General features: G+C 63.0%; 58 protein-coding genes. 35 read left to right on the top strand and 23 right to left on the bottom strand.

What is annotated here, in order from left to right; all coding sequences use genetic code 11:
* Nucleotides 1-218: 218 nt before the first annotated feature.
* Together EP237_RS07040 and EP237_RS07035 are read left to right on the top strand one after the other, a co-directional pair.
* A complete protein-coding gene (locus EP237_RS07040) occupies nucleotides 219-620 on the top strand; it encodes a hypothetical protein (RefSeq protein ID WP_127559536.1) in 402 nt (133 codons plus the stop codon).
* Between the two features lie 7 nt (nucleotides 621-627).
* Nucleotides 628-1,380, top strand: a complete 753-nt coding sequence (locus tag EP237_RS07035; protein WP_127559534.1) for a type 1 glutamine amidotransferase — start codon at nucleotides 628-630, stop codon at nucleotides 1,378-1,380.
* Here the strand turns inward: EP237_RS07035 and EP237_RS07030 are convergent.
* Nucleotides 1,377-2,012 (bottom strand): META domain-containing protein, encoded by a 636-nt coding sequence (locus EP237_RS07030; protein WP_127559532.1) that lies wholly within the window; start codon nucleotides 2,010-2,012, stop codon nucleotides 1,377-1,379. The genes EP237_RS07035 and EP237_RS07030 overlap by 4 nt on opposite strands.
* A 147-nt stretch (nucleotides 2,013-2,159) precedes the next feature.
* On the opposite strand from EP237_RS07030, the gene pheT reads away from it, so the two are divergent.
* Nucleotides 2,160-4,580: a phenylalanine--tRNA ligase subunit beta gene (gene pheT, locus EP237_RS07025; protein ID WP_127559530.1), complete on the top strand. Its 2,421-nt coding sequence runs from the start codon at nucleotides 2,160-2,162 to the stop codon at nucleotides 4,578-4,580.
* 90 nt (nucleotides 4,581-4,670) lie between these two features.
* The gene (locus EP237_RS07020; RefSeq protein ID WP_127559528.1) at nucleotides 4,671-5,117 is read left to right on the top strand and encodes a YtoQ family protein; all 447 of its coding nucleotides are present in this window, start codon (nucleotides 4,671-4,673) and stop codon (nucleotides 5,115-5,117) included.
* Here EP237_RS07020 and pdxR read toward each other — a convergent pair.
* Nucleotides 5,087-6,511: a MocR-like pyridoxine biosynthesis transcription factor PdxR gene (gene pdxR, locus EP237_RS07015; RefSeq protein ID WP_240661558.1), complete on the bottom strand. Its 1,425-nt coding sequence runs from the start codon at nucleotides 6,509-6,511 to the stop codon at nucleotides 5,087-5,089. The two genes, EP237_RS07020 and pdxR, sit on opposite strands and share 31 nt — an antisense overlap.
* An 87-nt stretch (nucleotides 6,512-6,598) precedes the next feature.
* On the opposite strand from pdxR, the gene EP237_RS07010 reads away from it, so the two are divergent.
* Entirely contained in the window at nucleotides 6,599-7,246 is a 648-nt protein-coding gene (locus EP237_RS07010; protein WP_206052264.1) for a pyridoxamine 5'-phosphate oxidase family protein, read from the top strand.
* Here the strand turns inward: EP237_RS07010 and EP237_RS07005 are convergent, their stop codons facing one another.
* Complete coding sequence (locus EP237_RS07005; RefSeq protein ID WP_127559524.1) at nucleotides 7,247-7,945, bottom strand: glutathione S-transferase family protein; 699 nt, start codon at nucleotides 7,943-7,945, stop codon at nucleotides 7,247-7,249.
* 121 nt (nucleotides 7,946-8,066) lie between these two features.
* Between EP237_RS07005 and mscL the strand changes: the two genes are divergently transcribed.
* Complete coding sequence (gene mscL / locus EP237_RS07000; RefSeq protein WP_127559522.1) at nucleotides 8,067-8,507, top strand: large conductance mechanosensitive channel protein MscL; 441 nt, start codon at nucleotides 8,067-8,069, stop codon at nucleotides 8,505-8,507.
* On the opposite strand, the gene EP237_RS06995 is transcribed toward mscL, so the two are convergent.
* Nucleotides 8,504-8,836: an AzlD domain-containing protein gene (locus EP237_RS06995; protein WP_127559520.1), complete on the bottom strand. Its 333-nt coding sequence runs from the start codon at nucleotides 8,834-8,836 to the stop codon at nucleotides 8,504-8,506. The two genes, mscL and EP237_RS06995, sit on opposite strands and share 4 nt — an antisense overlap.
* The gene (locus tag EP237_RS06990) at nucleotides 8,833-9,528 is read right to left on the bottom strand and encodes an AzlC family ABC transporter permease (protein ID WP_127559518.1); all 696 of its coding nucleotides are present in this window, start codon (nucleotides 9,526-9,528) and stop codon (nucleotides 8,833-8,835) included. Before EP237_RS06990 ends, EP237_RS06995 begins: the two co-directional genes overlap by 4 nt.
* Before the next feature lie 112 nt (nucleotides 9,529-9,640).
* Between EP237_RS06990 and mobA the strand changes: the two genes are divergently transcribed.
* Complete coding sequence (gene mobA, locus EP237_RS06985; RefSeq protein WP_127559516.1) at nucleotides 9,641-10,249, top strand: molybdenum cofactor guanylyltransferase MobA; 609 nt, start codon at nucleotides 9,641-9,643, stop codon at nucleotides 10,247-10,249.
* Nucleotides 10,250-10,406: 157 nt separating this feature from the next.
* Here mobA and EP237_RS06980 read toward each other — a convergent pair whose 3' ends face one another.
* From EP237_RS06980 to greA, 3 genes are all read right to left on the bottom strand, one after another.
* Nucleotides 10,407-11,012 (bottom strand): hypothetical protein, encoded by a 606-nt coding sequence (locus EP237_RS06980; RefSeq protein ID WP_127559514.1) that lies wholly within the window; start codon nucleotides 11,010-11,012, stop codon nucleotides 10,407-10,409.
* Between the two features lie 180 nt (nucleotides 11,013-11,192).
* Nucleotides 11,193-12,221, bottom strand: a complete 1,029-nt coding sequence (locus EP237_RS06975; RefSeq protein WP_127559512.1) for a hypothetical protein — start codon at nucleotides 12,219-12,221, stop codon at nucleotides 11,193-11,195.
* 35 nt (nucleotides 12,222-12,256) lie between these two features.
* Nucleotides 12,257-12,727, bottom strand: coding sequence for a transcription elongation factor GreA (greA, locus tag EP237_RS06970; protein ID WP_127559510.1), 471 nt, complete (start codon nucleotides 12,725-12,727; stop codon nucleotides 12,257-12,259).
* A gap of 311 nt (nucleotides 12,728-13,038) precedes the next feature.
* Here greA and EP237_RS06965 point away from each other — a divergent pair, with 311 nt between their 5' ends.
* Nucleotides 13,039-13,737, top strand: a complete 699-nt coding sequence (locus tag EP237_RS06965; RefSeq protein WP_127559508.1) for an META domain-containing protein — start codon at nucleotides 13,039-13,041, stop codon at nucleotides 13,735-13,737.
* 14 nt (nucleotides 13,738-13,751) lie between these two features.
* Here the strand turns inward: EP237_RS06965 and EP237_RS06960 are convergent, their stop codons facing one another.
* Together EP237_RS06960 and argH are read right to left on the bottom strand one after the other, a co-directional pair.
* Nucleotides 13,752-13,898 carry an argininosuccinate lyase gene (locus tag EP237_RS06960; protein WP_127559506.1) on the bottom strand — a complete coding sequence of 49 codons (147 nt, stop codon included), beginning with the start codon at nucleotides 13,896-13,898 and terminating at the stop codon, nucleotides 13,752-13,754.
* Nucleotides 13,895-15,286: an argininosuccinate lyase gene (gene argH, locus EP237_RS06955; RefSeq protein WP_127559504.1), complete on the bottom strand. Its 1,392-nt coding sequence runs from the start codon at nucleotides 15,284-15,286 to the stop codon at nucleotides 13,895-13,897. Before argH ends, EP237_RS06960 begins: the two co-directional genes overlap by 4 nt.
* Before the next feature lie 28 nt (nucleotides 15,287-15,314).
* On the opposite strand from argH, the gene EP237_RS06950 reads away from it, so the two are divergent.
* Nucleotides 15,315-15,875, top strand: a complete 561-nt coding sequence (locus EP237_RS06950) for a TlpA family protein disulfide reductase (protein ID WP_127559502.1) — start codon at nucleotides 15,315-15,317, stop codon at nucleotides 15,873-15,875.
* 85 nt (nucleotides 15,876-15,960) lie between these two features.
* Here EP237_RS06950 and EP237_RS06945 read toward each other — a convergent pair whose 3' ends face one another.
* Nucleotides 15,961-16,548, bottom strand: a complete 588-nt coding sequence (locus EP237_RS06945) for a DNA-3-methyladenine glycosylase I (RefSeq protein WP_127559500.1) — start codon at nucleotides 16,546-16,548, stop codon at nucleotides 15,961-15,963.
* A 126-nt stretch (nucleotides 16,549-16,674) separates the two neighbouring features.
* Here EP237_RS06945 and EP237_RS06940 point away from each other — a divergent pair, with 126 nt between their 5' ends.
* The 3 genes from EP237_RS06940 (at nucleotide 16,675) to phbB (ending at nucleotide 19,746) form a co-directional block, all read left to right on the top strand.
* Nucleotides 16,675-17,508: an EAL domain-containing protein gene (locus EP237_RS06940; protein WP_127559497.1), complete on the top strand. Its 834-nt coding sequence runs from the start codon at nucleotides 16,675-16,677 to the stop codon at nucleotides 17,506-17,508.
* A gap of 168 nt (nucleotides 17,509-17,676) precedes the next feature.
* On the top strand, nucleotides 17,677-18,852 hold the full coding sequence (locus EP237_RS06935) for an acetyl-CoA C-acetyltransferase (RefSeq protein WP_127559496.1): 1,176 nt from the start codon (nucleotides 17,677-17,679) through the stop codon (nucleotides 18,850-18,852).
* A 168-nt stretch (nucleotides 18,853-19,020) separates the two neighbouring features.
* Nucleotides 19,021-19,746: an acetoacetyl-CoA reductase gene (phbB, locus tag EP237_RS06930; RefSeq protein ID WP_071689366.1), complete on the top strand. Its 726-nt coding sequence runs from the start codon at nucleotides 19,021-19,023 to the stop codon at nucleotides 19,744-19,746.
* A gap of 243 nt (nucleotides 19,747-19,989) precedes the next feature.
* Here the strand turns inward: phbB and EP237_RS06925 are convergent, their stop codons facing one another.
* From EP237_RS06925 to EP237_RS06915, 3 genes are all read right to left on the bottom strand, one after another.
* Nucleotides 19,990-20,154, bottom strand: coding sequence for a YdcH family protein (locus EP237_RS06925; protein WP_127559494.1), 165 nt, complete (start codon nucleotides 20,152-20,154; stop codon nucleotides 19,990-19,992).
* A gap of 113 nt (nucleotides 20,155-20,267) precedes the next feature.
* Entirely contained in the window at nucleotides 20,268-21,020 is a 753-nt protein-coding gene (locus tag EP237_RS06920; RefSeq protein WP_127559492.1) for a tRNA1(Val) (adenine(37)-N6)-methyltransferase, read from the bottom strand.
* Complete coding sequence (locus EP237_RS06915; RefSeq protein ID WP_127559490.1) at nucleotides 21,021-21,239, bottom strand: putative signal transducing protein; 219 nt, start codon at nucleotides 21,237-21,239, stop codon at nucleotides 21,021-21,023.
* 54 nt (nucleotides 21,240-21,293) lie between these two features.
* On the opposite strand from EP237_RS06915, the gene EP237_RS06910 reads away from it, so the two are divergent.
* Nucleotides 21,294-22,295, top strand: coding sequence for a polyprenyl synthetase family protein (locus EP237_RS06910; protein ID WP_127559488.1), 1,002 nt, complete (start codon nucleotides 21,294-21,296; stop codon nucleotides 22,293-22,295).
* Nucleotides 22,296-22,301: 6 nt separating this feature from the next.
* Here the strand turns inward: EP237_RS06910 and EP237_RS06905 are convergent, their stop codons facing one another.
* On the bottom strand, nucleotides 22,302-23,132 hold the full coding sequence (locus EP237_RS06905; protein WP_127559486.1) for a 4-(cytidine 5'-diphospho)-2-C-methyl-D-erythritol kinase: 831 nt from the start codon (nucleotides 23,130-23,132) through the stop codon (nucleotides 22,302-22,304).
* Nucleotides 23,129-24,823 carry a tetratricopeptide repeat protein gene (locus EP237_RS06900; protein WP_127559484.1) on the bottom strand — a complete coding sequence of 565 codons (1,695 nt, stop codon included), beginning with the start codon at nucleotides 24,821-24,823 and terminating at the stop codon, nucleotides 23,129-23,131. The genes EP237_RS06905 and EP237_RS06900 overlap by 4 nt, the downstream gene beginning before the upstream one ends.
* Nucleotides 24,824-25,076: 253 nt before the next feature.
* Here EP237_RS06900 and EP237_RS06895 point away from each other — a divergent pair, with 253 nt between their 5' ends.
* Nucleotides 25,077-25,619, top strand: coding sequence for a hypothetical protein (locus tag EP237_RS06895; RefSeq protein WP_127559482.1), 543 nt, complete (start codon nucleotides 25,077-25,079; stop codon nucleotides 25,617-25,619).
* Here EP237_RS06895 and EP237_RS06890 read toward each other — a convergent pair.
* Both EP237_RS06890 and EP237_RS06885 read right to left on the bottom strand, forming a co-directional pair.
* Nucleotides 25,595-26,620 (bottom strand): helix-turn-helix domain-containing protein, encoded by a 1,026-nt coding sequence (locus tag EP237_RS06890; protein ID WP_127559480.1) that lies wholly within the window; start codon nucleotides 26,618-26,620, stop codon nucleotides 25,595-25,597. The two genes, EP237_RS06895 and EP237_RS06890, sit on opposite strands and share 25 nt — an antisense overlap.
* Nucleotides 26,621-26,687: 67 nt before the next feature.
* Nucleotides 26,688-28,337: an electron transfer flavoprotein-ubiquinone oxidoreductase gene (locus EP237_RS06885; RefSeq protein ID WP_127559478.1), complete on the bottom strand. Its 1,650-nt coding sequence runs from the start codon at nucleotides 28,335-28,337 to the stop codon at nucleotides 26,688-26,690.
* A 174-nt stretch (nucleotides 28,338-28,511) separates the two neighbouring features.
* On the opposite strand from EP237_RS06885, the gene EP237_RS06880 reads away from it, so the two are divergent.
* Complete coding sequence (locus EP237_RS06880) at nucleotides 28,512-28,817, top strand: DUF2834 domain-containing protein (RefSeq protein ID WP_127559476.1); 306 nt, start codon at nucleotides 28,512-28,514, stop codon at nucleotides 28,815-28,817.
* Nucleotides 28,818-28,953: 136 nt separating this feature from the next.
* Here the strand turns inward: EP237_RS06880 and EP237_RS06875 are convergent, their stop codons facing one another.
* Nucleotides 28,954-29,931: a quinone oxidoreductase family protein gene (locus EP237_RS06875; RefSeq protein WP_420812509.1), complete on the bottom strand. Its 978-nt coding sequence runs from the start codon at nucleotides 29,929-29,931 to the stop codon at nucleotides 28,954-28,956.
* Between the two features lie 134 nt (nucleotides 29,932-30,065).
* Here EP237_RS06875 and lysA point away from each other — a divergent pair, with 134 nt between their 5' ends.
* Both lysA and EP237_RS06865 read left to right on the top strand, forming a co-directional pair.
* A complete protein-coding gene (gene lysA, locus EP237_RS06870; RefSeq protein ID WP_127559474.1) occupies nucleotides 30,066-31,331 on the top strand; it encodes a diaminopimelate decarboxylase in 1,266 nt (421 codons plus the stop codon).
* Nucleotides 31,332-31,374: 43 nt separating this feature from the next.
* Nucleotides 31,375-33,906 (top strand): TIGR02302 family protein, encoded by a 2,532-nt coding sequence (locus EP237_RS06865; protein ID WP_127559472.1) that lies wholly within the window; start codon nucleotides 31,375-31,377, stop codon nucleotides 33,904-33,906.
* Between the two features lie 6 nt (nucleotides 33,907-33,912).
* Here EP237_RS06865 and EP237_RS06860 read toward each other — a convergent pair whose 3' ends face one another.
* Nucleotides 33,913-34,659 carry a zinc-ribbon domain-containing protein gene (locus EP237_RS06860; RefSeq protein WP_164744644.1) on the bottom strand — a complete coding sequence of 249 codons (747 nt, stop codon included), beginning with the start codon at nucleotides 34,657-34,659 and terminating at the stop codon, nucleotides 33,913-33,915.
* A 149-nt stretch (nucleotides 34,660-34,808) separates the two neighbouring features.
* Here EP237_RS06860 and EP237_RS06855 point away from each other — a divergent pair, with 149 nt between their 5' ends.
* The 3 genes from EP237_RS06855 to EP237_RS06845 are packed head-to-tail and all read left to right on the top strand — an operon-like array spanning nucleotide 34,809 to nucleotide 37,104.
* Nucleotides 34,809-35,486: a cell division ATP-binding protein FtsE gene (locus EP237_RS06855; protein ID WP_127559468.1), complete on the top strand. Its 678-nt coding sequence runs from the start codon at nucleotides 34,809-34,811 to the stop codon at nucleotides 35,484-35,486.
* A 5-nt stretch (nucleotides 35,487-35,491) separates the two neighbouring features.
* A complete protein-coding gene (locus tag EP237_RS06850; protein WP_127559466.1) occupies nucleotides 35,492-36,385 on the top strand; it encodes a cell division protein FtsX in 894 nt (297 codons plus the stop codon).
* Nucleotides 36,382-37,104 carry a lysophospholipid acyltransferase family protein gene (locus tag EP237_RS06845; RefSeq protein WP_127559464.1) on the top strand — a complete coding sequence of 241 codons (723 nt, stop codon included), beginning with the start codon at nucleotides 36,382-36,384 and terminating at the stop codon, nucleotides 37,102-37,104. Before EP237_RS06850 ends, EP237_RS06845 begins: the two co-directional genes overlap by 4 nt.
* Nucleotides 37,105-37,106: 2 nt before the next feature.
* Here EP237_RS06845 and EP237_RS06840 read toward each other — a convergent pair whose 3' ends face one another.
* Both EP237_RS06840 and EP237_RS06835 read right to left on the bottom strand, forming a co-directional pair.
* Complete coding sequence (locus tag EP237_RS06840; protein WP_127559462.1) at nucleotides 37,107-38,198, bottom strand: Gfo/Idh/MocA family protein; 1,092 nt, start codon at nucleotides 38,196-38,198, stop codon at nucleotides 37,107-37,109.
* Between the two features lie 3 nt (nucleotides 38,199-38,201).
* Complete coding sequence (locus tag EP237_RS06835) at nucleotides 38,202-38,912, bottom strand: GntR family transcriptional regulator (protein WP_420812508.1); 711 nt, start codon at nucleotides 38,910-38,912, stop codon at nucleotides 38,202-38,204.
* A 94-nt stretch (nucleotides 38,913-39,006) separates the two neighbouring features.
* On the opposite strand from EP237_RS06835, the gene EP237_RS06830 reads away from it, so the two are divergent.
* Genes EP237_RS06830 through EP237_RS06815 form a run of 4 tightly spaced genes read left to right on the top strand, consistent with a single transcriptional unit; the run spans nucleotide 39,007 to nucleotide 42,465 of the window.
* On the top strand, nucleotides 39,007-40,161 hold the full coding sequence (locus EP237_RS06830; RefSeq protein ID WP_127559456.1) for an LLM class flavin-dependent oxidoreductase: 1,155 nt from the start codon (nucleotides 39,007-39,009) through the stop codon (nucleotides 40,159-40,161).
* Nucleotides 40,158-41,054 carry an aldo/keto reductase gene (locus tag EP237_RS06825; RefSeq protein ID WP_127559454.1) on the top strand — a complete coding sequence of 299 codons (897 nt, stop codon included), beginning with the start codon at nucleotides 40,158-40,160 and terminating at the stop codon, nucleotides 41,052-41,054. The genes EP237_RS06830 and EP237_RS06825 overlap by 4 nt, the downstream gene beginning before the upstream one ends.
* Nucleotides 41,051-41,563 carry a flavin reductase family protein gene (locus EP237_RS06820; protein WP_127559452.1) on the top strand — a complete coding sequence of 171 codons (513 nt, stop codon included), beginning with the start codon at nucleotides 41,051-41,053 and terminating at the stop codon, nucleotides 41,561-41,563. Before EP237_RS06825 ends, EP237_RS06820 begins: the two co-directional genes overlap by 4 nt.
* Complete coding sequence (locus EP237_RS06815) at nucleotides 41,560-42,465, top strand: alpha/beta hydrolase family protein (protein ID WP_127559450.1); 906 nt, start codon at nucleotides 41,560-41,562, stop codon at nucleotides 42,463-42,465. Before EP237_RS06820 ends, EP237_RS06815 begins: the two co-directional genes overlap by 4 nt.
* A gap of 11 nt (nucleotides 42,466-42,476) precedes the next feature.
* On the opposite strand, the gene EP237_RS06810 is transcribed toward EP237_RS06815, so the two are convergent.
* Nucleotides 42,477-43,205, bottom strand: a complete 729-nt coding sequence (locus EP237_RS06810; RefSeq protein WP_206052263.1) for a GntR family transcriptional regulator — start codon at nucleotides 43,203-43,205, stop codon at nucleotides 42,477-42,479.
* 115 nt (nucleotides 43,206-43,320) lie between these two features.
* Here EP237_RS06810 and EP237_RS06805 point away from each other — a divergent pair, with 115 nt between their 5' ends.
* From EP237_RS06805 to EP237_RS23305, 11 genes are all read left to right on the top strand, one after another.
* On the top strand, nucleotides 43,321-44,370 hold the full coding sequence (locus EP237_RS06805) for a Gfo/Idh/MocA family protein (RefSeq protein ID WP_127559449.1): 1,050 nt from the start codon (nucleotides 43,321-43,323) through the stop codon (nucleotides 44,368-44,370).
* Complete coding sequence (locus tag EP237_RS06800) at nucleotides 44,367-45,374, top strand: Gfo/Idh/MocA family protein (RefSeq protein WP_127559447.1); 1,008 nt, start codon at nucleotides 44,367-44,369, stop codon at nucleotides 45,372-45,374. The genes EP237_RS06805 and EP237_RS06800 overlap by 4 nt, the downstream gene beginning before the upstream one ends.
* A complete protein-coding gene (locus tag EP237_RS06795; RefSeq protein WP_127559445.1) occupies nucleotides 45,371-46,435 on the top strand; it encodes a Gfo/Idh/MocA family protein in 1,065 nt (354 codons plus the stop codon). Before EP237_RS06800 ends, EP237_RS06795 begins: the two co-directional genes overlap by 4 nt.
* A 175-nt stretch (nucleotides 46,436-46,610) precedes the next feature.
* Nucleotides 46,611-47,807: a mannonate dehydratase gene (gene uxuA, locus EP237_RS06790; protein ID WP_127559443.1), complete on the top strand. Its 1,197-nt coding sequence runs from the start codon at nucleotides 46,611-46,613 to the stop codon at nucleotides 47,805-47,807.
* A gap of 63 nt (nucleotides 47,808-47,870) precedes the next feature.
* The gene (locus EP237_RS06785; protein WP_127559440.1) at nucleotides 47,871-49,139 is read left to right on the top strand and encodes an ABC transporter substrate-binding protein; all 1,269 of its coding nucleotides are present in this window, start codon (nucleotides 47,871-47,873) and stop codon (nucleotides 49,137-49,139) included.
* A gap of 77 nt (nucleotides 49,140-49,216) precedes the next feature.
* Nucleotides 49,217-50,239, top strand: coding sequence for a carbohydrate ABC transporter permease (locus tag EP237_RS06780; RefSeq protein WP_127559438.1), 1,023 nt, complete (start codon nucleotides 49,217-49,219; stop codon nucleotides 50,237-50,239).
* Nucleotides 50,232-51,305: a carbohydrate ABC transporter permease gene (locus EP237_RS06775; RefSeq protein WP_127559436.1), complete on the top strand. Its 1,074-nt coding sequence runs from the start codon at nucleotides 50,232-50,234 to the stop codon at nucleotides 51,303-51,305. The genes EP237_RS06780 and EP237_RS06775 overlap by 8 nt, the downstream gene beginning before the upstream one ends.
* Complete coding sequence (locus tag EP237_RS06770; RefSeq protein ID WP_164744643.1) at nucleotides 51,305-52,318, top strand: NAD(P)-dependent oxidoreductase; 1,014 nt, start codon at nucleotides 51,305-51,307, stop codon at nucleotides 52,316-52,318. The genes EP237_RS06775 and EP237_RS06770 overlap by 1 nt, the downstream gene beginning before the upstream one ends.
* A gap of 13 nt (nucleotides 52,319-52,331) precedes the next feature.
* A complete protein-coding gene (locus tag EP237_RS06765) occupies nucleotides 52,332-53,420 on the top strand; it encodes an ABC transporter ATP-binding protein (protein WP_127559432.1) in 1,089 nt (362 codons plus the stop codon).
* 279 nt (nucleotides 53,421-53,699) lie between these two features.
* Nucleotides 53,700-54,116, top strand: coding sequence for a VOC family protein (locus EP237_RS06760; protein WP_127559430.1), 417 nt, complete (start codon nucleotides 53,700-53,702; stop codon nucleotides 54,114-54,116).
* 249 nt (nucleotides 54,117-54,365) lie between these two features.
* On the top strand, nucleotides 54,366-54,618 hold a 253-nt coding region (locus tag EP237_RS23305), incomplete at its 3' end, for a hypothetical protein (protein WP_206052262.1).

The raw sequence follows: 54,618 nt of genomic DNA, 5'->3' as shown, positions 1-54,618 counted from the left end.
CTTCCTGACGGGCGGTTTTCCCTGCTGCCATTTGCGGGCGGACCGCGCCCCCGGTTCCAGTTTTCCGGCCCCGCAATCCGGCGATCCGTCTGTACGGGGGGTGTACAGGGGGTGTACGGGGGGTGCACGGGGGGTGACAGGCCGTTTTCGTGATTTCAGAGCTATGCGGATCGGGTTTCCCCGGCTAGGCTCTCTCATCTCATATTTGGAGCCATCTCATGTTCAAAGCCATAGCCCCCGCCTGTCTCGCCCTCGCCCTCGCCACCCCGGCCCTTGCCGATGAGGCGTGGAATTCTCCAACAGGACCAATCATCTACCAGGAGGACGCATTCGGCTCCGCGATCCTCAGCTTTACCAATGTCGACGGGTCTGCCGCCGAACTGGTGATCCCCGGTCTGGCCGGAAACTCCACCGAACGCGGCGTCCATCACGGCTATTTCATCGGCCAGGGCCCGCTGGAATGCGACGCCGCCATGGCCCGCCCCGGAGGCCTCGCCAGCCTCGACTGGGGCCGCGCTATTGTCAGCTTTGACCGGCCGACATTTCCGACCGGATTCACCGTGACAATGGGCGATTGCGACTACCCGCTCAGCTACTCGATCCGCGCAGACCTTCAGTAGGGGCAGAATGACTACGATCCTGATCGTCGAATCGAACCCTGCAGGCTATCCGCAAGTGGCATCGGAGTTCGTCATGGTTCTCCAAGCCATTGATGACACAACAGATATCAGGATCGTGTCCCCCTATGAGGCACCCGTCACCCGCTCCGACTTGCAGGCGGTGGACGGGGCGATCTTTACCGGTTCGGCGGTCAGCTGGGGCGTGGACGCGCCCGAGGCCGCGCCGCTTCGAGCGGCGATGGAGCAGGTGTTCGACGAAGGCATTCCCGCCTATGGGTCGTGCAACGGAATGCAACTGGCGGCCTGCCTTCTGGGCGGCATCTCCGCACCTTCCCCCAATGGGCGTGAAGACGGGCTAGCAAGGGAGGTGCAGCTGACTGAGGCCGGACGGGTGCATCCCTTTCTGAAGGGCCGGCAGACCGGTTTCACGGTCCCGTGCATCCACCGGGATGAAGTCACACGCTTGCCAAAGGGCGCGGTTCTGTTGGCTGGAAATGCTCATTCGCCGGTGCAGGCCTTTGCCTATGACAACGGGAACATCCGCTTCTGGGGGGTGCAATACCACCCGGAAATCACGCTCGCTGCAATGGCGGACATTCTCGACGAAATCGGCGGGTATCCTCAATCGCTGCGTGATGATCTGCGACTGGCCGAAACGGATGCGGGCGCGGCCCGCCGATTGGGGGCCGCGCCCGGTGACTTGCAGCCGGATCAGCGGGTGACCGAGATCCGGAACTGGTTCAACAGCCTGTCCGCTTAGGGGGCGTCAACCCGCAACGCAAACTCGGCCAGCTTGTCGCCTTCACCGTCCAGCAGCACCAGCATGTCATGGCCGGTTGCGACCAGCGAGGCACTGTCCAATACGCGCATGAAGGCGTTTTCCAGATCTCCGGCCGGGCTAAGGCAGGCCATGAAGGTCATGCCATATTCAGCCGAGGCAATGGTGCCGTCCATCATGGTGATTTCGCCGAACATGCGGTTGCACCCGGCATAGGCGGTGAACGATCCGTCCTGATCGACATTGAACTCGGTCGATGCCAGAAGCTCGGGATCGAAGGCCAGGGGCGTGCTTTGGTCATCCATGATCTCGGTCAGGCTCCATTCCCCCGCGAAGGGGATCGGATCGGACGTCGTATCTTCGACCAGAACCGGCGGTGCCAGCGGGTGATCGGGCAGAGGATGGCCAAGGAGGGCCGCCTGCGGGAAGCGCTCTGCCGCCATCTCACGGATGAACGCCTCGGCCATGCCGAAGGCTGACCCTTGTGGCATGGGATGCGCAAAGGCGGAGGGGCCGGGGAAATGGCCCTGCTGAATGATCACCATGTCCGCATGGGCAGCGGGCGCAGCGAGAAGGGCCGCCAAAGCGGCGGCACGGAACGTAAGGGGGCGCATGAAAGCTCCTTTCAGTTGGGGTGCAACCCCCGCATCATCGCTTGTGGGTCGGCTGAGCGTGGCAAAGGGTTCAATCTGCGCCCGCCGCTTCCATTCCGTCTGCAACTGCGCTAAGCGCGGGCGGGATAGACGCAAGGGACGAACACGATGAAATTCACCCTCTCCTGGTTGAAGGACCACCTGGACACCACCGCCTCGCTCGATGAGATCTGCGAAGTGCTGAACGACATCGGGCTGGAGGTCGAAGGGGTCGAAGATCGCGCCTCGCGTCTCAAGGAATTTACCCTCGCCAAGGTCACCCATGCCGAGAAACACCCGGAGGCCGACCGGCTGCGCGTGTGCAAGGTGGAGACCGACGAAGGCGAGATGCAGATCATCTGTGGCGCCCCCAATGCGCGGGCCGGGATCACCGTGGTTCTGGCCAAGCCGGGCAGCTATATTCCCGGTCTCGACATCACGATTGGCGTCGGCAAGATCCGCGGGATCGAGAGCTACGGGATGATGGCATCCGAGCGGGAGCTGGAGCTGTCGGACGAGCATGACGGCATCATCGAGCTGCCCTCGGGCGAGGTGGGCGACCGCTTCGTCGACTGGCTGGCGGCGAATGATCCGTCCAAGGTCGATCCGGTGATCGAGATCGCGATTACGCCGAACCGGCAGGACGCGCTTGGCGTGCGCGGCGTGGCCCGCGACCTGGCCGCGCGCGGCCTTGGCACGCTGAAGCCGCTTGACGACGTGACCGTACCGGGCCAGTTTCCGTGCCCGATTGGGGTCAGCATCGACGCCGACACGCTGGACGATTGCCCTCATTTCACCGGCCGCCTGATCAAGGGCGTCAAGAACGGCCCCTCGCCCCAGTGGTTGCAGGACCGGCTGCGCGCCATTGGTCTGCGGCCCATCTCGGCGCTGGTCGATGTCACCAACTTCTTCACCTATGACCAGAACCGCCCGCTGCACGTTTTCGACGCCGACAAGGTCAAGGGTAATCTGCGGGTGCACAAGGCCCAGGGTGGTGAGACGCTTGTCGCTCTGGACGACAAGGAATACACGTTCCAGCCGGGCCAGATCGCCATTTCCGATGATGAAGCGGTGGAAAGCATCGCGGGCATCATGGGCGGCGATCCGACCGGCTGCACCGAGGAAACGGTCAACGTCTTCCTCGAAAGCGCCTATTGGGATCCGATCCGCACCGCCTATACGGGCCGCGATCTGAAGATCCACTCCGACGCGCGCTACCGGTTCGAACGCGGCGTGGACCCGGACTACACCCTGCCGGGGCTGGAAGCGGCGACGCAGATGATCCTCGATCTCTGCGGCGGCGAGGCGTCGGAGGTGGTCGAGGCTGGGGCCGCTCTGAACACCGCGCGCAGCTACAAGCTCGATACCGCGCGGGTGATCAGCCTTGTGGGCATGGAGATCCCGAAAGAGGAACAGGCGCGCATCCTGACCGCGCTCGGCTTCTCGGCCACCGGGTCCGGTGACGTGCTTGAAGTCTGGGTGCCGTCCTGGCGGCGTGACGTTCAGGGCGAGGCGGATCTGGTGGAAGAGGTCGCGCGGATCGCCTCGCTGACCAAGCTGGAACCGCAACCGCTGCGCCGCCCCAAGCCCGGCGTGCCAAAGGCCGTGCTGACGCCGATGCAGCAGCGCGAACGCGCGGCGCGGCGCACCGTGGCGGCGCTTGGCTACAACGAATGCGTGACCTACAGTTTCATCGACAAGGCCTCGGCGGCGCTCTTTGGCGGCGGTACGGATGACGTGATGCTGGAGAACCCGATTTCCAGCGAAATGAGCCATATGCGCCCTGCGTTGCTGCCGGGCCTTCTGCAAGCCGCTGCCCGCAACCAGGCGCGCGGGTTCATGGACCTGGCGCTCTTCGAGGTCGGTGCGGCCTTCCATGGGGGCGAGCCCACGGAACAGCATCTGCAGGTGGCCGGGCTGCTGATCGGCCAGAGCGGCCCGCGCGATCCGCACGGGTCCCGCCGCCCTGTCGATCTCTTCGACGTGAAAGCGGATGTGGAGGCGGTGCTGGCTGCCATGGGCGCGCCTGCCAAGGTGCAGATCCTGCGCGATGGCGATGGCTGGTGGCATCCGGGTCGTCACGGGCGCATTTGCCTTGGCCCGAAGAAGACGCTTGGCGTGTTCGGAGAGCTGCATCCCAAGGTGCTGGCGGAGATGGATGTGAAGGGACCGGCGATGGCCTTTACCCTCTTCCCCGAGGAGATTCCCATGCCGCGTAGCGCGGGAGCGAGCCGTGGTGCGCTCGACATGGCTGATCTGCAGGCGGTGGAGCGCGATTTCGCCTTCGTGGTGGATGCGGGCGTAGAGGCGGTGAACCTCGCCAACGCCGCGGCGGGGGCTGACAAGAAGCTGATCGAGGATGTGCGCATTTTCGACGAGTTCACAGGCGAGAGGGCCGAGGCGCAGATGGGGGCGGGCAAGAAATCCGTCGCGTTGAGCGTTAGGCTGCAGCCGCGTGACAAGACGCTGACCGAAGAAGAGATCGAGGCCGTTGGCGCGAAGATCGTCGAGAAGGTTGCGAAAGCCACGGGCGGGGTGCTGCGGGGCTGACCGGTTTCGCCGCCTTCGGCGTCGACCCGCGGGGGGCGCTGCCCCCCGGACCCCCCGAGGTATTTGGGCCAAGATGAAAGGGAGATCGCAATGCTGAAAGTCTATCTGTCAGGAGAGATCCACACCGATTGGCGTGAGCAGATCATCGCCGGGGCCGAGGGGTTGGATGTGGTGTTCTCTGCGCCGGTCACGGACCATGACGCCAGCGACGATTGCGGTGTGGCGATCATGGGCGCGGAAGCGGACAAGTTCTGGCATGACCACAAGGGCGCCAAGCTGAACGCCATCCGCACCCGGCGAGGGATCGAGCAGGCGGATGTGGTCGTTGTGCGCTTCGGTGAGAAATACAAGCAGTGGAACGCGGCCTTTGACGCGGGATATGCGGCGGCGCTTGGCAAATCGGTGATCGTGCTGTCGATGCCCGAGCATCAGCATGCGCTGAAAGAGGTGCATGCGGCGGCGCTGGCGGTGACGTCGGAGCCACGGCAGGTGGTCGAAATCTTGCGCTATGTTTTGACGGGCGCTTTGCCGTCCTGAAGCACGCGGGCGAGGCGTTGAACGGCGTCTTCCAGTTGATCTGGCGGAAAACCGGCATATCCCAGAACCAGCCCCTGCGGGCCGTCGCCCTCTGGCCAATAGGCGGAAAGGGCGCGGAGGGTCAGGCCAGCATTCACGGCGCGCCGGGCAATCGCGGTGTCACTGATGCCTGATAGAGCGGGCCCGAGGCGGCAGACGAGGTGCATGCCGGACGGGTCCGGGTCTGCGCGCAAATGGTTGGGCAGGTGACGGGACAGGGCCGCAAGCAGCACCTGCTGCCGGTCCGCATAGACCCGGCGCATGCGGCGCAGATGGGTGGCGAAGGCGCCGCTCTCCATGAACTCCGCCAGTGCCGGTTGCGGGATCAGCGAGGCGCGCGGGCCGGTTTCAGCAAGAGCCCTGCCCACGGGTTCGACCAATGTGGGCGGCAGCACCACATAGGCCAGCCGCAATGCGGGTGAAATCAGCTTCGAGAAGCTTCCGACATAGATCGTTTGCCCTGCTCCCAGAGACATCAGCGCAGGCAAGGGGGTGCCCGTATACCGAAACTCGCTGTCGTAATCGTCTTCGATGATCCATGCGTCTGACCGGGAGGCCCAGTCCAGCAAGGCTAGGCGGCGGGGCAGGGGCATGGTCATCCCAAGCGGGTAGTGGCGCGAGGGGGTGACGATGGCGGCGCGGGCATCTGCGGTCTCTGGCAGGACAGCGCCACCGGCGTCGAGCCCCATGGAAATGAGCGATAGCCCGGAACGGGTCAGGGCCGCGCGCATCGGGGCGAAGCCGGGTTGTTCGATCAGCACACGGTCGCCCCTTTGCATGAGGCTTCTCGACAGCAATTCGAAGGTCTCGGTCGCGCCAGAGGTGATCACCACCTGACCGGGCGTGCAGTCGATCCCGCGCCAGGCCTTCAGATGGGCGGCGATGGCTGCGCGCAATGCGGGCCAGCCAAGCGGGTTCGGGGCGGAGAGCAGATCGGGATGCGGATGCCGCCAGGCCCGGTCGAGATGGCGTGCCCAGGTTGCGTGGGGCAGCAGCGTCATGTCGGGGATGCCGGGGTGGAAGGGCCGGTAGGGCTGCGAAGGTTCGGGTCTGGGCAGCGGGGTCGGATCGGGCGGCGCCAGATGCGGCAGGTCCTTTGCTACGAAGCATCCGGCGCCCTGTTTGGTTTCCAGATAACCCTCGGCCACCAGTTGATCCAATGCGGTGAGTGTGGTCTGCCGGGAGACAGACAGATCCTGCGCCAGTTGGCGGCTGGCGGGCAGGCGCGCACCGGGTTTGGCGTGGCCTGACAGGATCAGACGGCGCAGGGCCTCGGTCAGTTGCATATGGAGCGGTTCTGTCGCGGCGCGATCGAGGCTGATGGCCAATAGAGCGGCGTCAATATTGGTCTGCATATTTTGTCACATATTGGATATTCTTATAAGACCAATTGCATGGCACTCCCCCGCCTGACAAGTCAGATATTCGGAGAAGGAAACGCCATGAAGCTGGAGATCACGCCGCGCACCCGCCTGCGTCGGTCGCATGAAAGGGGCCATTTCGACCGCGCGACCATTGATTCCATTCTCGACGCGCAGCCCATGTGCAGCGTCGGTTATGTGATCGACGGATTGCCTTATGTGACGCCCACCTTTCAGTGGCGTGAGGGCAATCACGTCTATTGGCACGGCTCCAGTGCCAGCCGGGCGATCCGGGCCAGCAAGGGGGCGGAGGTCTGCCTGACGGTCTCCATCCTGGATGGGTTCGTGATGGCGCGCTCCGGCATGCACCATTCGGCCAACACGCGGTCGGTGATGCTGTTCGGTACGGCCTTCGTGGTGCCGGATGAGGACAAGGAAGCGCGGCTATCGGCGTTCATTGACGGGCTCTGGCCGGGGCGGGCGGCGCAGCTCAGGCCGAACACGACGCAGGAGCTGAAGGCGACGACCGTACTGGGGATGGAGATCACCGAAGGTAGCGCCAAGATTCGCACTGGCATGCCGGTCGATGATGACGAGGATTACGCGCTGCCGATCTGGGCCGGGGTGATCCCGCTGGAAACGCGGGCCGGTCCCCTTCAGCCCGACCCGCAGAATCTGCCGGGCGTCGAGCCGCCTGCCCATCTGACCGACTACCGCTGGAAAGCGTGATCAATCGCGCGGCGGCGTGACCAGCCCGACCTGAACCGCGGGTCGGGCGAGGAACCGGTCCAGATAGGCGATGCAATTGGGGAAATCCCACCATCCCACGGCCTCTTGCGCGCCGTACATATCCAGGATGCGCAGCCAGGGGCCGGTGGCGATATCGGCGATGGAATAGCCCCCACACAGCCACTCGCGGCCGTCCAGACGCTGTTCGACAACAGACAACAGCCGCCGGGTTTCGGCGATGTAGCGGTCCTTGGGGCGGCGATCCTCGATGGCTTTACCGTCGCCGCGATAGAAGAACCCGAGCTGTCCGAACATCGGCCCGATGCCGCCCATCTGGAACATCAGCCATTGCAGGACCTCCAGACGCTCGGTCGGGGTGGTGCCATTCAGCCGCCCGGTCTTCTCGGCCAGATAGATCAGGATTGCGCCGCTTTCGAAGATGCCAACGGGCTGTCCGTCGGGGCCATCAGGGTCGATGATCGCGGGGATCTTGCCGTTAGGATTGAGCGACAGGAATTCCAGGCTTTTCACATCCAGGGGTGCAAGCGTGACCTTGTGCGCCTCGTAGGGCAGGGCCAGCTCCTCCAACGCGATGGAGACCTTGACGCCATTGGGCGTTGGAAAGGCGTAAAGCTGAATCGCATCGGGGTTCTGGGCGGGCCAGCGGGTGGTGATCGGGAAAGCTGACAGATCGGCCATGGGGTATCCTGTTTGTCGCTTGAAGTTTGTCGGATTTCTCAAGACAAACAACTGAAGATTGTGTCAATTATTCTTCACCATCGGGCGCAGGCCCCGCAATTGTACAAAGGGAAGCAGGACAATGCTGAAAGAGTTCAAGGATTTCATTGCCCGCGGTAATGTCATGGACATGGCCGTCGGGATCATCGTGGGCGCGGCCTTTACCGCCATCGTCAAATCGCTGGTCGATGACCTGATCCAGCCGTTTATCGGACTGTTCACCGGCGGCATCGACTTTTCGAACCTTTTCTACACCATGGGCGGCGGCGATTACGCCACGCTGGAGGCCGCGCGCGAGGCGGGTGCCGCGACCTTTGCCTACGGGTCATTCGTGATGGCGATCATCAATTTCCTGATTATCGCGTTTGTCGTGTTCATGCTGGTGCGCACGATCAACAAGATCAAGGAAGCTGCGGAACGCAAGGAAGCCGAAGCCGCACCTGAGCCTGCCGCCGATCCCGGCCCGAGCGAGCTGGATATCCTCATCGAGATCCGCGACTCGCTGAAAGCCCGCGAGGGTTAAACCCCAAGCGCCTGCAGGGCAAAGAGCGCGGCAAGTCCAGTGCCAATCGTGGCAATGGCGTTCTTGGTCCAGTAGCCCACGGCGAGCGCAAGAATGGCGGCGGTCAGGCGGGCAGGGTCCGTCTGGCCGCCGGTTGCGTTTGGCCACAGCACCATGGGCGTGACCAGTGCAGGCAGGATCGCCACGGCGGTATAGCGCAGGTGGCGCAGCAGCCAGTCGGGCAGATCCCGGTCGCCCAGAAGGCCAAGGAAGGAAAACCGGATCGTGAAGGTGCCCACACCGAGCGCCACGATGATCGTCCAGATGGTGGCGTCGCTCCAGCCGGTCATTTCGCCATCCTCCGTTCCAGTTCGGCGCCCACGATCATGCCGCCCGCGCCTGCCAGCAGGATCCATAGGCTGTAAGGCACCCCTTGCAGCAGGATCGCCAGGATGATCGCGGTGACGGCAGCGGCCACATGCGGCAGGGTGCGCAGGGCCGGGGCGAAGAAGGACATGAAGGCCACCGGCACGGCGAAGTCGATGGACAGCCCGGCAGGGATCGAGGCCCCAAGTACCGCGCCGATCCAGGTGGCCACGTACCACGGAAAGCAGATCACCGTGGCGGTGCCCATGTAGAAGCCCACCTTCTCGGACAGGGCCAGGGCGGGCTTGGCCTCGTATTCCATATGCGACAGCGCATAGGTGCCATCGACGTTGAAATAGGCGATGAGGATACGCTGCCAGCCCGGCGCGGGGCCCAGATGCGGGGCGAGGCTGGCGGCATACATCGCCATCCGCAGGTTCACGGCCAGGGCCGAGGCCAGAACGATCAGCGTGGGTGCCTGTTCCTGCATCAGCTGCACGGCGGTAAACTGCGCCGCGCCCGCGATGATGACCACGGAAAAGCCCATGACCTGGGCGAGGTTCAGACCGGCCTCCGTGCCGACGACGCCGAACAGCATCCCGAACGGGGCCACGACCAGCAGGAAGGGCAGGGCCGCGCGGATGCCGCGCCAATAAGCAGTGGTGGAGCTTGCCATGAGAGCGCCTTAGAGTAGAGCTTTACACCGCCATTAGCCGGGTCGGAGAGAAGAAGCAAATGATGGTCCGTGATCCTGACCTATTCCGCAGCATGACGTCCGTGGGGCAGCCATGAAACAGCCCGTCGGTGTGATCCTGGCGGGCGGGCAAGCGACTCGCATGGGTGGCGGCGACAAGGGGCGGTTGCTGCTTGGCGGACGGTCGCTCATGTCCCGCGTGATCGAGCGGATCGAACCTCAGGTTGCGGCCCTTGCGCTGAACGCGAATGGCGATCTGTCACGCTTCGCCGACCTCGGCCTTCCCGTGTTGCCCGATCCGGTCGCGGGTTTCCCCGGCCCCCTTGCCGGTGTGCTGGCGGGGATGGACTGGGCGGCGTCTGAGGGCGCCGATCACGTGGTCACCGTCGCCGCCGACACCCCCTTCCTGCCCGAAGACCTCGTGCCGCGCCTGTTGCTGGCCGCCGAAGGAGGCGCGCCCATTGCGCTGGCCAGCAGTGTTGTCGAGGGGCGGGAAATGCGCCACCCCACCTTCGGCCTGTGGTCGGTCGGTTTGCGGGAGGCCTTGCAGGCGGCGTTGGACAGAGGCGAACGCAAGGTCGGGCTATGGGCGGAACTACAGGGGGCCGTGCTGGCGCGGTTCCTATCCGGCCCCGTGGACCCGTTCTTCAACATCAACACGCCGGAGGATTTGGCTCGTGCGGAGGAACGGGTGGAGCGGTGAGCAACCTCAAATGGGTGACAGAAACCTGTCAAATCCACCTCGGTTCTGCCGGGGGGTTTTGTCCCGGCTAACAGCTTGATGTCAGGTTGGGTAGATGGTCTTGCCGAAAACGACCGATTTTCACTCGGCAGTTTTGGCATGGAGTTTTTGTCCACGCTTAGAAGGAACCGAGTATCTTTGTTATTGCATCGACCAGCTTCTGGGTGGTCGAGGAGAATGTGTTCCAATCCACTCTCTTGAGACGAGCAAGCAGTCCGGACGAAATTTCTGACGGAACGGTCTGAGGCGGAATGTGTTCATGTTCGTCAAGAATGGCTAGGAAAGCATCAATGAAAGCTCGTGCAGACCGGATTTCCGCTGTCGGCCTCTCATTTTTCTTCCGAATGTCTTCGGATAGCTCCTCAAGAAGTCTCTTGAGCTCGCGGAGGCGGTCGAAGAAGTCGTTAGCTTGGGTTGCCCGTCCCGAGTTGCCTGATGCGGCGATCTTTAGCGTGAATTGCCATGCGAGTGCAGCGTCAGGGCGTAGTTCTTCGCTGGTCAATGCTCTTTTGGCCAACATGGAATATCCGTTGGCGGCGAGATAGTCGGCCATGGCGATGTCAAACTCTTCACGTGGTAGGCTAGGAAATTGGTAGTTGCGAAATACCCACCAAAGGTTTTCGAATGGCAAAGTGGCGGCCTGTTTCCAGGAACTACACTCTACCTCGACAGCAAGCACGGCACCTCCATGCTCCAAATGAATATCAACATCGAACGATTTCATTGTGACAGGTTTAGCAGAGCCGACAAGCAACTCAACCAGTTGCAGTGTGTCCGATTCAACGGCATGGAAAAGGCTTGAAGGCCAAAACCCATACCTTTCTGTCACCGGCGAAAACGACCGTTTTTACTGTTCCCCCCCACCAGTAGTGATCTGGCTATCAGAATCACCCAATACCCCAAATCAATCAAACGTCCCCGTCACCCGGCCGAGCAGCATGAAGGCGCGGGCGGTGCGGGTTTCGGACATCTGGGCGATCTCTTCGTCCGTGGCGTTCTGTTCGAAGTCCACCAGCGTGCGGTCGAACTGGCGCAGGAAGTGGTGGACCGCGTCGCGGAAGACAGGGTCCTGCTTCATCCGGCCCGCTGACAGTGCCAGCGAGGACCGGTCGCGGATGCCGCCAAGGGCAGCCACCGCCTTGCCGCGATCGCCCTTGGCAAAGCGCCGCCACATCTCGGGCTTGGCGCGGTCGGGGCGCAGGTCGTCCATGTAGATGCCGTCCTGGCTGAGCAGCGTCAGCGCGTCCTGGCTGGCGCGGATCAGCTTCTTGGTGGACGGATCCTGCAAGGCCCGGCGCAGGGTGCGGAAGCCTTCCTTGTCATGCTCGTTTTCAGGGAAGTTCAGCGCCTTGATGAAATCGGCGATGGAGATTGGATCGTCCAAAGCCTCTGCCGGGGTGCCGAAACCAAAGCTTGGCTGCGGGGTGTCTGGCTGCGGCGTCGGGTGGGCCACCGCGGCGCGGTCTTCGGCGGGTTCTGCCGGTCTGCGCAGACTGGTGAAGGTGGCCTGGACGGGTTCTGCGCTGCGCTGCGCCTCGACGATTTCGGTCAGTTTGGCGACAAGGGCGGGCTTGATCTCGACCGCGTGCCGCTGCTGCTGCGCCACATAGGCGGCGCGCATCGCGTCTATGGCGCTTTGCATCCGGGCCGATTCCTCCCGCATGATCTTGGCGGTCTTGGCGGCGGATGCCGCGACCCAGATCAATGCGATCGGCATGAAGATCGCCATCATCAGCATGGTGACTTCCAGGGGCGAGCCGCCAAGCCCCGCGAAGGCCGACAGGTCGGTGCCGTAGAAGAACCACGCCACGCCAGCGAGCCAAAGCGCCGACAGGATCAGCGCCATGATCTCGACGGTCGTGATCCGAGGGGTCACGCGTTCCTGTGAGTAAATGCCCAGGTCCAATGAGGTCGGGTGCTTATCGTCTGCCATACCACCAAGTTCCGCGTAGAGGCAGCGCGATGATACTAGATATAGGAGATCTTGACGATCTCGTAATCCTTGCTGCCGCCCGGCGTCTTCACTTCGACACTGTCACCTTCCTCTTTCCCGATCAAGGCGCGGGCGAGGGGGGAATTGATGTTGAGCAGGCCTTTTTCGATATTCGCCTCTGCTTCGCCCACGATCTGGTATTTTTTCTCTTCCTCGGTGTCTTCGTCGACGAGTTCCACGGTCGCGCCGAACTTGATGGCACCGGACAGGGATTTCGGGTCGATGACCTGCGCAAGGCTGATCAGGCCTTCCAGTTCCTTGATGCGGCCTTCGATGAAGGACTGCTTTTCGCGGGCCGAGTGATATTCCGCATTCTCCGACAGGTCCCCGTGTTCGCGCGCCTCGGAGATGGCGGCGATAATGGCAGGCCGCTCGACCGTCTTGAGCGTCTTCAGTTCGGCGTCGAGAGCTGCATAGCCCTTGGGGGTCATCGGAAATTTGTCCATCGGATGTACGCTACTGTCCCTGTGTTATGCGGCGTCTCAGGCATGAACGATATGAGGGCTGTGGGTGTAGTTCAACGGGATACTGGCAGAATCTTTGCAAGTTTCCGATTGAACCGGACCTGTCGGCGCTGCGGCACGGGGTGGCATGGCAAGAATGAACCCGACAGCACGCAGCCTCGACAGACAGATGGGGCGACAAAGAGGTTACAGATATGCGCATTTCATTTCTTCGGCTCTCCGTTCTGCTGATATCCCTTTTCTGCAGCCAAGCGGTCATGGCGCAAAGCTTTTCGCTTCATGCCCGTGTCACAATGGCCCCGGTTGTCACCGGGCCAAGCGGCTATTTCGCAGCACTGACATCGGGCGCGCCATTGCAGTTCGAACTGGTCGATCTGAGCAACGGCATGGTGGCCCTTCGCGACCCGGCAACCGGGCACTACGCGCGCACCGGGAACACGCAATACGAATACCTCGACTTTGGCAATGGCGGGCTGACTGCGCATGCGATGTTCGAGATCACCCGGTCAGGTGCGGACATCCTGCTGCGCTCGGTCGCGAACGGTCGCTATATCGGTTTCAACATGGGCAGCGGGCGGTTGCGCGCTGCCCATGATGCCAATGACCCCGCCGCCGTCTGGCGCATGCAAGAGATTGAGGCCGCGGCCCCGCGCCATGTCGGCACCTGGGCCCTGCACGCGGCTCGGGATGCGCAGGGTCAATGGGTGTCGCCCGTTGCGAACGGTCGTGCGACGTTTGAGATTCACCTGACAGATTGGGGTGCGGCGTCGGTCTTCCACGCCTGTGGCGGGCTGACCAGTCTCAGCTATCGCGTGTCTGGAGACAGCTTGCGCTTTGGCGATCTGCCCGGCGGGCTGTATCCCTGCGACGCGGCAAGTGACGCCATGATTGATGCGGTCTACAACGCACAGCGTTTCGCGTTCGACGAGGTCGGCCAGCTACGGCTGTCGGATGCGAATGGCAGGCTGCTGGCCCTGTTCGGCAGGAATTGACAACAGGCGGGCGGTCAACCGCCGCCCGCAACCCCTATCTCCACCGTGCCGCTTACGGACACGCCAGGAGTCGGGCGTGGCTCCGGGTGGGTCGGGCTGCCATCGACGCCGCAGGCGGCCAGCAGGGCCGTGATCATCAGGACGGGGATCAGGCGGGTCATGCGAGGGTTTCCTTCCAACGGGTGATTTGCGCGCGTACCTGAGCGGGCGCCGTGCCACCATAGGACATTCTGGAGGCAACGGAATTGTGCACGCCCAGAACTTGATACACATCGGCGGTGATCTGCCCATTGACGGAGTGCATGTCGTCAAGGCTGAGGTCCGGCAGGTCGCAGCCCTTGTCCTCAGCCAGCTTCACAAGCGCACCGGTCACATGGTGGGCATCGCGGAACGGCATGTCGAGCACGCGCACCAGCCAGTCGGCAAGGTCGGTCGCGGTGGAAAAGCCGCTGCCTGCCGCCGCTTCCAGATTGGCCACGTTCGCGGTCATGTCGCGCACCATGCCTTCCATCGCGGCGAGGGCCAGCGCCAGGTTGTCGGCGGCATCGAAGACCTGTTCCTTGTCTTCCTGCATGTCCTTGGAATAGGCCAGCGGCAGGCCCTTCATGACGGTCAGCAGCGCCACGTTCGCCCCCAGGATCCGCCCGATCTTGGCGCGGATCAGCTCGGCCGCGTCCGGGTTCTTCTTCTGCGGCATGATAGAGGACCCGGTGGAAAACCGGTCGCTGAGCGTCACGAAGCGGAACTGAGCGGACGACCAGATCACCAGCTCCTCGGCAAACCGGGAGAGGTGCATGGCGCAGATCGTGGCGGTCGACAGATACTCAAGTGCGAAATCCCGATCGGACACGGCGTCGAGCGAGTTCGCAGAAGGCCGGTCGAAGCCGAGCGCCGTCGCCGTGGCATGCCGGTCGATGGGGAACGACGTGCCCGCCAGCGCCGCGGCACCAAGGGGGCATTCGTTCATCCGCTTGCGGGCGTCTTCAAAACGAGAGCGATCCCGCGCGAACATCTCCACATAAGCCATCATGTGATGGCCCCAGGTAACGGGCTGCGCGGTTTGCAGATGGGTGAAGCCCGGCATGACCCAGTCGGCCCCGGCCTCGGCCTGCCCAATCAGCGCCTGCATCAGCGCGGTCAGACCCGCGATGGCGGCATCCATCTGCTCACGCACCCAGAGTTTGAAGTCGGTCGCCACCTGATCATTCCGGCTGCGCGCCGTGTGCAGGCGGCCTGCCGGTTCACCCACAATCTCTTTCAGGCGCGATTCCACGTTCATGTGGATGTCTTCAAGCGCGGTGGAAAACTGGAACGTTCCGCCCTCGATCTCTGACAAGACCGTGAGCAGCCCTTCCCGGATGGCTTCCGCATCACTATCAGTGAGGATACCCTGAGCCGCCAACATGGCCGCATGAGCCCGAGACCCGTCGATGTCCTGTTTTGCCAGTCGCTTGTCGAACCCGATCGAGGCGTTGATCGCCTCCATGATCGCGTCCGGTCCAGCGGCAAAGCGGCCGCCCCACATTGCGTTCGAGCTCTTGTTCGACATGGATCCGTATAACCCCGGAGGAAAGTGAATGTTCCGTCTAGTCCGACTTGCCCCGCTCTACATGGCCTTGTGTCTGGGTGCAAATGCCGTTGCAGCCGACGGGGTGGAGGATCTGCTGGCTGGAGATATGCGCGCCATGGTGCTGCATGAGGAGCCGCAGGAAGTGCCCGTGGTCAGCTTTACGGATGTGGAGGGGACCGACATGACGCTAGCGGGTTTCGAAGGCCGCTTTGTTCTGCTGAACTTCTGGGCGACGTGGTGCGCGCCGTGTCGGGAGGAGATGCCGTCGCTTAATGCCCTGCAACAGCTATTGGGGGGCGAGGATTTTGCCGTCGTGACGATTGCCTCCGGGCGCAATCCGATCCCGGCGATCACCCGGTTTTTCGAGGAAGAAGGCGTGACCGACCTGCCCGTCTATCTCGATCCGCGCCAGACCATGTCGCGGCAGATGGGGGTGCTTGGCCTGCCGATCACGGTGTTGCTGAACCCCGAGGGGCAGGAAATCGGCCGCCTGCGTGGCGATGCGGATTGGGCCAGCGACGAGGCGATTGCACTGCTCACAGCCCTGATGTCTGACGAAAACGGCTGATCGGGGCGCGGGGAAGGGCTTTGGAAAGCCCTTGAAAGCGCCTTCGAAGGCGCTTGGCACGGCGCTTCGAAGCGCCGTTGTTGCGCTAGATGTCCGCGTTGCGTGCCAGCTCCGCCACACGCGCATGGCACGGGCAGGTCACCAAGTGGTCATTCACCATCCCGACCGCCTGCATGAAGGCATAGACGATGGTCGGCCCGCAGAACTTGAACCCGGCCTTCTTCAGGTCTTTTGACAGCCGCTCCGAAGTCGGGGTCGAGGCCGGGACCTGGTTCATCGCCGTCCAGCGGTTCTGAATGGGCGATCCGCCCACATAGCTCCAGAGATAGTCCGAAAACCCCTGCTCGGCTTCGATCCGCTGCCACGCCCGCGCGTTCCCGATGGTCGCCTCGATCTTGCCGCGATGGCGAATGATGCCCGTGTCCTGCAACAGCCGCTCAACCTCTGGCTCCCCCCATTGTGCGATCACATGCGGGTCGAATCCGGCAAAGGCTGCGCGGAAATTCTCACGCTTTCGCAGGATGGTGATCCAGGCCAGCCCGGCTTGAAACCCGTCGAGAATCAGTTTCTCGAACAGGGCCCGGCTGTCCCATTCCGGCACGCCCCATTCCTCGTCATGATAGGCAACGTATTGTGGGTCGGTTCCGGGCCAGGTGCAGCGGGTGTCTGTCATCCTCTTGTCCTCCATGGGAAAAATGCGATGCATCGGCTTTTCCCCAAATTAGAACAAAATGAGAAAATTCACCATGGCTTAACTGTTGCGGCCGCATGGTGGCGCGGTCTGTTGAAGGAGGCTGCCATGCGGGGGCGCAAGCGTAGGAAGCTCGTCGATGCGGGTCAGGAAAGCCCATTGGATTTCGCGGTGCAAAGCCGGGACCGGAACACCATGACCATGGTGCGCGAAGCGCTGGACAGGGGCGATGCGGTGCTGGCATATCAGCCTGTCGTGCAGGCCGCCAACCCGCAGAATGTGGCCTTCTACGAGGGGTTGATTCGAATCTTAGATGAAACCGGCCGGGTCATTCCCGCCAAGGAGTTCATGGGGGCAGTCGAAACCCAGGAACTGGGGCGGGAAATTGACTGTGCCGCGCTGCGTGCGGGTCTTCGCGCATTGCGGCAGACGCCGTCACTGCGTCTGTCGATCAACATGTCTGCCCGGTCCATCGGCTATCCAAAATGGAAACAGATCCTCAATCGCGGGCTGTCCCAAGACCCCAAGATCGCGGAACGTCTGATTCTGGAGATCACGGAAAGCTCCGCCATGCAGATGCCGGAACTGGTGACCACCTTCATGTCGGACCTGCAGGACAAGGGTATTGCCTTCGCGCTGGACGATTTCGGCGCGGGCTACACTGCGTTCCGATATCTGCGGGAGTTCTATTTCGACATCGTCAAGATCGACGGCCAGTTCGTGCGAAACGTCCACTCCGATCCCAACAATCAGGTTCTGATGGAAGCGCTGATTTCCATCGCTACCCATTTCGACATGTTCACCGTAGCGGAAACGGTCGAGAACGGGGCCGAGGCCGGGTGGCTGGCGCAGTCCGGAATCGACTGTCTTCAGGGATATTTCTTCGGGGCGCCGAGCCTGACGCCGCCCTGGCTGGCGGACAAGGCGGCCACCGGCACCTGACCCCTCGTCAGCACAATCACCGATTGATCTGCACTGCAGCATGAGACACCGTGTCAGTTGTGACGTATACAAAGGGACACTATGACCCTGCGTAACCGCAACCTTTCCGTCGCGCCGAGTCGGGCCCGCCCGTCCGGATGACTCGAAGAAATCGAAAAGGGATCTGACATGACCAATGTTGTCATCGCCTCCGCCGCCCGGACTGCCGTCGGCAGCTTCCTCGGCTCCTACGCCAACACGCCTGCCCATGACCTCGGAACCGTTGTTCTCAACGCTCTGGTCGAGCGTGCGGGCGTGGACAAATCCGAGATATCGGAAACCATCCTTGGCCAGGTGCTGACCGCAGGGCAGGGCCAGAACCCCGCCCGACAGGCTCATATCAACGCCGGTTTCCCGCAGGAAAGCGCAGCCTGGGGTATCAACCAGGTCTGTGGTTCGGGCCTGCGGGCCGTGGCATTGGCAGCGCAGCATATCATGTTGGGCGACGCGTCCATCGTGGCCGCTGGCGGTCAGGAAAACATGTCGCTCTCGCCCCATTGCGCCGCACTGCGGCAGGGCCAGAAGATGGGCGACATGAAATATATTGACACCATGATCCGTGACGGTCTGTGGGATGCGTTCAACGGCTATCACATGGGCCAAACTGCTGAAAACGTGGCCGAGCAGTGGCAGATCAGCCGCGAGATGCAGGACGAATTCGCCGTCGCCAGCCAGAACAAGGCCGAAGCGGCCCAGAAGGCTGGTCGGTTTGCTGATGAAATCACCCCGGTCACGATCAAGACCCGCAAGGGCGACATCATCGTTGACGCAGATGAATACATTCGCCACGGCGCGACCATGGAGGCCATGCAGAAACTGCGCCCGGCCTTCGCCAAAGATGGGTCGGTGACCGCCGCCAACGCCTCTGGCCTGAACGATGGGGCTGCCGGTGCGCTGCTGATGTCGGCCGATGAGGCCGAGAAGCGCGGCATCGAACCGCTTGCGCGTATCGCCTCCTACGCCACCGCCGGGCTCGACCCGCGCATCATGGGTGTGGGCCCGATCTACGCGTCCCGCAAGGCGCTCGACAAGGCGGGCTGGAAGGTCGAGGATCTGGACCTCGTGGAAGCCAACGAAGCCTTTGCCGCACAGGCCTGCGCCGTGAACAAGGACATGGGCTGGGATCCGGCGATCGTAAACGTGAACGGCGGCGCCATCGCCATCGGTCACCCGATCGGTGCCTCCGGTGCCCGCGTTCTGAACACGCTGCTCTTTGAAATGCAGCGCCGCAATGCCAAGAAGGGCCTCGCGACGCTGTGCATCGGCGGCGGCATGGGCGTGGCGCTTTGCGTCGAGCGTCCGTAAGCGCGCGCGCCCCTGGCCAATGAAAAGCATAACAGGGCGCCCCAAAAGGCGCCCTTTTTCTTCAGGGATCTTCGCAGCTGTGGTACGTCATGCGCGAAACAATATTGCGCACGCCGCAGCAAATGAATAACAGAGTTACCAACCGAACACACCAGATTGGAGAAGACCATGGCAAAAGTTGCACTCGTCACCGGCGGAACCCGCGGCATCGGTGAAGCCATTTCCAAGGCGCTCAAGGCCGAAGGCTACGAGGTCGCCGCCACCTATGCCGGCAATGACGAAAAGGCCGCCGCCTTTACCGCCGAAACCGGCATCAAGACCTACAAATGGGACGTGGCCGACTACGATTCGTCCGCAGCCGGCATCGCCCAGGTCGAAGCGGACCTTGGCCCCGTCGACGTTGTCGTCGCAAATGCGGGCATCACCTGGGACGGGTTCTTCCACAAGATGACGCCGGAACAGTGGAACAAGGTCGTTGCGACGAACCTGACCGGCGTGTTCAACACCGTGCGTCCGGTTTGGCCCGGCATGCGGGAACGGAAGTTCGGCCGCGTGATCGTGATCAGCTCGGTCAACGGGCAGAAGGGGCAGGCCGGTCAGGTCAACTACGCCGCGACCAAGGCCGGTGATATCGGCATCGTGCGTTCGCTGGCACAGGAAGGCGCGCGCGCTGGCATCACCGCGAACGCAGTGTGCCCCGGCTATATCGGCACCGAAATGGTCCGCGCGATCCCCGAGGAAGTGCTGAACAAGAACATCATCCCGCAGATCCCCGCCGGCCGTCTGGGTGAGCCCGAAGAGATCGCGCGTTGCGTTGTGTTCCTTGCCTCTGACGACGCAAGCTTCATCAACGGCTCGACCATCTCGGCCAACGGGGCACAGTTCTTCAGCTAAGCTTCGCAGCCTTGCAAATCAGGCCCTTGCCCTTCCGGGTGGGGGCCTTTTCATTTGGGAATGACCGTTGAATGGCCCCGATGATGCCGAAGAGCAGGCGACGGCCCCCGGTCAGTCACGCGTGGCTCAGATCAATCTCATATGCTGGGAGGCAAAACACGCACGCCCTATCGCGAGGGTCGGGTGTTCTTTCGGGCGGCGGATGTGCCGGGCTGACGCCGCACATCCGCTTTGGTCTTGGGATCAGGCGTCGAGGCGCGCGATCTCTTCCTTGAGGCGGAGCTTCTGCTTTTTCAGCTCCTGGATGTCGATGTCGCTTGTGCCGGGGCTTCGTTGGTATTCTTCGACTTTTCGTGAGAGGGTCTCGTGTTTCTTCTTAAGTTCCTGAAGATGAGCGCCTACCGACATTCAATGTCCTCCTCTCTGATGTGTAACACTTGCATGACAAGCCAATCACAGGTCGCGATTCATGTCACGCAAAGCCTGTATGAAATTGTCTGAAATTCGCGGTGATCCGCCGATCAGCGCCACTCAAGGGGGGTGGCATCGCGCAGGATCGCACGGGCCAGCGGGGTGAAATCGTCCCCATCCGTGCTATGGCTCGATCCCGCATGCAGGATCAGCGGTGGCAGCAGGACAAAGGGCGCGCGCCCTCCCTTGCGGGCTTTCACCAGCATCCGACCTGCAGGGCGGCCTTCGCGCGCAGCGAGGGGGCGCAGGTTGACCGATCCAAGGCGGGGGGCAATGGCGTTAATCACCTCCGGCAGCCGGTCAGCGGCCTGGATCATCGTCAGCCAACCCTTGGGGGCCAGCCTGCGGGCCGCGACCTCGACCCACCTTTCAAGCGGGGTTTCTTCGCGCAGGGCCGCCTCGCGTCCCGCATCTCGGGCAGAGGTGCCACCCCCGGCAGGGTAGTAGGGCGGGTTGGCGATGACGTGGTCAAAGCTGTCCTGCCGCAGATCAGCGGGCAGGTCTGTCAGATCGGCAGTCACGATACGCGCCTCAGGCCCCAGATTGCGACGCGCGAGTTCGGCGTATTCCGATTGCCGTTCCACGCCGGTCAATCGCAGGTCAGGAATGCGCGCGGACAGGCAGAGAGAGGCAACACCCGCCCCGCATCCCAGTTCAAGAACCGACTGCCCCGGCGTAGCTTCAACGGCTGCGGCCAGCAGCACGGGGTCGGTTGCGGCGCGATAGCCGTGGCGCGGCTGCCATGCGGAAACGCGCCCGCCCAGAAAGGCATCATGGGTCAGCTCCGCCTCGGCGAACCGCATTCAGTCGCGCCCGGTCGGGATGCCATTGTCTAGGATCACACGCTCGGCGGCGATCAGATCCTCGTCGCGCACCATCATCCGGCGCGGCAATACGCCGATGGAGCCTTCCAGCACGCTCATATGGACGTCCATAACGAACACCTCTATATCCTCGCCCGACAGAAGTGCCGAGGCAAAGGCGATGACGGTCGGATCGGTGCTGCGAAGAAGTTCTTTCATGGTAGGGCAAATAAGCCTACGACGCCCCAATGTCGAGAGAAGGAAGACCTCCGGATGACCCTCGCTGACGCTGCCACAAAACCGCATGACCGTTTGCGCGAGTACCTGGCCGAGGATATGGCGGCGGTGAATGCCCTGATCCGCACCCGGATGGCATCGGACCACGCCCCGCGCATTCCCGAAGTGACGCAGCATCTGGTTGAGGCAGGTGGCAAGCGCATCCGGCCCCTGATGACGCTCGCGGCGGCGCGGCTTTGCGGTTACGACGGCACGGATCACCGGAAGCTGGCGGCGACGGTGGAATTCATCCATACCGCGACGCTGCTGCATGATGATGTGGTCGACGAAAGCGAACAGCGGCGTGGGCGGCCCACGGCCAACCTGCTGTGGGACAACAAATCCTCCGTTTTGGTGGGCGATTACCTGTTTTCCCGGTCCTTCCAGTTGATGGTGGAATGCGGGTCTTTGCGGGTGCTGGACATTCTCGCAAACGCGTCGGCCACGATTGCCGAGGGCGAAGTGCTGCAAATGACTGCCGCGCAGAATCTATCCACCGGGGAAGACACCTACCGGCTGGTGGTCAAGGGTAAGACGGCAGCCTTGTTCGAGGCGGCCACCGAGGTGGGCGGCGTCGTGGCAGGGGCGCCTGACTCGCAGGTTTCGGCTCTGGCGCGCTATGGCGATGCGCTCGGGATGAGCTTTCAGATCGTCGATGACCTGCTCGACTTCGGCGGCACATCCGGCGCACTTGGCAAGAATATCGGTGACGATTTCCGCGAACGGAAACTGACGCTGCCGATGATCAAGGCGATTGCCAAGGCCGACGCGGAAGAACGTGCCTTCTGGCAGCGGACGATCGAGAAGGGCCGGCAGCAAGAAGGCGATCTTGATGCTGCTTTGACCCTGCTGCGCAAACACGGCGCGCTTGAGGAAACCCGAGTGGAGGCCCTGCGCTATCGGGATCAGGCCAAAGCCGCCATCGCCGACCTGCCCCCACACCCGCTGCGCGACATGCTGGCCGATCTGGCCGATTTCGTGGTCGAACGGGTGAGCTGAGCGCTTTCAGCCCGTCTGTAGCGTGGTATCCTGCACCCACCAACCGGGCTGAGCCTCGCGGATTTTCCGGGCGGCCTCGATTGCCAGAGCCTTTGTTTCGAACACCCCGAAACAGGTTGCGCCAGAGCCGCTCATCCTTGCCAGCGCGGCATCTGAGGAACGCAGGGCGCGCAATACTTGCCCGATTGCCGGTGCAAGCCTCAATGCAGGGGCTTCGAGGTCGTTTCTTTGCCGGGCCAGCCAGGCGATGAAGCTGTCGAACCCGTTCCATTTCGGAGGCTCCAAGGCGGGGTTCTCTTTGCTTGCGAGCCCCTGGAATACCGGCCCGGTCGGCACGGACACGCGCGGGTTCACCAGCACGGCAAAGAGCGGTGGCAAAGCCGGAACCGGGGACAGGGCTTCGCCAATCCCGGTCATGTGCTGCGGCGCAGGGGACAGGCAGACCGGCACATCGGCCCCGAGGGACAGAGCCGACGCCTCGTCCGGCAACGGGCAGTCCCAAAGCCGTGACAGACCGCGCAGAGCGGCAGCAGCATCCGCCGAGCCCCCTCCGATCCCGGCCGCGTGGGGCAGGTGCTTTTCCAGCGTGATCGCTGCACCGGTTGCCCCATCCATCACCATGGCGGCCTGAAGGATCAGATTGTCCGGCCCGGTGGGAACACCGTCAGCCAAGGGCCCGGTGACCTTCAGCGACAGGTCCGGGGCAGGCGAGAATGTCAGGCGATCCCCGAAATCGGCAAAGACCACCAGAGAGTCGAGCAGGTGGTAGCCATCCGCCCTTTGTCCGGTCACATGCAGGGCGAGGTTGATTTTTGCCGGCGCCAGTTCACGGATCACTGATCGGTTCCGGCCTCTCGCGCCAGAACCGCGTCCAGCCCCAGATCCAGTTTCAGCCGGATGCGGTCGGCCTCTTCCGGCTCAGGGTCGAAGGACAGGGCGCGGCTCCACTGGAACTCCGCCTCGCGGAAGCGTCCAACCATCCAGTAGACATCCCCCAGATGGTCGTTGACGATCGGATCGTTCGGCAGCAGCTCCACGGCGCGTTCCATGGGGGCCACCGCCTCCTCGAACCGGCCAAGACGGTAGAAGACCCAGCCAAGCGAGTCGACAATATAGCCGCTGTCAGGTCGCGCTGCGACGGCCCGCTCGATCATGTTGAGCGCTTCATCGAGATTGCGGTTCTGTTCAACCAGGGAGTAGCCCAGATAATTCAGCACATTCGGCTGTTCCGGCGACAATTCCAGCGCGGCACGGAAATCGGCCTCCGCCTCGTCCCACATATCGCTGCGTTCATAGCTTATCGCACGGGCATAAAGCAGGAACCAATAGCGCTGCTGGTCAAGCTCCACCAGATTGACGGCGTCGCTATAGGCGTCGATCGCTTCCTCGAACCGTTCCTCGCGCCGCAGCGCATCGCCAAGTGCGGTGTGGACGGCGGCCAGGTTGTCATAGTCGCGCGCCAGGGCGTGCAGAACCTCGATGGCGGCATCCTCGCGCCCTTGCTGGAACAGCGCCTCTGACCGGCCCATCTCGGCCTGCACGAAGAGCGGGCTTTCGCGCGGCACCATTTCATAGCTGTCTTCGGCCATTTCATATTGTTCCGCTTCCGACAGAATGTCGGCAGCCAGAATTGCCGAGTGGATATGGCTGGAATCGACCGCATGCGCGGCGCGGGCATAGATCAGGGGCAGGGTAGTCCCGGCCTCGGTGCCGAGGGCGCGGGCAAGAGAGAAAAAGACCTCTGCCATGCCTTCCTCGGGTGTGATGATGAAATCATAGGGGCGGGTTGGGTCGGCTTCGATCTCGTCGCGCAGAACGAACAGGGTCTCGTCGGCGTTCTGGCTGAGTGCAAGGTTCAGCAGTTGCAGCGCATCCTCGGTCCGGTCCAGCTGCACGAGGATCTGCGCATGGGCCTGAACGCTTCGGGTGCTGAACTGAAGGGGACCGTAGACCTCGCCGGACAGGATCGCATCCGCCCCCTCGAAATCCCCGACAGAGGCCCGTGCAAGCGCGTATTGATAGGGAACCAGTCCTGCCACGGGGCTGTTGCTGTCGATAATGGCTTCAAAGGTCGCACTCGCTTGGCTCATGTCGCCCTCTGCAAGATAGAGCCACGCCTCCAGAAGCGGATCGACCAGGGGACCGGCCCCTGTCATCTCGACGGCGGCGGCGCTGGCCCCGGCCAGATCCCCGGCACGGATTCGCGCCACCTGCTCGATGAGGTTCGCGAAATCCCGGTCGAACGAGTCCTCGTGAACCCTGTTTGCGTAAGATGCGGCCTGATCCCAGTCTCCGATCGCGGCAAGCGCCAGCATGGCATCGGCTAGAATAGCCTGGTTCTCCGGGTCGGCGCGCAACACGCGCTGGAACTGGATGGCGGCTTCCCGGTGGTCTCCTGACAGGGCCGCGCTGCGGGCAGCTAGATAGGCACCGGCCAGCCCTGGTTCCAGAGCCACGGAATTCTGCGCCATAGCGGGGGCGGACAGGCCAAGGCCGATGATCAGCGCCAGGCGGGGAAGGGCTTGCATCTAAGTCTCCTGCTCATTCTTTGTCAGAGATTAGGCACCCCCGCCCCGGGACGCAATGCGGGGCTTGGGCTGTCCGGCCCGTTTTCGCCCCCGCTGAGGAAGATGTGATCTTGCCGAATGGCCATCGGGTGCCGGATCGCGATTTCGGACGTATCCAAACGCGTTCCCGGACGCATTTCGCGGAAAGGAGGGGCATTTCGGATCGCAGGCCGCCACTGGGCGTGCGGCAAATGATCCGAGAAAGGAACACCCAATGAGAGTTGATCTGAAACCCATCCTGACGGCAGTGGCGATCCTTGCGGGACTGGCGGTGCCACGTCCGCTCGTGGCAACGGAAACGACGGCCCGCCCGGTTCTGGGACTGGTCGAGATTGCGCGGGTCCATACGGGCACGCTGTTGCAGTTGCGCGGCATGGCGGGGCGGGGGCAGGCCACCCTGCGACTGCCGGAGCACGGGCTTTGCGTCACCATCCCGTTGCGCTTTGCCGCCGGGGATTTCGGCGGGCGCGAACCGGCGGGTCCCTTGAGAGGGCCAGTTCGGTTGGCGCTACATGACCCGGCGATGATACGGGCCATGGTCAACGGGCAGGATATTATCAGCGACATGTTCGAAGTTGGCATGGGGGCCAGCAGCGATGTCGATATCCGCATCCTCTCGGGCATCGAGGAGAGCTTTGGTTTCGTCCTGAACCCCGGCCTGAACATCTGGGCCGAGATCTTTGGCCCTCGCCCTGTTCCCTCCAGTTGCGGGCCGCTGGACCGGCTGGAGGATCAGGTCTTGAGCGACGCCCTATAGGCCGAAGGCGTGGTGCCGGTGAGCCTGCGAAACTCCGCGTTGAAGCTGGATTTGCTGATGAAACCGCAATCCAGCATCACCTCGGTTACGGGCAGGTCACCGGTTTCCAGCAGATGCTGTGCATGGCGGATGCGAAAGCCGTTGATATGGCGCGACACGTTCTGCCCCGTCACCCGGTTGACCGCGCCCGACACATCGCGGGCGGGGCTGCCAAGGCGGCGCGCGATCCGGGCCAGCGTCAGATTGCTGTCACGGTAAAGGCCGGTGTCGGTCAGCATGGCATCAAGCCGGGCGATCAGGGCCCGTTCCTCATCGGTGGCGGGAAGGCTGTCCGCCCGGTCGGCCGAAGGTGCGCGCGTGCTGTTCAGCACCAGGGGAATCGCCGCCATCAGCGCCAGAAAGACAAAGGCCGCCAAGGCACCCGATGCGCCGGACAGAACCTGTGCCACCCGTGCATCACCCATGGTCAGCGCTGCAAGCGTGATCAGCCCGTCGGCCAATATGGCGAGCCCAAGCAGCATGACGACCGCGATCAGCGCCGCCCTGACCAGCGGGACAGAAGCGGCAGGGACATGGGCAAACTGATCCGCGTCATAGCGCAGGAACCGCACCATCAGCACAAGGTAGGTGCAGGCATAGCCAAGGATCACCAGATCAGGGGCATAGGGCAGGGGCAGCAGTATGACGATCATCGCAAGGAACAGCGAACCGCCATGCAGTGCCGCGGCGCGATGTCCCCCATCATCGTCCTGCATCAGGGCGCGAAAGCCCAGATAGGCCGTGGGTCCAAGCAGAATGGCCACGAAGGGCTGAACCCGCGCTGCCCCGGTCCAGCCGAAATGCAGCCTCAGGCCGATCAATAGTCCCACCACGGCCAGGGCCGCCAGAAAACCGAGGAACCCGGCGCGAGCCTGTTTGGGCAACCCGTTTGCATGGATCAGTGCCGCCGCCACGATCAGCGCCAAAACAGAGATCAACCAGCTTATCGGTATCGAGAACATCCCGCGCGCCTCGCCGTGAAAGAAAAGCGGCCCCGAAGGGCCGCGTTCCTCGTATCACATGCTCGTATCACATGTTGGGGTAGTTCGGCCCGTCGCCGCCCTGCGGCGTGACCCAGTTGATGTTCTGGCTGGGGTCCTTGATATCGCAGGTCTTGCAATGCACGCAGTTCTGGAAGTTGATCACGAACTCCGGCTTGCCGTCCTTTTCCACCACCTCGTAGACACCTGCCGGGCAATAGCGCTGCGCCGGTTCCGCGTATTTCGGCAGGTTGACGGAAATCGGCACCGACGCATCTTTCAGATGCAGGTGCGCCGGCTGGCTTTCCTCGTGATTGGTCATCGAGAAGCTGACATTGGTCAGCCGGTCGAAGCTGATCTTTCCATCGGGGCGCGGGTAGTCGATGACCTTGTGCTTGCTGGCTTCCTCAGTCGCGGCGGCGTCGGTCTTGCCGTGCTTGAGCGTGCCGAAGAAGGAGAAACCAAAGAGGTTGTTGGTCCACATATCCAGCCCGCCAAAGACGAGCGAGGCGGTGAGACCCCATTTCGACCACATCGGCTTGACGTTGCGCACGCGCTTTAGGTCCTTGCCGATGGCGCCAGTGCGCACCTCGGTCTCGTAGCTGGTCAGTTCGTCGCTGCTGCGGCCCGCGCTGATCGCCTCATAGGCGGCTTCCGCCGCTGCCTTGCCAGAGAGCATGGCGTTGTGGTTGCCCTTGATGCGCGGCACGTTGACCATGCCGACGGAACAGCCAAGCAGAGCGCCGCCGGGGAAGACCATCTTCGGCATCGACTGATAGCCGCCTTCCGAGATCGCCCGCGCGCCATAGGCGATGCGCTTGCCGCCTTCCAGCAGCTCGGCGACCATCGGGTGATGCTTGAACCGCTGGAATTCCATGTAAGGAAAGAGGTGCGGGTTCTTGTAGTTCAGATGCACCACGAAACCCACATAGACCTGATTGTTTTCGAGGTGGTAGATGAACGATCCGCCCCCCGCGTTCGATCCAAGCGGCCAGCCCATGGTGTGGGTCACGGTGCCCTCACGGTGTTTCGCGGGGTCGATCTCCCAGATCTCTTTCATGCCGATGCCGAATTTCTGCGGCTCGTGCCCATGGGACAGGTCGTATTTCGCGATGACCTCCTTGGCGAGCGACCCGCGCACGCCTTCGGACAGGAACACGTACTTGCCGTGCAGCTCCATCCCCGGTTCGGTGTTCTCACCGATGGTGCCGTCAGCCTCCAGCCCGAAGACACCGGCCACGACGCCTTTGACTTCGCCATTGTCGCCATAGACCAGTTCGGAGCAAGCCATGCCGGGGAAGATCTCGACGCCCATTTCCTCGGCCTGTTCGGCCATCCAGCGGCAGACATTGCCCATGGAGACGATGTAATTGCCATGGTTGTTCATGAGCGGCGGCATCGGGAAGTTCGGAACCCGCATCTGGCCCGCCGGTCCTAGCACGTAGAAGTTGTCCGACGTGACCGGGGTGTTCAGCGGCGCGCCCTTTTCCTTCCAGTCGGGGATAAGAGCGTCCAGCCCGCAGGGGTCCAGAACTGCGCCCGACAGGATATGCGCGCCCACTTCGGAGCCCTTTTCCAACACCACGACACTGAGGTCGGCATCGAGTTGCTTCAGACGGATCGCAGCTGACAGGCCAGCCGGCCCCGCCCCCACGATGACAACGTCATATTCCATCGACTCGCGTTCGATTTCGGACATTCCTGAATTCCCTCTGGTTCGACGCCCCCAAGCGCCAAGAATTTCGGTTCGCGATGGGGTAACGCGGCCCGCCTGCCGCGTCAATTGCGACGCAACATCACTTTGCCTATTGGTGTCGCAGGCTAACTATATTTCGTCGCCCTCTGGCTGCTTTCATCACATAAGGACATCGCCATGACCCCCACACGCCTCTTGTTCCTTGCCCTTGCGATTCTCGGGACCGTGCTGCCGATGCGGTATTTCCTAGCTTGGTTTGGAGAGAACGGATTTTCCATCATGGGCATGGTCGATGCCTGGCACGTAAATGCCGCGACATCGGGTCTGGTCTGGGATCTGACCATTGCCGCGCTGGCGCTGACACTCTGGGTTCTGATCGAGACGGTGCAGCAGCGGAACTGGTGGGGTCTTGTCGCAATCCCGGCCACGTTCTGCATCGGGGTCAGCTGTGGCTTGCCGCTGTACCTGGCCTTGCGTCGCTGACCCCGGATCGAGGTTGCTGCGCGCCGCAAGCGTCTTCCTGGCCGACGCACTGAAGACGCCCCGATCGGACTGCACGCCCGGCCCATCACATGCGAGCCGGGAAAAGGCGCTTCGAAGCGCCTTCCCCGCGCGTCATTCAAAGCGTCAGGATCGTCGATCCGGTGGTCCTGCGCGCCTCCAATGTGCGATGCGCCTCGCCCACATCTTCCAGTGGGAAGCGTTGATCGATGCGGAGTTTCACATCGCCCGCGACGACCTTCTCGAACAGCTCGCGTGCCATCTGCTGGCAGGTCGGCCCGTCCGCGATATGGGTGAACAGGGTCGGGCGGGTGATCTTGAGCGATCCTTTCTGCCCGAGGATGCCAACGGAAAAGGGCGGCACCGGGCCAGACGCATTGCCGAACGAGATCATCATCCCGAGCGGGCGCAAGCTGTCGAGAGAGCCCTCGAACGTATCCGCCCCCACGGCGTCCATCACCACATCGACGCCCGCCCCGCCGGTCAGGTCCTTGACCCGGGCGACCCAGTCCTCGGTGCGGTAGTTGATGCACTCCGATGCGCCATGATCCAGCGCCAGCTGGCACTTTTCATCCGTTCCGGCGGTGCCAATCAGCCGGATGCCCTCGGACCGCGCCCATTGGCAGGCGATCAGGCCCACGCCCCCGGCCGCTGCATGGAACAGAACCGTGTCACCCGGCAGGATCGGCGTGGTGCGGCGGAACAGGTAGTTTACCGTCATCCCCTTCAGCATCATGGCCGCGCCTTCCTCGAAGGAGATCGCGTCGGGCAGCGGGCAGACCTGCGCAGCGGGCATCACGCGCGCCTCGCAATAGGCACCCGGCGGTGTGGCGGCATAGGCGGCGCGGTCGCCCGCTTTCAGATGGGTCACGCCGTCGCCCACGGCCTCGATCACGCCTGCCCCTTCCATGCCAAGCACATGGGGCAGGGTCATCGGATAGAGCCCGGTGCGCTGGTAGACGTCGATGAAGTTCAGCCCCACGGCCTTGTGGCGGATCAGCACCTCGCCCGGTCCGGGCTGGCCAAGCTCCTGCTCGACAAGCTTGAATTGCTCGGGTCCGCCATGTTCCTCGATCACCATTGCCTTGACGGTCATCGCTATTCCCTCCCGCGTATGAGACATCGTTGCGACAAGAGCTAGGCGCGTCGCCGGGACAAGTCGAGTAGCTCTTTGAATTATCGCTGCACAATGCTAGGGCGCGGGCGCAGATCGCAGCAAGGCCGGACCCAATGGACCATTTCCTCTACCGCAACGGCATCCTTCATGCCGAAGACGTGCCCCTGCCCGAGATTGCGGCAGCTGTCGGCACGCCCTTCTATGTCTACTCCACTGCCACGCTGACGCGCCATTACCAGTTGTTCAAGGACGCGCTCGATGGCGTGCCGAACATGGTCTGCTACGCGATGAAGGCCAATTCCAATCAGTCGGTGCTGAAGGTTCTGGCGGATCTGGGCGCCGGTATGGATGTGGTCTCGGGCGGCGAATACGCGCGGGCGAAGGCCGCAGGCGTGCCGGGGGATCGGATTGTCTTTTCCGGCGTCGGCAAGACGCGCGAAGAAATCCGCGCGGCGCTGGAAGGCGGCATTCGACAGTTCAATATCGAGAGCGAACCCGAGATGCTGGTGATCTCGGAGATCGCCAGTTCCATGGGTGTCACCGCCCCTGTCACGATCCGCGTGAACCCGGACGTCGATGCGCGGACCCATGAAAAGATCGCCACCGGAAAGTCCGAGAACAAGTTCGGCATCCCCATTGCCCGCGCCCGAGAGGTCTATGCGCTGGCGGCCAGCCTGCCGGGGCTGGAGGTGATCGGGATCGACGTCCATATCGGCAGCCAGCTGGTGGAGCTGGAGCCGTTCGAGATGGCTTATCGGAAAGTGGCCGAGCTGACCCGCGTGTTGCGCGCGGACGGGCACGACATCCGGCGGCTGGATCTGGGGGGCGGGCTTGGCATTCCCTATACCCGCTCCAACGAGGCCCCGCCGCTGCCGCTGGACTACGGCGCGCTGATCAAGCGCAGTGTCGAGGGGCTGGATGTCGAGGTCGAGATCGAACCGGGCCGCCTGATTGCCGGGAATGCCGGGCTGCTGGTGACCTCCGTCATCTACCTGAAGGAAGGCGAGGGCCGGAATTTCCTGATCGTCGATGCGGCGATGAACGACCTGATCCGCCCATCCATGTATGCGGCCTATCACGATATCGACCCGGTGGTTGAACCCGCACCGGGCACGGAACGCCAGCCGTTCGATATTGTCGGTCCGGTCTGCGAAAGCGGCGATACCTTCGCCAAGGGGCGTGAGATGACGCCACTGATCGCGGGCGATCTGATGGCTTTCCGGTCCGCAGGGGCCTATGGCGCGGTCATGTCGTCGGAATACAACACGCGGGCCCTGATCCCAGAGGTTTTGGTGAAGGATGATCAATTCGCCGTCATCCGGGCGCGTCCGACGTTTGACGAGATGATAAATCGCGATATCGTTCCAGAGTGGCTCTAGGCTGCTCTGGCCCCTTCCCGGGGCGTAACCCGCGAAAGGTCGCATGACCGAAAGAACCCCCATCACGCAGGCGACGATGGCGCGCCTGAGCTGGCCCTTAAGGCTGACGCGGCTTGGCATGGGCGCGGAACGCTTCGTGCGGGCGTTCTGGCCGGTGTGGACGATTCTGCTGGCTGTTGTGGCGGTGCTTGCCTTCGGAGCGGCGGATATGCTGCCACCGGCGTGGCTGATCGGCGGCTTGTTGCTGATCGGTGTGGCGCTGATGTGGATGCTGGTCAGGGGGTTGCGCAGCTTTCGACTACCCTCTCGTGTCGAGGCGATGGACCGGCTGGATCAGACCATGCCGGGGCGGCCGCTGACGGCTCTTGTCGACCATGCGGCGATCGGATCAAGCGATGCGCAGTCCATGGCCGTGTGGCAGGCGCACCAGCGGCGCATGGCCGAACGGGCCGCCAATGCCCGCGCACCAGAGCCGGACCTGCACCTGAATGACCGCGACCCTTATGGCCTGCGCTTCATGGCGGCGACGGCGTTTGCAATGGCGCTGCTGTTCGGCACGCTCTGGCGGGTGGCGGATGTAGGCGATGCGATGGCGGGGGCCCCGCAACTGCCCGCGAGCGGTGGCCCAAGCTGGGAAGGCTGGGTCGAACCGCCGCTCTACACCGGGCTGCCGTCGCTCTACCTCAACGATATCGTGGCCGAGGAGTTCGAGGCGCCCATGGGGTCGCGCATCACGCTGCGGCTCTATGGTGATGCCGAACAGATCGGCATCAACCAGACCTTGCAGGTCGAGATTTCCCCACCCGATCCGGCCAGCCTGTCCCGGCAGATCATTGTCGAACAAAGCGGCGAGCTGTCCGTCGGCGGCCCCAACCCGCGCAGCTGGCAGATCGTGATGCTGGCCGACCGCGCGCCGACCGTACAATTGGCGGAGCCCGTCGAGGGCGTGCCGCCGGGGTCCTTCCAGATGACCTATTCGGCCGAGGATGACTATGGTGTGCGCGGCGGGCAGGCGATCCTGACGCTCTGGCCCGAGGCCGCGGACCGCCGCTACGGACTGACCGTAGACCCCGAACCGCGAGAGGCTCTGGTGCTGGACCTGCCCTTGCCCTTCCGGGGCGGGCGCGAGGAGTTCTCCGAGGCTTTGATAGAGGACCTTTCTCAGCATCCGTTCGCCAATCTTCCCGTTCGGCTGGAACTGAACGTGGAGGATGACGCGGGCCAGACCGGGCAAAGCGTGGTGGAACTGGACCGACTGCCGGGGCGCCGCTTCTTCGACCCGATCGCCAATGCGCTGATCGAAATGCGTCGCGATCTGCTGTGGTCGCGGGAAAACGCCCAAAGGGTGGCGCAACTTCTGCGGGCAATCACGCATCGGCCTGACGAGTTCTTCGACGATGAAGAGGTCTACCGTCAGGTTCGCTCCGTCATTCAGCGGCTGGAAGCGGCAGTAGACGGGATTTCCACCGAGACCCGCGACGAGGTTGCCCAGATTCTGTGGGACGCCGCCATTGCGCTGGAGGAAGGCGATCTTTCGGATGCGCTGGAACAGTTGCGCCGGGCACAGGACCGGCTTGCCGAGGCAATGCGGCAGGGGGCCAGCGACGAGGAAATCTCGCAGCTGATGCAGGAACTGCGCGACGCGATGCAAGAGTATATGCAGGAACTTGCCGACAACATGGAACCAAGCGACGGCACCGATCAGCCCGACCAGTCCGGCGAGACCATGGAAATGACCATGAACGATCTGGAAGAGATGATGCGCCGGATCGAGGAACTGATGCAGCAGGGCCGCATGGCCGAGGCGCAAGAGATGCTGGATGCGCTGCGCCAGATGATGGAAAACATGCAGATGACGCAGGGCGATGGCGACCCCAACGGCCCGCGCAGTCCCGGTCAGCAGGCAATGGAGGGCTTGCAGGACACGCTGCGCGGCCAGCAGGGGTTGGCAGACGAGGCGTTCCGCGATCTGCAGGAACGGTTCAATCCCAACAGCCAGCGTCCCGATCCGGGGGAGGAAGGGCAGGACGGGAACCAGCAAGGTGGCCAGCAGGGCGGCGAAAACGACGAGGGCAGCTTGGCCGAACGTCAGCGCCAGTTGCTGGAGCAGCTGCGCGAACAGGCCCAGAACCTGCCCGGACGCGGCACCGAAGATGGCGAAGAATCCCTGCAACAGCTCGAAGAGGCGGGTCGCGCCATGCGCGATGCCATCCAAGAACTGGAACGCGGTGACCTGGCCGAGGCGCTGGACAGCCAGTCCGAAGCGATGGAGGCCTTGCGCGAAGGTATGGAATCGCTCAGCGAAGCCCTGGCGGGGGATGAGGGCGACGATCCGGGGCAGGGGCAGGCCGATGGCAATATGCAGGCCAATCGTCCGCTGGAAGATCCGCTCGGGCGTCAGGCCGGCAACTCGGGCGCCTTCGGGTCGGATGAAAGCTTTGAACAGCGGGAAGAGGCCTTCCGCCGGGCCCGCGAGTTGCTGGACGAAATCCGCCGCCGGTCAGCGGAACAGGATCGCCCGGATGTGGAACTCGACTACCTGCGCCGCCTGCTGGATCGCTTCGCCGCGCAGTAGCGCAGCTTAGTTTCCGGCGCTGTCCGCCAACTGGCTGGCCAGCGATTGCACCAGGTCATCCAGTTGGAACCGCAATTGATCGACCTGTTCCACATAGGGGGTCAGATAGGGCTCGGCCTGCGGCAGCGCAGCCACGATGTCCGGCTGGAAGACATAGGCGCCGATTGCAGCAGCGGCCAGTATCAGCATCAGCATCAGACCCGTGCGAAATCCCCGGCGACGGCGTGGGCGCACATCCATGGAATCGACATCGGATGTGGCGCGGTCGCTGCTGCTGCGATCCGTCGTGGCGCGCAGGGTGGAGTTGATTTCCTCAATATCCGGGAACAGGTCGCGCGCTCCCCTGCGGTCCGCCGGGGTGACGCTTTCGGCCACCATCTCGCGGATGGCGGCGGTATCCTCGTCGTCTTCCTCATCCGGTTCCGGTGCGCCGGTCTGCGTGGCACGAGGGGCAGGCGCAGGATCGTCGAGCGCCATTTCCTCCTGCTCTTCCACCGGCGCGGCCGCGCGGCGCAACTGTTCCTCGCGCTCACGCTCTTCGCGCAGAATGTCACGCAGGGCCGGGTCCAGATCGCGACGGGGGGCAGCGGCTGCGGCGGCAGGGGCCGTCTCGGGTTCTTCGACCCGTGCCCTGTTGCCGGGCTGAAACCAGGTGGTCGCACAGTTGGAACATTGCACATCGCGGCCCTCGGGCGGGACCAGAGAGTCGTCCACCTCATATCGGGCGCTGCAATTGGGGCATGTGAGACGCATGGTGTTCCTCGTTCCGTCGCCCGGAAGGCGGCATCCGCCTGACTCTAGCAACGGGCATCCGCCTTTCCAAGCCATTGCATGGCGTTACGATTGCATGAAAGCCCCGGGTGAGGCATGACGGTCTCAGCACTGAGGGACGGAGCAGAGCAGTGATAGAGTTGCAAGAGGCTGCCTATGGCTACGGGGGCGGCCCGCTTTTGTCGGAAATCAGCCTGCGGCTTTCGCCGGGGTCGTTCCATTTTCTGACCGGCCCTTCCGGGGCGGGCAAGACCACGTTCCTCAAGCTTTGCTATGCCGACCTGCTGGCCACGGCTGGCCGTGTGACCCTCTTTGGACAAGATACCAGCGAAATGAGCCGCGACGAGATCGCGCAAGCCCGTCAGCGGATGGGGGTGGTGCATCAGGATTGCGAGTTCCTCGATCACCTGCCGCTGTCGGAAAACATCTCCCTGCCGCTGACGGTGGCCGGGCGCGGCGGGGTGGAGCAGCAGTCGAACCTGTCGGAACTGATGGGATGGGTGGGTCTGTCGGCCCGCGCCGATGCCCTGCCGCCGGAACTGTCGGGCGGCGAGAGGCAGCGCGCGGCGTTGGCCCGTGCGGTCATTACCGACCCCGATGTGATCCTTGCCGATGAACCCACGGGCAATATCGACTGGGAGATGTCGCTGCGCCTGCTGCAATTGCTGGTGGAGCTCAATCGCATGGGCAAGACGGTGCTGATCGCCACCCATGATCTGGGGCTGATCCGGGCAGCCAAGGCGCAGGTTTCGGCTCGCGTTCTTCGAATCGCGGGCGGGCGGTTGCAATTGGCGGGGGCCGATCTTTGAGCGCGATGTCGGACCTGTTGGATATTCTCAAGGGTGACGCACAGGCCGACCGCGTGGTGCCCCGGCGCGGCCATTCGGTGCGGCTGACGCTGTTCACCTCTGGCGCGATGGCCTTTCTGGCGGTCTTCGCGCTGGCCTTGTCGCTGGCCTCGGGCCGTCTGGCCGACCGCTGGTCCGAGGCTCTGGCGCGCAGCTCCACCATCCGCATTTCGGCCCCGGCCGCGCAGATGGAGGCGCAGATCTGGGCGGTGCTGGAGGTGCTGGAACAGACCCCCGGCGTCGCCTCGGCCCGTGCGCTGAGCGAAGAGGAACAGCGCGAGTTGCTGGAACCCTGGTTCGGCCCCGACCTGCCGCTGGAGGACCTGCCGGTGCCCCGGTTGGTCGAGGTGATCGAGACGGCAGAGGGCTATGACCCCGACGGGTTGCGCCTGCGCCTGTCTGCAGAAGCTCCGGGCGCGGTGCTGGACGATCACACCCGCTGGCGCAGGCCCCTGGTGCGCGCCGCTGAACGGTTGCGCGCGCTTGGCTGGATTTCACTGGCGCTGATCCTCGGGTCGGTCGCCGCCATGGTCACGCTGGCCGCGCAATCGGCGCTGGCCGCCAACGTCAAGGTGATCCGGGTGCTGCGGCTGGTGGGCGCGCGGGACCACTACATCGCGCGGGCCTTCGTGCGCCGCTTTACCCTGCGCGCCCTGACCGGGGCCGTCGTGGGCACGGCCTTGGGCATGATCGCCATCGCCCTGTTGCCAAGCGCGCAGGAGGAGGGCGGTTTTCTGACCGGGCTCGGCTTTGCCGGGCTGCATTGGCTCTGGCCGCTGACCGTGCCGCTATTGTCCGCGATCACCGCCTTCTGGGCCACGCGCGCTGCCGCCTTCAAAACCCTAAGGAGCCTGCCATGATCCAGTGGATCCGCTCGCTGATCTTCATCGGCCAGATGTATCTTGCGATGCTGGTGCTCGCGATCTTCTTCACCCCTTGGGCGATCGTTCAACGCAGAGCGGCCTTCACGGCGGTCCATACCTATTGCCGGTGGGTGCGCTGGACGGCGAGCTGGATGGTCGGGCTGAAATCCGAAATCCGGGGCACGCCGCCGACGGGTGAGGTGCTGATCGCCGCCAAGCATCAGAGCTTTTTCGACATCATCCTGATCGTGTCCGCAGTGCCGCGCCCCAAGTTCATCATGAAATCCGTCCTGCGGTTCGCGCCGATCCTTGGGTGGTACGCGCTGCGCATTGGCTGCGTGCCTGTGGATCGGGGCAAGCGCGCGCAGGCCATACAGCAGATGGTCGAGGGCGTGAAGTCCGGCGCGCAGGAACCGGGCCAGCTGATCATCTACCCACAGGGCACGCGCGTCGCACCGGGAGCGGACCGGCCCTACAAGATCGGGACGGGGATACTCTATGAACAGACGGGCCAGCCCTGCGTGCCCGCCGCCACCAATGTGGGCGTCTTCTGGCCGCGCCACGGCATCCTGCGCAAGCCCGGCCTCGCCGTGGTGGAGTTCCTGCCGGTGATAGACCCTGGCATGGAAAAGGACGCGTTCATGGCCGAGCTGAAAGAGGTGGTGGAAACCCATTCCGACCGGCTGATGGCCGAGGCCGGGTTCCCCGCACCCTGATCTTATAGCAGAACGGCCTGCCCCGTCGCGGCCGATTGCTGCGCCGCCAGTCCCATGCGCACGGCCCAGGCCCCGTCGGACAGCGACACATGCGGGCGGCCACCTGTACGGGCGGCATCTGCGAAATACTTGTGCTGGTAGTAGGTCGAGCCGTTGTGGTCACCTGCCTCCAGCAAATTGGGATCAACCGGGATATCCAGCTCTCGCGGCCCTGCGGGATCGCGGGGGCTGACGATCAGCTTGGGCACCGGCGGGGCGCCCAGATGCTCGGGCCAGAAGCGGCCGGGGCCAGGCACCAGCGCCTCGATCTTGCCGGTGGGGCCAACGGCGGAAATCTCCTCTTGATAGCGGCTCCCTTCTGCGAACATGCACAGTTCCAGCATCGCCCGCGCGCCATTGGCGAAATCGACGATGACATAGGCGTTGTCCCAGATATCAGGCGTCTTCCCGTCGTAACGCTCGTCCAGATGGTTCACCGCCTGCCCGCCCGAGGCCATCACACGCACAGGGTCCGACTTCAGGACCAGCCGCATCAGATCGAAGAAGTGGCAGCACTTTTCCACCAGAGTGCCGCCGGTCTGATGGTTGAACCGGTTCCAGTCGCCGACCTTCTCCAGAAACGGAAACCGGTGTTCGCGAATGGTCAGCATGCGGATGCCGCCGGTGGCCTCATCTGCCTGCTCAAGCAGGGCTGCAATGGGCGGCATGTAGCGGTATTCCATCGCAACCCAGATCAGCTGTGGATACGCCGCCTCCAGCCGGGCAATGCGGTCGGCATGCTCGGGGTCGGTATAAAGCGGCTTCTCCACGAGGATCGGCAGGGCGCGCAGGCGGGCGATTTCCTCCAGTTGTTCCACGTGCCGGAAGTTGGGCGAGGCGATGAGCAGCGCGTTCACCGCGTCCATTGCCAGGAGCTCCGCGATGCTGTCTGCGAAGCGCAGGCCGGGCACCAGTTTCGCCGCCTCATCGCGCATGCCTGGATCGGGTTCGTAGATCGCCACGACCTCGGCCCCGTCGATGAGCGCGATGTTACGGATATGTTCCTGGCCCATCATGCCGCAGCCGATGATGCCGTAACGCAGGGGAGAGTTCATGGATTACCTCATGCGGGCGACGTAACGCGCCACGTTGCTGTCGAACCAGTTGCGGGAGACCTCGGCGATACTGCCATCGCGCGCGCGGCTCTGGCGTTCCACCAGCCCGCAGGGCGCGCCGGGGCGCTGGCCGAACTCATCGGGGGCCCAATCGGGGCAGGGGGCAACGCCGACCTGATCTTCGTAACCGGTGATCCAGAGGTCGAGCGTTTCGCGGTAATACATGTAGAGCGAGTGCAGCAGGTCATCGGGCGCGAGCCGGTCCGCATAGCTGGCATCGAGCCAGATTTCCTCGACCGCCGCCGGTTTGCCACCGAGGAATCGCATCCGCCGAATTCTGTGCGCCGCGATTGATGCACCGAAAGCGGGCAGGTCGGCGGGCTTGTCCATCCGCGTCACGTCCAGCACTTGCGCCGTGGGCAACCCGCCGCCGCCGACCAGTTCCAGCCGGAACAGCGCATAGATGCCCTCGGGCGTCGCCTTCGATCTTATATAATTACCGGACCCCTGCCGCCGCTCCAGCAGCCCCCGATTTTCCAGCTCCGATAAAGCTTTCCTGAGCGTTCCGACCGAGGTGTCCAGCGACTTCGCCATCTCTCGCTCAGGGGGCAGGCGACTGCCATCCAACAGACGTCCCGCCGCGATGTCGCGGATCAGCATCTCGCTGATTTGCAGGTAGATCGGCAGGGCTCCGCCGGGTTTGTTGGGGGGCAAAGCCGCCTCCTGCATGAGAATTGATACATTATTGATCTACTCAATGCGCAATGCTACGCAAGAGGAAAATGATGTATCCGGGAGGAATGTTTTCATGACCGTGGTCCCCGTCACGTCAGCCGATCTCGATGCCGCCGAGGTATCGTGGTTCGCGGCGCTCTGTTCCGACGATTACCAGTTTCTTGGCGTTCCCGATGGCGACCTGCGGTCGAGCTGGGAGCATTGTTCCGGCATCCTGCGAGAGGCGGAAAAACAGGGTTTCCGCAACATCCTCTGCCCGTCCTCCTATCAGGTGGGTCAGGACACGCTGAGTTTCGTGGCGGGTTGTGCGCCGATTACCGACCGCATCAACATGCTGGCCGCCGTGCGCTGTGGCGAGATGCAGCCGATCATGCTGGCGCGCACCATTGCAACGCTCGACCACATGCTGAAGGGGCGGCTGACGGTCAATATCATCAGCTCCGACTTCCCCGGCGAAGTGGCGGACAGCAAGCTGCGCTACCAGCGGTCGCGCGAAGTGGTGGAGATCCTGAAACAGGCCTGGACGCAGGATCAGATCACCTACAAGGGTGAAGTCTACGATTTCGAGGGGCTGACGACGGACCCCGCCAAGCCCTATCAGACCGGCGGCCCGCTGCTCTATTTCGGCGGCTATTCTCCCGACGCGCTGGAACTGTGCGGCCAGCATTGCGACGTCTACCTGATGTGGCCCGAGCCCAAGGAAAACCTGGCCGAGCGGATGAAGGCCGTGAACGCGGTGGCCGAGCGCTATGGCCGGACGCTGGACTATGGTCTGCGCGTGCACATGATCGTACGCGACACCGAGGCCGAGGCACGGGAATATGCGGATTACATCGTGTCCAAGCTCGATGACGAATACGGCAAACTGATCCGCGACCGGGCGCATGACAGCATTTCACTCGGCGTTGCACATCAGGCCAAGGCGCGGGAGCTTGCCGACAAGTTCGGTTATGTCGAACCCAATCTCTGGACCGGAGTGGGCCGGGCGCGGTCGGGCTGCGGGGCGGCTTTGGTCGGGTCGGTCGATCAGGTGCTGACCAAGATCGAGGACTACAAGAAGATGGGTATGCGGGCCTTCATCTTCTCGGGCTACCCGCATCTGGAAGAATGCAAGATCTTCGGCGAAAAGGTCATGCCGCATCTGACGACATGCTCGCTGCCGCAGGAATATGGCCGCGTACCCAGTGAAACACCGATGACGCCGCTTGGCGCGGGAGAGCGCAAATGACCGAACGACTAAGCCTGTCCGGCCAGTTGGACATCAGCCGCCTTGTCTATGGCATGTGGCGCGTGGCCGATGATGCCGATACCTCGCCCGCCCATGTTCAGGCCAAGATCGAGGCCTGCCTTTCGCAAGGCATCACCACGATGGACCAGGCCGATATCTATGGCGACTACGGTGCCGAGGCGGTCATGGGTGCAGCTCTGAAGGCGGCGCCTGCGCTGCGGGACAAGATCGAGATCGTCACCAAGTGCGATATCGTTGCCCCGATCGGGAAGTATTCTGACGCCCGCGTGAAATACTACGACACCTCCGCCGCCCATATCACCGCGTCGGTGGAGGCCTCGCTGAGTAACATGGCCACCGACCGGATTGACCTGCTGCTGATCCACCGACCCGACCCGCTGATGGACCACCATGAAACCGGGGCCGCTCTTGATGCTCTGGTCGCCTCCGGCAAGGTGCGCGCGGTCGGTGTGTCGAACTTCAAGCTCCATGACTGGACGCTGCTGCAATCGGCGATGAAAACGCCGCTCTGCACCAACCAGATCGAGGCGAGCGTGCTGCATTTCGCCCCTTTCATCGACGGCGATATCGCCTGGATGCAGGAACGCGCTATCCGCCCGATGGCGTGGTCGCCCCTTGGTGGCGGGCGCCTCTTTGGCGAAGACGGCGCGGCCGTGCGCGCGGTGCTGGACCGGATCGCCGCAGAACAGGGCGTCGATGCAACCGCCGTGGCCGTGGCCTGGCTGCTGGCGCATCCCGCGAAGCTGGCCCCGGTCATGGGCACCAACAACCTTGACCGCATCCGTGCGATCTCGGATGCGGCGCGGGTCGAGATGGACCGCGAAACATGGTTCGAGATCCTGACCGCAGCATGGGGGCAAGAGGTGCCATGACCATGCAGGACGGCATGAGCCATTTCAGCCCCGGCCCCGATATGGGGCGGGAGTTGCGTAGCGCCCTTGCGCGGTTCGGAACCGGCGTGACCATTGTCACTACCTCCACAGATGCCGGTCCGGTGGGGATCACGGCCAACAGCTTCTCGTCCGTGTCGCTCGATCCGCCTCTGGTCTTGTGGTCCGCCTCCCGCGCGTCGCGGCGCTATCCGGCCTTTCGGGATGCCGAGCACATGGCGATTCACGTTCTGGCGGAAAACCAGATGGATCTGTGCCGGGCCTTTTCGGCCTCGGCGCATGCGTTCGATCAGGTGGATTGGCGTGAAAGCGAACGCGGTGTGCCCTTGTTGCAGGGCTGCCTCGCGCGGTTTGAATGCGAACGCTACGCGGAATATGACGGGGGAGACCATGCGATCCTTGTGGGGCGGGTGCTGAAAGCTTCTGTTCGTCAGGGTCTGCCGCTTCTGTTTTACGGCGGGCAGTTCGGCCAGTTCGCGGTTGGCGCATGACAGGCGCGGCCCTGCGGGACCGGCTGGCAGGGCTGCTTGGCGCGGGGTTTCCCGGGCCCGATTTTCGCAAGGTCACGGTACAGGGCCGCAGGCAGTTCGGTGACTGGGTGCTGGACGACCTGCTGTTCGAGACAGCGGGGGGCGTGCCGGTCCCCGCCCTGTTCTTGCGCCCGCCTGACGGACAAACGCCGGTCCCGGCCCTGGTCTACTGCCACGCCCATGGCAATCGCTACGCCATGGGGCGGGAGGAATTGATCGAGGGCCGACCGTCGCTGCAAGGCCCCTACGCCGCCGATCTGGTGGCGCTTGGGGTGGCGGCGCTGTGCATGGACATGCCTTGTTTCGGGACGCGGCAACTGCCCGGGGAATCTGCCCGTGCCAAGGCGGCACTGTGGCGGGGGGAAACGCTGTTCGGGCAGATGCTGGCGGAGCAGATGGCGGGGCTGAGTTTTCTTGCGGATCATCCGGTGGTAGATCGCAACAGGCTCGGGGCGCTTGGCTTTTCCATGGGCAGCACGCTGGCCTGGTGGCTGGCGGCGATGGATGAGAGGGTGCGCGCGGCCTCGGCGCTGTGTTCCTTTGCCGATCTGGAAACGCTGGTGGATCGGGGGGAGCATGACGGCCATGGCACTTACATGACCGTACCGGGCCTGCTGCCGGTTGCGCGCAGCGGACAGATTGCCGGCCTGACCGCGCCGCGTGCCTTGCAGGTTTGCGTGGGCTTGAAGGACTGGTCCACGCCGGAAAGTGCCTTCAACCGGGGACGGCAGGATCTGGAAGCGGCCTATGGCGGCAGGCAGGGGCTGGAGTTTCACATCGAGCCGGATGCAGCGCATGAAGAAACCCCTGCGATGCGCGCGGCTGTGTTGCGGTTTCTGAAGCAGCAGCTTGTCGACGGGTGAGGCTGAGACAGCTAGTCGTCGGACAGGTCGAAAAAATCCCGGTTGGCCTCGATCATCCCGGAAAGCGTGGACAGCACGTTGCGAAGGTGGCGCCGCATGCGGTCAAGTGCCTGGCCGGAATAGGCGTTGCGCACCGCGTCGAGAATGCCTTCATGTTCGGATAGCAAGCGCGACATATGCGCGGCGTCGTTAAGCGCGAGCACACGTAGCCGGTCAAGCGCAGCTTTCTCCCGGATCAGCAGCCCGCTTATGCGCTCAAAGCCCGTGGCCTCGGCCAGCATGGCGTGAAACCGGTCATCCAGAGCCTGAAAGGTCAGCTTGTCATCGGCCCGCACCGCCGCGCGTTGTTGGGCAAGGTTGTCGTCCAGAGCGGCAAGAGCCTTTTCCGAGATGCCTTCGGAACACAAACGGTCGACCACCGCCACTTCCAGGGCTTCGCGCAGGAACTGGGCGCCCCGAATCTGATGTTCGGACAGCTTGGACACATAGGTTCCCCGGCTTGGCCAGGTGACGACAAGCCCGTCGTCGCGCAGTTGCGCAAAGGCCTCTCGCACGGGTGTGCGGCTGGCCCCAAACAACTGGCCTACCTCGTTTTCCGAGATCATCGCCCCCGGGGCGATCTGCATGTTCAGAACAGCTGATTTCAGGGCAGAAGCGATCTGCTCGGCCGCCGGTCGTGACAGGTCCAGGGACGCCACAGGCAGGGAAGACGCATCTATGGCGGCCGATTTCCGTTTCAATACTCGCTCTCCATTCGTGGGGGCTTTGGACCAGTATACCGGTATGTAAAGTCATTGACAACTGGGTTCCATCTATGACTATCTGCCCGGGCTGTGTATCGAAAGGGTCACTTCAATGCTGGGTGCATCGCCGAAACGCGTGGTTCTGATCGGTGCGGGAATGGTGGCACGGACCCATGTCGCAGCCTGCGCCGATGCTGCTGGCGTGTCCCTCTATGGCGTACAATCCCGGACTGTGGAAAAGGCCCGCGATCTGGCAGAAATGGCGCAATCTCTGGTCGGTCACCCCGTCCGGGTGTTCCATGATCTTGGCGCAGTTGCAGCGGATCCAGAGGTCGATTTCGCAATCGTCCTGACGCCACCCAATGCCCGTGCGGATGTCATTCGCCCGCTTGCCGAGGCGGGCAAGCATATCCTGCTTGAAAAGCCCATGGGCCGAAATGCGGACGAAGCACGAGAGGTTGTGACGATCTGCCGTGACGCGGGTGTGACGCTTGGCGTGGTGTTCCAGCACCGCATGAGAGAGGCTTCGCGCAAGGCCGCGCAGATGATCGCCGCGAACGATCTGGGTGCGCTCGGCCTGGTCGAGGTTTCGGTGCCGTGGTGGCGCGAGCAAAGCTATTATGACGAACCCGGCCGGGGCAGCTATGCCCGTGATGGCGGCGGCGTCTTGATCAGCCAGGCCATTCACACGATCGACCTGGCTTTGTGGCTGGCCGGTCCGGTTGCATCCGTGCGTGCGATGGTCGCTACGACGCGATTCCACCGGATGGAGTCCGAGGATTTCGTCGTTGCCGGGCTGGAATTCGCAAGCGGCGCCGTCGGGTCGCTCGTTGCCAGCACGGCCAGTTTCCCGGGCGGTGCCGAATCCATCACGCTGCATTTCGACCGGGCCAGCCTGCACCTTGAATCCGGGGAACTGCACGTGAGCTGGAGAGACGGTCGTTCCGTCGTGTTCGGCGCGGCAGGCGGCACAGGGGGTGGGGCCGATCCCATGGCCTTTACCCACGAATGGCATCAGGGCGTGATCGAGGATTTCGCCGCTGCCCTGACCTCGGGCCGCTCTCCTGCCATCACCGGCGAGGATGCGCTCGCTGCCCATGATCTTATCGATGCAATCACCACATCCGCGAGAACCGGCGGAGTAACGGAGTTGACCACATGACCGCCCTACGCTTTGCCGCCATTGGCATCGACCACCGCCATATCTACGGGATGGCCGCGAACATGATCGACGCGGGGGCTGAGTTCGCCGGATGGTGGACCGAGGGTCACCCGGGCACCGAGGCGGGCTTTGTCGAGCGTTTTGCCGATGTTCCTCGCGCGGACAATGTCCAGGCCCTGCTGGACGATCCGTCGATCAACCTGGTCCTGCTGTCCGGCATTCCGCGTGACCGCGCGGAAATGGCCATTCGCGCGATGCAGGCAGGCAAGGACGTGCTGACCGACAAGCCCGGCTGTACGACGATGGATCAACTGGACGCGATCAAGGCGACCGTCGCGGACACCGGACGGATCTGGTCCATTGATTTTTCGGAACGCTTCGAGGTTCCGGCTGTCACCCGTGCGGCTGAACTGGTGGCTGAGGGCGCCATCGGGCGTGTCATCCAGACCCTGGGGATCGGGCCGCATCGGCTGAACCGGGACACGCGGCCGGACTGGTTTTTCGACCGAGAGGCCTACGGCGGAATCATCACGGATATCGCCAGCCACCAGATCGACCAGTTCCTGTATTTCACCGGGTCAACTGATGCCGAGATTACGCTGGCCAGCGTTGCCAACTACGCCAACCCGAACGATCCGGGCCTTCAGGATTTCGCTGAAATCGCCCTGCGCAGCGATCAGGGCCATGGATATATCCGCGTGGATTGGTACACGCCCGACGCCCTGCCCACATGGGGCGACGGGCGGCTGACCATTCTCGGGACAGAGGGCTATATCGAGCTGCGCAAATACGTGGATGTCGGCAGCGAAGGGACGGATCATCTGATCCTCGTGAATGGAGACCGGTGCGAAAAGATTGATGCATCCGGGGCGGACCTGCCCTTCTTCTCGCGGTTCGTGGCCGATCTGCGCGACCGGACGGAAACGGCGATGGCGCAGGCCCATGCCTTCAAGGTGTGTGAACTGGCACTCAGGGCGCAGGCCATGGCCGAAGCCAACCCATGATCCGCACCGCAATCATCGGCGCGGGCATCGGGGCTGAACACCTCTCAGGTTACCGCGCGTTGCCAGACCGGTTTCAGGTGGCTGTCATGTGCGATCTGGACACCGCGCGGGCAATGGCAGCAACCGGAGGCGATCCGGCGATTTCGGTCACCGGAGATCTGGAGGCCGTCCTGGCCGATCCGTCGATTGACCTGATCGACATCTGTTTGCCGCCACACCTTCATTTCCCGATTGCCGTTCAGTGCCTTGAGGCAGGCAAACATGTGATCTGCGAAAAGCCGATTGTCCGGTCTCTGGATGAGGCCGACCGGCTGGCGGCGGTTGCGAAGGCCCGCGGCAAGTCGGTGTTCCCGGTGTTCCAGTATCGCTATGGCCGCGCCATGGCGCAGCTACAGGCGCTTGTCGCCGCTGGTCTGGCGGGCAAGCCATTTGTGGCCAGCCTTGAGACGCATTGGAACCGAGATGCTGCATACTATGCCGTGCCATGGCGTGGGACATGGGCCGGGGAATCCGGTGGCGCGCTGTTGGGCCACGCGATCCATGCCCATGATTTGTTGTGCAAGGTGTTTGGCCCGGTTGCCGAGGTCACGGCGCTGACGGATACCCGCGTGAACCAGATCGAGACGGAAGACTGCGCCGCGCTGGCGTTTCGGATGCAGAATGGGGCGTTGGCAACCAGTTCGGTCACGCTTGGTGCCGGGAACGACACCACCCGGCTGCGCTTCTGTTTCGAGGGCGTCACTGCCGAAAGCGGTTCAGCCCCCTACAGTCCGGCGCAGGACGAATGGCGGTTCATCGCGCGCGCGCCCGTCGCACAGGCAGAGGTTGATTCTATCGTGCAACAGGTTCCGCATGGCCATGCGGGGTTTGCCGGATATCTTGACGCGGTCGCAGATGCGTTGACGGGTCAGGGCGGCAAGGAAGTCACCCTCGAAGATGGGCGGAGGTCAATTGAACTGGTCACTGCCATCTATCGGTCAGCAAGAGAGGGCGGGCCGGTGAAGCTACCGCTTTCAGGCGGGTCCCCTTGTTACACTGGATGGATGCCGGACAGTCGCTGATGCCCCGGCTTTGCAAGGCGAGCCATCGGGAAAGCCCGCACCTGGAGGCGTGATCGGGGCAATTATTGCGACTGACGCTGTCCTCTGACCTTGATCGAAGCCTTGTAAAAAAGGTTTGCGTGAGGGTAGGTAATAATACTAGTATACCGGTATGAGGGCTTAGGAGAGATACTGGATGTGGCGAACTTGGAGATGGTTTGGCCCAAACGACAAGGTTTCCTTGGCCGATGCGATGCAAGCGGGTGCCGAGGGTATCGTTTCGGCCCTGCATCATGTCCCGCCCGGTTTGCCGTGGACGCCTGAGGATATTCGCGAAAGGCAAACCCAGATCGAGGTGGGGTCCAACGGCGCAATGGCATGGGATGTCGTCGAAAGCCTCCCGGTCTCTGAGTCCATAAAGACCAAATCGCCGGATTGGGGTGCCCACATTGCCGCCTATCGCGCGTCAATCGAGGCGCTGGCGGCCAGCGGGATTGAGACGATCTGCTACAATTTCATGCCAGTCCTGGACTGGACCCGCACGGAGCTTCGCGCGCCGTTGCCAACAGGTGGCACCGCGATGCGCTTTGATCTGGCCACTTTCGCGGCGTTCGACATTCATATTCTGGCCCGCCCCGGTGCCAAGGAGGCATATGCCCCCGAGATCGTTCAGGAGGCAGCCGAAGTCGTGGCCGGACTGGACGATGGGGCCAAGGCGGCGCTCAGCCAGGCGGTCGTCTCGGGCCTTCCGGGGGCGGCCGAGCACTGGACGCTGGAGGACGTGCGTGTCGCGGTTCAGACCTATGCCGCGTTGTCACCCGACGTTCTGCGCCAGACCCATATCGATTTCCTGTCCGAGGTCGTGCCGTTGGCCGAGCGGCTCGGGGTGCGCCTGTGTTGTCATCCCGATGATCCGCCCTTTTCCCTGTTGGGGCTGCCGCGCACCATGTCCACGCTGGAGGATTACGAGGCCGTGCTTGGCGCTGTTGACAGCCCGGCCTTCGGGGCGACGTTCTGCACCGGATCCCTCGGCGCGCGTTCGGACAATGACTGCGTGGCGATGGCCAGGGCGCTCGCGCCCAGAATGCACTTCGTTCACCTGCGCAACGTCACCTGTGACTCGAAGGGAACACCGTGCAGCTTCATGGAGTCAGAGCATCTGTGCGGTGATGTCGACATGGTCGGCGTGATCGACGTGATCCTGACCGAGGAGGCGCGGCGGCGTGCGGAGGGGCGCGCGGATGCAGAGATACCGATGAGACCGGATCACGGTCAGGACATTCTGACCGATATCGGGGCGGGCGCACAGCCGGGTTATCCGGCCGTTGGACGCCTGAAAGGCATGGCAGAGTTGCGCGGTGTGATGGCGGCCCTGTCGCGACGACCGGCGTGAAACACAGGGCACAAAGAGCAGGACAACAACCAAAGTACGATCAACCATCCTAGGGAGGAAACAATGAGAAGATCTCTGAAACTTATGGCGGCAAGCTCGCTCTTTGCGCTTGTTGCAGGGGCGGCTTCGGCACAGACCGAGCTGCGCATGATGTGGTATAATGACGGCATCGAGGGAGAGGTCATGCAGTCGATCCTCGACCGGTTCGAGGAAGCCCATCCCGAGATCAGCGTCACGCTTGACGTGGTGCCCTATCAGGCGGTTCTGGAATCGCTGCCGATTCAGCTGGCGGCGGGCAACGGCCCCGACATCGCCCGCGTGACCGATCTTGGCGGGCTGTCAGAGCACTACCTCGACCTGCGGCCCTACATTCAGGACCCCGCGTATTGGGAAACCAATTTCGGCCCGTTCCTTGACTGGCTTGACCCCGATGGCGACGCAATCAACGGCTTCATGACGCAGTTGACCGTGACCGGGCCTTACGTGAACCGGACCCTGTTCGAGCAGGCCGGTGTGGACATGCCGGGTGAAGGCGCGACCTGGGAAGACTGGGCCGCTGCCGTCAACGAAGTGGCCAGCGCGCTCGACATTCCGATCCCGATGGCTTGGGACCGGTCCGGGCACCGGGTTGCGGGACCTGCCATCGCGCAGGGCGCCCAGATGTTCGACGCGGATGGAAACCCGGCGCTTGTCGACGAGGGCCTCCAGCGCATGGCGCAGCTTCTGTACGATTGGCACCAGGACGGCACCATGTCGCTGGAGCTTTGGGGTTCGGTCTCCGGCTCGTCCTACCTTGGCGCGAACGAGGATTTCGCCAACGCCAACGTCGTGATGTACATGTCCGGATCCTGGCAGATCCCGCAGTTTGCGTCCACCATCGGTGATGCGTTCGACTGGTGGGCCGTTCCCGCGCCCTGTGGCCCGGCGGCCTGTACCGGGATGCCCGGCGGTGCCGCACTGGTGGCCATCGGGGACACGGAACACCCCGAAGAGGTCGGCGTTCTGATGGACTACCTCGCGCAAGAGGAAGTTCTGGCCGAATTCTATGGCCGGACGCTGTTCATCCCGGGTCACCTCGGCCTTGCCTCGGGCGGGATCGAATTCGACACGGATGATCCGCGCGCAGCCCATGCGCTGGCAACCTTCGCCGGGGCGGTTCCGAGCATCTCTCCGGTGGCGTTCGCCCTTCAGGGTTACCCGTCCAACCGCGTGATGTTCAACGCTCTGATCTCTCGTCTGAACGAGGCCATCGTGGGTGAACTGACCCTCGATGAAGCCTATGCACGGATGGAAGAAGACATCGCAAACCAGCTGGCCGAAAGCGACCGCTGAGGCGTCTGACTCGATGATCGGCCGGCCCTGCCTGACTGGTGGGGCCGGTCACCCCCTGAAGAAAATGGAAGCTTCCCATGGCCCATGCGGATGACAAGGCGACCGGGATCGGCGATTTGCTGCAAAACGTGGTGGCATGGCCCATCCGCATCCTGTTCAAGCTGATCGACTATCCCGTCACGGCAATTCAGAACGTGATTGGCATCCGGCGCATGCCGTGGCTCTTCCTTCTGCCGAACCTCGCCTTCTTCGGCATGTTCGTGATTATCCCGCTGTTCATGAATTTCGCCTACTCGCTGACCGGCGGGACCGAGCTGTTCATCAGCGAGCGCCCCTATACCGGGGGCGAGCAATACGGCTTCCTTTTCGATTGCGACAACTATGCCGATCCGCTGTCCTGCCGAGAGGACCGGTTCTGGAAGGGCATCTTCAACACTGCGGTGTTCATATTCTTCCAGGTCTCTTTCATGGTGCTGTTCTCACTGATCACGGCACTGGTCCTGAACCGCGAGATCCGCGGGCGGGGTTTCTGGCGGGCCGTCTTCTTCTTTCCGGTGCTGCTGTCTCCGGTCGTCGTTGCGCTGATCTGGAAATGGATCCTGCTACGCGATGGCATCCTGAATGCCTTCCTCGTGTCCATCGGGCTTGACCGTATCCTGTTCTTCGTCAGTCCCGAATGGGCGATGTTCTGGGCGGTGTTCGTTTCGATCTGGGCGCATATGGGCTTCTACACGCTGATCCTGCTGGCCGGCCTTCAGGCGATCCAGCCCGACCTTTACGAGGCCGCCGAGATGGACGGCACCAGCAAGGAACGCGTCTTCTTCCGCATCACCCTGCCGCTGCTTTGGCCCAATATGCTCGTCGTGATCGTGCTGGCGCTGATCAAGGGCGTGCAGGTCTTCGATGAGGTCTATGTGCTGACCGGCGGCGGTCCCGGCACCGCGACGCAGTTCATCGTGCAATACATCTACAACACCGCCTTCACCAACCAGGTGCAGAATTTCGGCCTCGCCTCTGCCGCCTCCATGGTGCTCGGCGTGGTGCTGTTCGTCCTGACGCTGACACAACTGGCCGCAACCCGGAGACGCGACAATGACTGATGCGACGCAATCCCCCCGCTCGGTCAAGACCCTCCTTGGTGCCCGTCGCGGGCGCGGCAAGATGCACTGGACCGATGTGTTTACCTATTGCTACCTCGGCTTCGGGCTGTTCCTGATGTTCGCGCCGGTGGTGTGGCTGGTCCTGTCCTCCTTCAAGACCCCGGCGGGCTTGCAGGAATTTCCGCCGACCTTCCTGCCGCTTGGGCAGATCTCGGTCGAGGTTGACGGGTATGACGAGCCGCTGTTGCTATTCGACGTGACGATGGAAGATGGCAGCGTCCAGCAACTGGCCCAGGTCCGGCGGATCGGCATCATGGCGCAGATGGTGGACCCGGCAGATCCCGGCGAACGCCTGCAAATCCCGATTGCATCGCGCGAGCCGGTCCGTGAAATGCGCATGGCGTGGGAGAACTACCGCGATCCGCTCGAACGCTTCAACTTCATGCGCTACCTGTGGAATTCCGTGATCGTCACCTTTGCCGCCACGATGGTCACGCTGCTGATCAACTCCATGGCGGCCTATGGCCTGTCGATCTACGAATTCCGGGGGCGAAACGCGATCATGTTGTTCGTGATCGGCACGCTGATGATCCCGATTACCGTGATCCTCGTGCCGGTTTACCTCGTGGTTACGAACCTGGGTATGATCAATTCCCTCTGGGCGGTGATCCTGCCCGGCGCGGCGACGCCAACGGGGGTCTTTCTGCTGCGCCAATACATGCTGACGATCCCGCGTGACCTGATCGAGGCGGCGCGGATGGACAAGGCGTCGGAATGGCAGATCTATTGGCGCGTGGTGATGCCATTGGCGATGCCTGCCGTGGCGGTGTTGGCGATCTTCTCGATCATGTGGCGCTGGAACGAATTCCTCTGGCCGCTGATCGTGCTGAACCGGTCCGAGGTCTATACGCTGCAGGTCGGGCTGAACGCCTTCCAGGGCGAGTTGGACGTGCAGTGGCACTACATCCTTGCCATGACCGTCGTTACCCTGATCCCGGTCGTGATTGTCTTCGCCTTCCTGCAACGCTTCATCACAACCGGCATTGCCTCTTCGGGGATGAAATGATGACTGAACGTCCGCTGATCTTCATGGACCCGTTTCCGCGGAATGAGGCCATGGTCTACACCCCCGACTGTGCAGAGGCATTGGCCGGTATGGGCCGGGTCGTCGCCCATTGGGGCAGCCGCGCACCGGATGATCTGGTGGAGGAGCATCTGTCGGATATGACGGTGCTGATCGGTCAGACAGCGATGCCACGGGACCGGCTGGACCGCGCCCCGAACCTGCGGGCGATCCTGAACGTGAAGGCCAATTGGGAGCCCAATATCGACTACGCGGAATGCCACGCGCGCGGCATTCATGTACTAAGCGCCGCGCCCGCCATGGCCCCCGCCGTGGCCGAGTTCTGCATCTGTCAGTCCATCAGTCTGCTCCGCGGGCTGCACCGGGCTGACGGTCTGTTCCGTTCGGGGCAGGAAGCCTACGGGATCGGCGGCAACGGCACGGCGGAGAGCCTTTACGGCGCGACGGTCTCGCTGATCGGCTATGGCAATCTGGGCCGCGCTCTGGCGCCGCTTCTGCGGCCCTTCGGGGTGCGGTTGCTGGTCCATGACCCGTGGCTGTCTGATGGCTATCTGACCAGCGAGGGGTTGGAGCCGGTCTCGCTGGAACATGCACTGGCCGCGTCGGACGTGATTTTCCTACTGGCCGGTGTGACCTCTGACAACGAAGGCTTCCTCGATCGAGACAAGCTGTCCCTGATCAAGCGCGATGCCAGCGTTGTTCTTGCCTCGCGCGCCGAGATCGTGGAGTTCGACGATTTCCTCGCAATGGCGGGGGAGGGGGCCTTCCGCGCCGCCGTCGATGTCTTCCCGGAAGAACCCGTGCCTGCGGGACATGCGTGGCGCGCCACGCCCAATGTTCTCTTCTCCGCCCATCTGGCCGGGGGGCTGCGCGCCTCCTATGCCCGCATCCGCGAGATGATGCTGGACGATATCGGCCAGATCCTCAAAGGCCTGCCGCCCCTGCGAATGCAGAAGGCCGACCCGCAATTCGCCGCCAAGATGCGCAGCCGGTAACGAAAGACATGCCATGACTGAAATCCATCTCAAGAACGTGCGGAAATCCTACGGCGACGTAGAGGTGATCCACGGCATCGACCTTCAGGTTCATTCCGGGGAGTTCTGCGTCTTTGTCGGCCCCTCTGGCTGCGGCAAGTCCACCCTGCTCCGCATCATCGCGGGTCTGGAGGACATCACCTCTGGCGATATCGAGATTGATGGCACCGTCGTGAATCACACCGGCGCGGCGGATCGCGGCCTGGCGATGGTGTTCCAGTCCTACGCGCTCTACCCGCATATGACGGTTTACAAGAACATGGCGTTCGGGCTGGAAAACTCGAAAATGCCGAAGGCGGAGATCGACGATCGTGTGCGCAAGGCGGCGGAGCTTTTGCAGATCACCGATTACCTCAACCGTAGACCCAAGGCCCTGTCCGGCGGCCAGCGTCAGCGGGTTGCCATCGGCCGAGCCATCGTGCGTGACCCCAAGGCGTTCCTGTTCGACGAACCCCTGTCCAATCTGGACGCCGAACTGCGCGTGACGATGCGCAAGGAACTGTCGGCGCTGCACGCGAATATCGGCGGCACGATGATCTACGTGACCCACGATCAGGTCGAAGCGATGACGCTGGCCGACAAGATCGTGGTCCTGCAAAAGGGCGTGGTGGAACAGGTGGGCCCGCCGCTCGACCTCTATAACAAACCCTGCAATGCGTTTGTGGCCGGTTTCATCGGATCGCCTCGCATGAACATGTTCCAAGGGGTTGCCGTGCGCGACGAAAACGGGCTGGCATTGAATGTCGGGGGTGCGCTTCTGGCCATACCGGATGTTCCGGCTCTTGCGGATGGCGACAAGGTCACGCTTGGAGTCAGGCCCGAACACATCTCGGTGCATGCGGATCACAGCGGCGAACTGTCTGCGTCTGTCAGCGTGACAGAGCAACTGGGCGGCGAAACCTATCTGTATTGCGACGCGCCGGGATTGCCGCAGATCACGGTCCATCAAGGCGGCCAATTGCCCTTCCAGCGGGGCCAGGCCCTGTCGCTAAGCTTCGACCGCACCCGGATGCATGTCTTCGATGCAGACGGCAAGGCAGTGGCAAACGGGTTGTCGACATAGGCGGACCGGGACTGCACTGACGCCTGGATTTCAAGCGTGCCTTGCTGCCCCCGTTTTGTGTGCGTTCGTCAGAACATGACGGGACTGCTGCACTCGGAGCCTGTCTGCATCCGCTGCCGCCCAAAGTTCCCTTGGCCCTGGGCTGTCAACCGTGGTCTACTGGAAGGAAGCAGACAGACCCCAACCCGACCAACAGGTGCATAGAGGTGCCGGATCAATGACAGATGTCGCCCAAAAGATCGGGCGCAGGTCAGGGATAAACGCCGAGCAGAGGACATCATGAAGCTGGAATTCCACCATATCAACTATGTGTCCGAGGACATAGACAGGCTTCACCAGTTCTACACGTCCGTCCTCGGATTGGCAGATATCCCCATCCAGACCTTTCCCAGAACAGAGGCCAAGGACGGCAAGGGGTTCAGCGGGAAAATCAGGTTCGCGACCGATGGCCAGATGCAAATGCACCTTGCTGAGAAGGATCTGACCGTTGGCTTCAGAAACGGCGAAGCGATCAACCCCGTCGAACGGGGCCACATCGCGTTCCGGACGGATGATATCGAGGCATTCAAGGCACGGTTGGACGCTGCGAATATTCCCTATTCTGACTATGGCACAGCGTTTGCAAAGGAATGGCACCAGGTCTTTTTCCATGATCCCGAAGGCAATATCATCGAGGTTCATCAAGCCGTAGGGTGAGGGATATACGGAGCGGGTTCACCGAGCTTGAAAACTCTTCCCGGGACCATTCTGCGGGCTCCGAGAATGGGGCAGACCGAGAAGCCGCCCAGGATGTCACTCTTAGCGTCGTTCCCAGATGGGATCGCCACTATGGCCGGCGCCAGTTGGGTTTCCGTCCGCGCATTCCGGGTCGACGCGTATCACCGGACGAAGCCGCCCTTTCAGGTGCACCCTTTATCGCGGCGCGCATTGTCTCGATTTCGGTAAGTGATTGGCTGTGCAGCCAGTCTCGAGCTATGCAGTCTGGACGAAATTTCCCTGGTAACAGGGAAAATAACAGGGAAATCTTGGGGAAATCGCGGGAAACGGGTGCTGGTAGCAATATTTCTTGTGTCTTTACAGGTGTTTGTCCGGGAGTTCCCTAAGGCGAATAACAGGGAAATTTTTCATCTTGAACAGGGAGCCGCCACTGGGCTTTCAGGGGTTATTTGCGGAGGCGTTGTTGCAGAACGGCGTCCTG

This window comes from Nioella ostreopsis (assembly GCF_004000255.1).
In the GTDB taxonomy this organism is placed as follows: Bacteria; Pseudomonadota; Alphaproteobacteria; order Rhodobacterales; family Rhodobacteraceae; genus Nioella; species Nioella ostreopsis.
Note: the sequence above shows the minus strand (reverse complement) of the source record. Positions and strands in the feature narration are given on the sequence as shown.

Bases quoted from the DNA above. Each gene is read 5' to 3' on its own strand.
- EP237_RS07040 (WP_127559536.1), top strand. From the start codon at position 219: ATGTTCAAAGCCATAGCCCCCGCCTGTCTCGCCCTCGCCCTCGCCACC.
- EP237_RS07035 (WP_127559534.1), top strand. From the start codon at position 628: ATGACTACGATCCTGATCGTCGAATCGAACCCTGCAGGCTATCCGCAA.
- EP237_RS07030 (WP_127559532.1), bottom strand. From the start codon at position 2,012: ATGCGCCCCCTTACGTTCCGTGCCGCCGCTTTGGCGGCCCTTCTCGCT.
- pheT (WP_127559530.1), top strand. From the start codon at position 2,160: ATGAAATTCACCCTCTCCTGGTTGAAGGACCACCTGGACACCACCGCC.
- EP237_RS07020 (WP_127559528.1), top strand. From the start codon at position 4,671: ATGCTGAAAGTCTATCTGTCAGGAGAGATCCACACCGATTGGCGTGAG.
- pdxR (WP_240661558.1), bottom strand. From the start codon at position 6,511: ATGCAGACCAATATTGACGCCGCTCTATTGGCCATCAGCCTCGATCGC.
- EP237_RS07010 (WP_206052264.1), top strand. From the start codon at position 6,599: ATGAAGCTGGAGATCACGCCGCGCACCCGCCTGCGTCGGTCGCATGAA.
- EP237_RS07005 (WP_127559524.1), bottom strand. From the start codon at position 7,945: ATGGCCGATCTGTCAGCTTTCCCGATCACCACCCGCTGGCCCGCCCAG.
- mscL (WP_127559522.1), top strand. From the start codon at position 8,067: ATGCTGAAAGAGTTCAAGGATTTCATTGCCCGCGGTAATGTCATGGAC.
- EP237_RS06995 (WP_127559520.1), bottom strand. From the start codon at position 8,836: ATGACCGGCTGGAGCGACGCCACCATCTGGACGATCATCGTGGCGCTC.
- EP237_RS06990 (WP_127559518.1), bottom strand. From the start codon at position 9,528: ATGGCAAGCTCCACCACTGCTTATTGGCGCGGCATCCGCGCGGCCCTG.
- mobA (WP_127559516.1), top strand. From the start codon at position 9,641: ATGAAACAGCCCGTCGGTGTGATCCTGGCGGGCGGGCAAGCGACTCGC.
- EP237_RS06980 (WP_127559514.1), bottom strand. From the start codon at position 11,012: ATGAAATCGTTCGATGTTGATATTCATTTGGAGCATGGAGGTGCCGTG.
- EP237_RS06975 (WP_127559512.1), bottom strand. From the start codon at position 12,221: ATGGCAGACGATAAGCACCCGACCTCATTGGACCTGGGCATTTACTCA.
- greA (WP_127559510.1), bottom strand. From the start codon at position 12,727: ATGGACAAATTTCCGATGACCCCCAAGGGCTATGCAGCTCTCGACGCC.
- EP237_RS06965 (WP_127559508.1), top strand. From the start codon at position 13,039: ATGGCCCCGGTTGTCACCGGGCCAAGCGGCTATTTCGCAGCACTGACA.
- EP237_RS06960 (WP_127559506.1), bottom strand. From the start codon at position 13,898: ATGACCCGCCTGATCCCCGTCCTGATGATCACGGCCCTGCTGGCCGCC.
- argH (WP_127559504.1), bottom strand. From the start codon at position 15,286: ATGTCGAACAAGAGCTCGAACGCAATGTGGGGCGGCCGCTTTGCCGCT.
- EP237_RS06950 (WP_127559502.1), top strand. From the start codon at position 15,315: ATGTTCCGTCTAGTCCGACTTGCCCCGCTCTACATGGCCTTGTGTCTG.
- EP237_RS06945 (WP_127559500.1), bottom strand. From the start codon at position 16,548: ATGACAGACACCCGCTGCACCTGGCCCGGAACCGACCCACAATACGTT.
- EP237_RS06940 (WP_127559497.1), top strand. From the start codon at position 16,675: ATGCGGGGGCGCAAGCGTAGGAAGCTCGTCGATGCGGGTCAGGAAAGC.
- EP237_RS06935 (WP_127559496.1), top strand. From the start codon at position 17,677: ATGACCAATGTTGTCATCGCCTCCGCCGCCCGGACTGCCGTCGGCAGC.
- phbB (WP_071689366.1), top strand. From the start codon at position 19,021: ATGGCAAAAGTTGCACTCGTCACCGGCGGAACCCGCGGCATCGGTGAA.
- EP237_RS06925 (WP_127559494.1), bottom strand. From the start codon at position 20,154: ATGTCGGTAGGCGCTCATCTTCAGGAACTTAAGAAGAAACACGAGACC.
- EP237_RS06920 (WP_127559492.1), bottom strand. From the start codon at position 21,020: ATGCGGTTCGCCGAGGCGGAGCTGACCCATGATGCCTTTCTGGGCGGG.
- EP237_RS06915 (WP_127559490.1), bottom strand. From the start codon at position 21,239: ATGAAAGAACTTCTTCGCAGCACCGATCCGACCGTCATCGCCTTTGCC.
- EP237_RS06910 (WP_127559488.1), top strand. From the start codon at position 21,294: ATGACCCTCGCTGACGCTGCCACAAAACCGCATGACCGTTTGCGCGAG.
- EP237_RS06900 (WP_127559484.1), bottom strand. From the start codon at position 24,823: ATGCAAGCCCTTCCCCGCCTGGCGCTGATCATCGGCCTTGGCCTGTCC.
- EP237_RS06895 (WP_127559482.1), top strand. From the start codon at position 25,077: ATGAGAGTTGATCTGAAACCCATCCTGACGGCAGTGGCGATCCTTGCG.
- EP237_RS06890 (WP_127559480.1), bottom strand. From the start codon at position 26,620: ATGTTCTCGATACCGATAAGCTGGTTGATCTCTGTTTTGGCGCTGATC.
- EP237_RS06885 (WP_127559478.1), bottom strand. From the start codon at position 28,337: ATGTCCGAAATCGAACGCGAGTCGATGGAATATGACGTTGTCATCGTG.
- EP237_RS06880 (WP_127559476.1), top strand. From the start codon at position 28,512: ATGACCCCCACACGCCTCTTGTTCCTTGCCCTTGCGATTCTCGGGACC.
- EP237_RS06875 (WP_420812509.1), bottom strand. From the start codon at position 29,931: ATGACCGTCAAGGCAATGGTGATCGAGGAACATGGCGGACCCGAGCAA.
- lysA (WP_127559474.1), top strand. From the start codon at position 30,066: ATGGACCATTTCCTCTACCGCAACGGCATCCTTCATGCCGAAGACGTG.
- EP237_RS06865 (WP_127559472.1), top strand. From the start codon at position 31,375: ATGACCGAAAGAACCCCCATCACGCAGGCGACGATGGCGCGCCTGAGC.
- EP237_RS06860 (WP_164744644.1), bottom strand. From the start codon at position 34,659: ATGCGTCTCACATGCCCCAATTGCAGCGCCCGATATGAGGTGGACGAC.
- EP237_RS06850 (WP_127559466.1), top strand. From the start codon at position 35,492: ATGTCGGACCTGTTGGATATTCTCAAGGGTGACGCACAGGCCGACCGC.
- EP237_RS06845 (WP_127559464.1), top strand. From the start codon at position 36,382: ATGATCCAGTGGATCCGCTCGCTGATCTTCATCGGCCAGATGTATCTT.
- EP237_RS06840 (WP_127559462.1), bottom strand. From the start codon at position 38,198: ATGAACTCTCCCCTGCGTTACGGCATCATCGGCTGCGGCATGATGGGC.
- EP237_RS06830 (WP_127559456.1), top strand. From the start codon at position 39,007: ATGACCGTGGTCCCCGTCACGTCAGCCGATCTCGATGCCGCCGAGGTA.
- EP237_RS06825 (WP_127559454.1), top strand. From the start codon at position 40,158: ATGACCGAACGACTAAGCCTGTCCGGCCAGTTGGACATCAGCCGCCTT.
- EP237_RS06820 (WP_127559452.1), top strand. From the start codon at position 41,051: ATGACCATGCAGGACGGCATGAGCCATTTCAGCCCCGGCCCCGATATG.
- EP237_RS06815 (WP_127559450.1), top strand. From the start codon at position 41,560: ATGACAGGCGCGGCCCTGCGGGACCGGCTGGCAGGGCTGCTTGGCGCG.
- EP237_RS06805 (WP_127559449.1), top strand. From the start codon at position 43,321: ATGCTGGGTGCATCGCCGAAACGCGTGGTTCTGATCGGTGCGGGAATG.
- EP237_RS06800 (WP_127559447.1), top strand. From the start codon at position 44,367: ATGACCGCCCTACGCTTTGCCGCCATTGGCATCGACCACCGCCATATC.
- EP237_RS06795 (WP_127559445.1), top strand. From the start codon at position 45,371: ATGATCCGCACCGCAATCATCGGCGCGGGCATCGGGGCTGAACACCTC.
- uxuA (WP_127559443.1), top strand. From the start codon at position 46,611: ATGTGGCGAACTTGGAGATGGTTTGGCCCAAACGACAAGGTTTCCTTG.
- EP237_RS06785 (WP_127559440.1), top strand. From the start codon at position 47,871: ATGAGAAGATCTCTGAAACTTATGGCGGCAAGCTCGCTCTTTGCGCTT.
- EP237_RS06780 (WP_127559438.1), top strand. From the start codon at position 49,217: ATGGCCCATGCGGATGACAAGGCGACCGGGATCGGCGATTTGCTGCAA.
- EP237_RS06775 (WP_127559436.1), top strand. From the start codon at position 50,232: ATGACTGATGCGACGCAATCCCCCCGCTCGGTCAAGACCCTCCTTGGT.
- EP237_RS06770 (WP_164744643.1), top strand. From the start codon at position 51,305: ATGACTGAACGTCCGCTGATCTTCATGGACCCGTTTCCGCGGAATGAG.
- EP237_RS06765 (WP_127559432.1), top strand. From the start codon at position 52,332: ATGACTGAAATCCATCTCAAGAACGTGCGGAAATCCTACGGCGACGTA.
- EP237_RS06760 (WP_127559430.1), top strand. From the start codon at position 53,700: ATGAAGCTGGAATTCCACCATATCAACTATGTGTCCGAGGACATAGAC.